Raw genomic sequence first — 57,671 nt, 5'->3', positions numbered from 1 at the left:
GATCGGCAGCGCGACCGGCATTGGTCTGGGACTGGCGATCACAGAAACATTTGTCAAGGCAATGGGCGGGCGAATCCGGGCGAAAAGTGCTCCGGGTCAGGGTAGCGAATTCGCGGTGGTCCTGCCGCGTCGGCCGGTCGGAGGCGAAGCAGAGGCTAAGCCGCGGGCGACGTCGACTCCGACGGCGAATTCGATGACGATCCCACTGGTGTAAAGGAATCTGCAAATGACGCGACGCACAAAGGTTGGAATTGGCATTGACGTCGGCAGCTCGGGCGTGCAGCTTGCCGTCTTGCGCACGGGGAAGACCGGAATCGCGGTGGACTGCGTCGATTCCCGGAGTCTGCCCCACGATGCCGTCGTAGAGGGCACGGTGATGGACTCGCAGCTCGTGTGTGACAAGATTTCCGAGCTGTTGCAGGAGCACAAGCTGCGCGGCAAGCCGGTGGCGCTTTCGGTCGCCGGGCGGCGCGTCATGATCAAGCGGATCTCCACGGAAGAGATGAGCGATGAGGAGTTGAAATCCGCCATTCTGTTCGAGGCAAAGAGCAATCTGCCGTTTGACTTGAGCGAAGTCTCTTTGGACTTCGCGAAGTTGGGTCAGGATAGTGAATCGGGTCGGATGGACGTCCTGCTGGTCGCGGCGAAGAACGATCGTGTGTTCGACGCGGTGGAGCCGATCGCGTGGGCGGGGGCGCGGCCGACGATCCTTGAAGCGGAGCCGTTCGCGCTGCAGGCGGCCTTGTCGGAGGCCGGGTATCTCGACGAAAACCTTGTGGTGGCGGCGATCCAGATTGGATTCCAATCGACGGACGTTACTACTTTCGACCACGCGCAATTCGAGAGCACGCGCAGCTTCAATATCGGCGGCAAGTCCTATGTCGAAGGGCTGATGCGTGAGCAGGGCATTCCGTTTGACAAGGCGACGGCGCTGTTGGGGAAGTCGCAGCATAGCGAGGAAGAGCGCGAAGCCGTGCTGGCCGTGGCGCGGCGCGTTGCCGAGAAGATCGCGGAGCAGATCGAGCGCGGGTTGCCCTCGCACTTCGGGGCGATCGCGGATCACCCGGTGGATCGGGTGGTGCTGTGCGGCGGCGGGGCGCACCTGCCGTTGCTGGAGGCGTCCCTGCGCACGCGGCTGGGCTGCGAGGTGGAGACGGCGAATCCGTTCCGCAATCTGGAACTGAAGTCCGGGAGCGCGGGCGATGCCCCGCCGGAGAATGCGCCTCAATATACCGCGGCGATCGGCTTGGCCTTGCGAGCGTTGACCGACGACCATTTTGGATTCAATCTGCTGTTGCCGCAGGATCGTCCGGGCGCCCGGACGGCCAGCTATGCCGGCGCCGGCACCATCGTTCCGATCGTGGGCATCTCGGCGGTGATTCTCGGGATGGCGATCGCGCACATCGCGCAGGAGAATCAGCTGACCGACTTGAATCGGCAGTTGGCCGAAGTGAAGTCCGAGGCCGACGTGTACCGGGACAAGATCGCGCTGGTTGAGGATTTGACGGCGAAGCGCGCGGACGTATCGGCGCGCATTGACGTGATCTCGGATCTGGACAAGAACCGCTTCGCCCGGATCAAGCTGCTCCAGCTCGTCAACGACGCGCTGCCGGAACTGACGTGGATCACGTCGCTTGCGGAAGTGCAGACTCCCCGCGGTCCGGGCATGAACGTGGCGGGAGTGACGAGCTCGAATCTGAAAGTCTCGCAGCTCATGAGCAACCTGTTGAAAGTGGAGGGTGTGCGCGGAGTCGACTTGTTGGTCAGCGAGCAGGGGATGATTGCGGATGTGGCGGTGACGAATTTCACCTTACAGTGCGGGTATCCGGGATTGGGCTTGTCGCCGAAGACGCAGCCGAAGCCGGAGAACCTGCTGGCGAAGGGTGCCGCGGCGCTGAAAGCGAAGCGCAAGGCGGAAGACGAGCTGAAGAAAGAGACATCGAAATAAGCCCGGATCAACCGGGAAACGGAGGCAGAGATGAATCGGAAGTTGTTCAGCGTCGGCGTTGCCCTGTGGCTGCTGGTCGCGTGCTTGCCGGGCTGCGACGAGGGCCAGGACGACTGGAACGGCTCGGCGAAGATCTCGGGATACGTTTACACGGATGCTTCGCATACGCGGGGCGTGTCCGGCGTGCAGGTGATCCTGGAATCGGATCCGAACTCGGAGAATCCGTATCTGGGTCCGGACCGCTGGGTCGAGTCCAACGCGGCCGGTTATTTTGAACGGTCAGTATTTCTCGGTCGCGATCAGGAAAATCCCGATCACTACGAGTACGTCGCGGACATGAGCGTCGGCTACTTCTGGCGGGACAAGGCGTTCCGCTGGTCGGGCGGCGTGACGGTCTCGCCGGGGACGCACTTTACGCTCCCGGCGGTCGATACGACGATGTTTCAGTAGCGCCGTGAACTAACCGCAACCATCATGGCCATCAATCTAAGAAATCAGACCACTCAGAAGTGGATCATCGTCTGTACGTTGACCTTCGGCGTGGTTTACGCCTATCTGAATTTCGTGCATACACCGCGGGCGGACCGGATCGCAAAGATCGCGACCGATATCGACCGCGAGACGGAGCTGCTGGCAAAGGGGAAGCGCATCGCCGCAAACTTCCGGACCGTGGAAGACGACTATGCGCGTCTCATGCAGAGCTGGCAGATCGCTCAGGAGCTGTTGCCGACGCAGCGCGAAATGGAGGGTCTGCTGAAGAGCATCACGCTGGCGGGTCAGGAGAATGACTTGAACTTCCTGCTGTTTCGTCCGCAGGACCCGCTGGAGCAGGCGTACTACTGGGAGAATCCGATTCAGATCAAGACGCGCTCCACGACCCATAATCTCGGCGAGTTCATGTCCGCGGTGGCGGCTCTGGACCGGATAGTGAATGTGTCGAATCTGAAGCTGACGGCGTACAAGCCCGCGAAAGGTCGCAGCCACGAGACGGTGGACGCGGAATTCGTCGCCACCATCTATATCTTCAAGAGCCTCGGTTCGCCGGTCACGGTAGAGTCGAGGGAGGAAGAGAGCAAGGGGCAGCAACGACCCGGCCAGAAGAAGCCGAAGGGGGGTGCGTAATGAGCCGAGTTTCACCGACACGAAGCCTGTTCGCTTGCTTGACCATCGGCGTGCTTGTCGCGGCGGCGTTCATGCCTCCTGTGTTCGCGGATCCCGAAACGGTCACCACAGCCGCGCCGGAACCGGCGGCGACGGACCCCGCGGACGATCCGACGGAGCGCGCGGAGAGCAGTCCGGACGTCCTCTCGACCGAGCTGTCGGGAGTCGATAGTCTGGGCATCACGTCGGACACGCTGATCACGAGCTTTCAGGGCGGGACGCGGCGGGTACATTTGGAGCGTACGGTATTCCGGCGCGAGACTCCGGTCGAGTACGTGTCCAACGGTCGTCGTGATCCATTTCGCGCGCTGGTGATCGACGAGCGCAAGGAGGGCGAGATCGAGACCGATCTGCTTCGCATGGAGAAAGCGGTTTTGACCGGCGTGGTGTGGTCGGATGGCGAGTACGTCGCGATGGTGCGCGACAAGGACGGCAATAACTTCCTGCTGCATGAGGGTGATCCCGTATTCAATGGTCGGATGACGGCTGTGACGCAATCGCAGGCGGTCTTTGACCTGGTCGAATTCGGCGATTACCAGCAGATCGTGCTGAAAGTCGCCTCGGCGGAGAAGCTGAAGGACAAGGCACAGAGCTGATTCATCGATCGAATCTAACGAATCCGCATAACCCCGAGGGCGGGGTAGAGGTGCAAGATATGAAAGCAAGAGTTGGGTACGCATTGGGCTTGATCGCGGTGCTGGCGGTAATGGTGCCGGCCATGGCCCAATCGGGATACGTTCGCGAGAGCAGCGGTCGGATCTCGATGAACGTCGAGGAATCGGACATCCGCACAGTGCTGCGCAGCATTTCTGAGTTTTCGGGGATGAACATCGTCGCGGGTTCGGAGGTGAAGGGTCCGGTCACGGTGCTCTTGCATGACGTGCCGTGGCGTGACGCGCTGAACAACATCCTGCGGATGAACGATTTCGTGGCGGTCGAGGATAACGGGATCATTCGCGTGTCCACGCACAAGGATTTCAACGCCTCGGCCAAGCTCGAACCGTTGCAGACGGACGTATTTCCGGTAAAGTACGCCCGCGCGGAAAAACTGGCGATCACGCTGAGCAAGCTGTTGACCGAGCGCGGCAAGGCTCAGGCCGACGTGCGGGCGAATTCGCTCATTGTGACCGACATTCCGCGGGTGGTGCTGCGTTTGGACTCCGTGATTCGCGAGCTGGACCAGCCGACGGGGCAGGTCTTGATTGAAGCGAAGATCATCGAAGTGGACACCAAGAGCGCGCGCGAGCTGGGGATCGACTGGTCCCTCGGCAATCTGTACAATCCGCTCTCCAATACGCGGGCGGGCGGCGAGGTGGATCTCGGTGTGCGCGATCCGGCCGGCAGTTTCACATTCGGTCGACTGGAGAATGGAGTCGAATTGCAGGCCGCCATCAGCGCGCTGGAGGAGAATAACAAGGCCGAGATTTTGTCGCAGCCATCGGTGCTGATCAACGACAATGAATCCGCGAAGGTGATGTCGGGGAAACGCATCCCGATCAATGTGCTGGATTTGTCTGGCAATCTGATCACGCAGTTCTACGACGTGGCGGTGAAGCTGACGGTGACGCCTCAGATCATCCCGGGCGGAGACGTATTGATGACGTTGAATCCCGAGGTCTCGGACCTCTCGGGCGAGGCGACCGTTGCCGGTGGCATCATCATCCTGACCAGCGAGGTGAATACGACGCTGATGGTGAAGGACGGTGAGACCGTAGTCATCGGTGGCGTGATTCGCTCGAAGGATGGACTGCTGGAGCGGCGGGTACCGCTGCTTCACGCGATCCCGTTATTCGGCAAGCTGTTCAGCTACTCAGCGAAAACGTTGGACAAGACCGAGATTCTGGTGTTCGTAACGCCGCGTGTGATTCCGGCCAAGATGGCAGTGAAGTAGGTCGCCGCCGGGCGGCCGGAGGACGCCGACCTGCTTGGACCTTCGGGAGGCATTAGGTAAGAGGACGCGCGGGCGCGTCCTCTTGCATTTCTGTCCACTCAGAGGGACCGTTCGGGATGCGCGCAGCCAATGCATAATCTGCGTATTACTCCTGCAACGCATGCACAATTAAATCACAAGTAAACAGCAATTTATGCAGGGGCGCGATTTTGGCGAACAATAGTCCCGGTACCGCTCCCCGGTTGACATTCTCCACGTCATTCCGTAGCTTATTGAATTGCTAATTCTTCATTTGGGCTCTTTCGGGAGCCGCCACTATTCCGCCGGAGAACACCCCCTCAATGCGCCGGACGTTATTTCTACTTCTGATGATGCTTTCACTCGCAACGCTGGCGGGTGCTCGGGTATCGGATCAATGGGCAACGTGCGAATACCTGACTGGCCGGATGATCGTCGATTTGACGGTCGATATCGGGCCGCGAATCCCGGCCCTCGACCAGAGTGGCATTGTGCAGCTCGGGCTGCCGGAATTCGACGCCCTCTGTCGCGAATTTGAAGTGAGCAGCTGCTTCCGTCTCGTTCCCGACGAATCGCTGGATCGCTTGCGGGTTCCGCCCGATCTATATCGGACCTACGTGCTGATCTTCCGTGCGGAGTATCCGGTTCTGAATGTGATTGATCGCTTCGCCGAGGTCGGGTATGTGAATTTCGCGATGCCGGACTTGCTGTACCGTGCGGATCGCACGCCTAACGATCCGCGCTGGAATTCGCAGTACGACAAGCGCATCATGGGCGAAGACCTGGCGTGGGATATTTCCACGGGGTCGCGCGACATCATCGTGGCCGGCATCGACACTGGCGTGGACTGGAATCATCCCGACCTTGCCTTGGATCCCGCCCATCCGGAATTATGGCATATTCTCTGGGTGAATCCGGACGAAGATCTCGACAGCGACGACGTCTGCTATGACTACACGGACTATCCGGGAGACACCGAGGACATCAACGGCTGGGATGACGGCGAGAACGGCTATGAGGACGATTTTCTGGGTTGGGATTTCATTCGCAATATCGGCGGTTGCGCGTCAGGCGAAGACTGCGACGCGAACATGGACAACGACATGTTCGGGATGGAGGCGCACGGAACGCACGTCGCCGGCATCATGGCCTGTCATGGCAATAACGGCGTCGGCTGCGCGGGAGCGTCTTGGGTAGGCCGACTGATGTGCTTGCGCGCGGGCTTCCTGAATAGTCAGGGCAACGGCTTGATGCCGGAGAGCGCGACCACTCCGGCGATCGTTTACGCGGCGGCCAACGGTGCGAAGATCATCAATATGTCCTACGGCGGTCCGGGATTCTCCAGCCCGCAGCAGCAGGCCTTGAATTCGGCCTGGGCGCAGGGCTGCATGAACTTCGGGGCCTCGGGAAACGACGGCGTCGAGAGCATTCACTATCCGGCCGGCTATGAAAACGTGATCGCCGTGAATGCGACGGACCAGAACGATGTGTTAGCGAGCTGGTCAAATCGCGGCACGTGGACGGAGATGTGCGCGCCGGGTGTGAGCATTATGAGCACGGTGATCGACGGCTATCAGGCCTATGACGGCACGTCGATGGCCAGTCCGAATGCCGGCGGCTGCGCCGCGTTGATTTGGTCGATCTTCCCGACCTTGACCAACGCCGAACTGCGTGACCTGATGTTTGAGACCTGCGAAGACATCTCGGACGAGAACCCGAGCATTCAACCGCCGACGAAGCTTGGTCACGGCCGCGCCAGCGCGCGGAATGCCATTGCGCAATTTTTCCCGCGCCTGTCGTTGACCGACTTGACCGTGAACGACGCCAGCGGTGGTGACAGCGACGGACGTCTGGAGAGCGGCGAATCCGGTCAGGTGGTGTTGACCTGCGCGAACGAAGCGGGTTGGGCGGACGGCGTCGATATCACGATGATCGTTACCTCCGGCGATCCCAATGTGTCGGTCAGTAACGGTGAGATCACGCTGGGCAATGTTCCGGCCGGTCAATCGATCAACAATCAGTCGAATCCTGTTGTGCTCACGATTGGCGCGCTGGAGTTGAATCTGGCCTATGATGCAGAACTATCCGTTGAATTTGAGGCGCCGAACGGTTATCATCAAGTCATGTCAACCACGGTCCGCTTGGGCCGCGCGAGTGTGCTGCTGGTCGATGACGACGTGGACGCGCTGTATGATGTGAACTACGGAGCGGGCTTGACCGATGCGGCAGTGAGTTGGGATGTCTGGCATGCCAATCTCGACGGAGCAGTCACGGATGTCGAACTCATGCACTACACAACAGTACTCTGGAGTTGCGGCGACGACTCGCTGACGAGCCTGACCGCTGCCGAACAAACCGGCATCACGAACTACCTGAATGCCGGTCGCAACCTGATTTTGGCCGGGCAGTACATCGACGAGGACTTGCGTGATGCGCCGTTCTATGCGGACGTGTTGCACGCGCAAAGTGAGCAGTTAAACGGCGATCGTCGCGTACTCGGCGCGACGGGCAACCCGATTTCCGACGGCCTTAGCTTGCTGTTGCAGGGTTCGTGCTCGTCGAACGGGCAGCGCAGTCCGTCGCGGATTCTGCCGACGAATGGCGGCGAGGAGTTGATGGACTATCAGAATGGCGGCATCGCAGCGGTGTCTTATTCCGGCGCCTACAAGCTGGCCTACTTTGCCTTCGCGTTGGAAGCAGCGTGCGGAAACTCGGGGACGGACAGCTACGGCGATGTGCTGCAACGCGTGCTGACGTGGATGGAAGTGCAGGATGTCCCGGCGGATCGTCCGGGCGAACTGCCTTCCTCGGTCGAGCTGCACGGCAACTATCCGAATCCGTTCAACCCGACCACGACTATCGAATTCGCCTTGCCGTCGGCCGCCCATGTCAAGCTGACCGTGTTTGATGTGCTGGGTCGCGACGTGGCGACGCTGGTGGACGACGCGCTGACCGCCGGAATGCACAGGCTTGAGTTCAACGGTACGAATCTGGCGAGCGGTGTCTATTTCGCGCGGCTCGAGGCCGGTTCGGTCGTGCAGTCGGCCAAAATGGTGTTGATGAAGTAGGCACTCCTCGACCTGGGAGAAGGTCTGGATCCGAACAGAGCGAGCCGCGCGGCTCGCTCTGTTGTGTTTCAGTACGGTTCGATGCCGGCCTACACGCCATTCGGCGCGTGAAACGGATTGAACGATCGCATGCCGCGATGCGTGCCGGCGCGCAGCAAACCCTTGCCGCTCACGAGGGCCGTTCCGTAGCCGATCACGTCGTCGCCGAATTTGTCCTTGATGTCGTCGAAGACTCCCGCGATCTGGCTGGTGTCGCGGCTTTCGACGAACAAATCTTGTTGTTGAATGCGGTCGGCGGGCAGCAGGTCGGAAATACCGATCCCGATCAGGCGCACCGGTCGTTCGTTCTGGTACACCTCGGAGAATAGTCTGGCGGCGACGGGGTAGAGGTCTGTCTCATTTTGCACGTAGCGGTGCAGTTTGCGGCTGTGCATGACCGTCTCGAATCCGGCATAGCGCAGTTTCAGCGTCACGGTCTTTCCGGTCATGCCCGCGGCCCGCGCGCGGCGTGCGACTCGCTCACATTGGTCATGCAGCCGCGCCAGCACCTCGAATTCGGACTTCAGGTCCCTGCTGAATGTACTCTCGTTGCTGACCGATTTTTCGTCCGGCTGCTCATCGGGCGGACTCACGACGTCGCTGCCTTCGCCGCGCGCGCGGGCGGAGAGCTCGGGGCCGAACTTGCCGAAGCGCTGTTTTAGAACGGACTCGGGGAATGTGGCAAGCTGACCGATGGTGCGAATTCCGAGCCGCTCCAGAGCCGCGCGCGTGGCTGGGCCGACACCGTACAGGTCTCCGACCGGCAGGTTGCGATAGGCGTCGGCCACGCGGTCCGGAGGCAGGTAAGTAAATCCATCGGGCTTGCGCAACCCGCTGGACATCTTGGCAACATAACGGTTGGCGCCCGCTCCGATTGTGGCGGTAACGCCCTCTTGCGTGCGAATTTCCTGTTTGATCTTCGTTGCCAACCGTTCGATCGCGTCTTCATCCCGACAGATATCTGTCACGTCCATAAATGCCTCATCGACGGACACCGGCTCCACGCGATCGGTGTACGTGCGCAGCAGCTTGAACACACGCTTGGAGACCGTGGCGTACTTGTCGAAGTCCGGCTTCACAAAGATCAGATGTGGGCAGAGTCGCAACGCTTCGAGCGAACTCATGCCCGAGCGCACGCCGTAGCGCCGGGCCTCGTAGGAGGCCGTGCTCACGACGCCGCGGCCACTCAATCCGCCGCCGACGGAAACGGCTTTACCGCGCAGATGCGGATAATGCAGCATCTCGACGGCGACGAAGAACTGATCCATGTCGAGAAGAAAGATGATCTTATGGTTCATGGGAGGCGAGTCGGTCAGGAGACCGAAATCCGGTTGATCTTCCAGTCATGAGCACGTTCATTGTAAACCAATTCATAGACATCAGGACCGTCGCTCATCACGGCAAAATGATGCATACGGACAGCGCCAAGGTCGCTGTTCCAGCCGCCGTTAATTCGCTGGACCCGATAGACCCGATCCCTCCAGCGGAATTTGAGAGGCGACAGTTTTCCAGTCTGGAAGAGGGCAATGACCTCGACGGCTTCGTCGATTTCTTCGATACGCATGGTAGGACCTGAACAGATGAATAATCAAGGGTTAAAAAAGAAGGCCAAGCGATGATTAGGCCAAATCAGTGAACGCGTGTTCAGATGTCAATATACTCACTTATTGAACGTTTGTCAAGCCTCCCGGTTCCGAAGGATGGACGGGAGGTGAACGGTCCAGCCTGTGGCGGCGGCGGTCCGAAATTGGACTTGACTCCGCCATAGAAAAACGCTATACTATTATACTTACAACCTTAAGCGGAACATTAAGAGGAGCATATGGCATCTAAGGTCACCGACATACTTGGCGCACAGGCAGGCGATCTGCTGACCTACACCTGCAAAGGGATCAGCAAAGACCAACTGCATCTGCCGGGCGGCGATTTTGTAGATCGGGTGTACTCGTTGAGCGACCGTTCCAACGGCGTGCTGGTCAATCTGCAACGGCTGTTTTCATCGGGTCGGATGCAGGGATCGGGCTATGTCTCGATTCTGCCGATTGATCAGGGCATCGAGCATTCGGGCGCGGCGTCCTTCGCGCCCAACCCGATCTACTTCGATCCGTCGAATATTTGTGAACTGGCGATGGCGGGCGGCTGCAATGCGGTGGCCTCGACACTGGGCGTCCTGGGCATGGTTAGCCGGCGCTACGCGCACAAGATTCCGTTCATCGTCAAGCTCAATCACAATGAGTTGCTGAGCTACCCGAACAAAGCCGATCAGATCGAGTTCGGTACGATCGAACAGGCGTTTGACATGGGCGCGGCGGGCGTCGGCGCGACGATTTATTTTGGTTCGGATGAATCCGCGCGGCAGATTCAGGAAGTGCGGGTCATGTTTGAGGAAGCGCATCGCCTCGGCATGTTCACGGTGCTCTGGTGTTATCTGCGGAATTCCGCGTTCAAGCAGGCGGACAAGGATTATCACGTCTCGGCGGATTTGAGCGGTCAGGCGAATCATCTCGGCGTGACGATTGAGGCGGACATCATCAAGCAGAAGGCTCCGGAGAACAACGGCGGATATAATGCGCTGCCGAACTTCGGCAAGACGCACAAGAAGGTTTACGGTGAACTGGTTCCGGATCATCCGATCGAGTGGACGCGTTGGCAGGTGGTGAATTGCTACATGGGACGCGCGGGACTGATCAATTCCGGCGGTGCGTCGGGCAAGAACGATCTGCAAGACGCGGTCAAGACCGCCGTCATCAACAAGCGCGCAGGCGGCATGGGTCTGATCAGCGGCCGGAAGGCGTTTCAGAAGCCGATGAAAGATGGAGTGGAGCTGTTGAACGCGATTCAGGACGTGTATCTGGACAAAACGGTGACGATCGCGTAGGTCCTGACCGTGACTGGATTCTCCAAGCTTGACCCCGAACTGCTGGCCTTGTTGGTTTGCCCGCTTTCGCATGCTCCGCTTGTGCAGGACGGGGACACGCTGGTGTCCACGGACGGGCAAACGCGTCGCCGCTACCAGATCGTCGATGACATTCCGAACATGATGATTGACGAGAGCGAGGTGGTTCCGGAAGCGGAGTGGAAGCGAATCATGGAACGCAATCTGACGTAGCACGTTATCGGTCGGAAGCATAAGACGAGCGGGCAGGTCGAAATGACCTGCCCGCTCTTGTTTTCGCGGGCGCATGGAATTCAGTGTTACATATCATGGGCAGGAGACGACGACCCGGTAGCTGCGGTAATTCGCGCCGAACGGACTCGAATGCATAATTTCGGCGGGGAAATTGGCTGGCAATTCGATAGAAGTCAGCGCCGTCCAGGGCGCGGCCGGCGGCAACTCCTCCGTATTGCGGTCGGTCGTCGAGTACACCGTGTAGATGCCGGCCTCCATCGATGTGAAGCGCAGCCGAATCGAATCCGCGATTCGCAGACAAGTCAGGTCCCGCACCGAGTCGCAGGGCAGAGCGCGCAATGCGCACGGCGCCGGATATCTGAACACGGAGTGCGGCTGCGGAAATCCGGCGGCATCGCTGTAGTTCATCAGCAGCAGCTCGCCGAGACTGTCCGGACCGAAATTCTCTAACGCCGCGACTCCGAAACCGGACTCGGAATTGCTGTCCGGAATACAATAGTCCACGACATGCAATGCGGGTCCGGGAGGTGGACCGCTATATGTCGGATCAAGGTCGCGAAAGCAACCCACGAAGTCCTGCGGATTGCCCTGTACACCCACCAGCAACAGGTTCATTTGCGGGACGAAATCCGCACCGCCGGCGGAGAGCACGGTTCCGGTATAGACATAAGTCAGCCGATGGGGTCCGCGCATCAGAATCGGAATCGCGGGGTTTGAGACATCGAGACAGTAAACGGTATCCGCGCCGGTATTCTCCGCCGCCCGGGTTACCGCCCACAGCCGCTGATGTTCCGCGTCGAAGGCCAGCCCGGCCCAACGCAGCGAGATCATTCCGGGAATGCTGGCGAAGTTCTGAAGCACGTTGCCGGTGGCCGAGATGAGGTACAGGTGACCGGTGCCCAGGGCGTAGTTCGTAATCGTTCCCGTCCAGTATTGGCCGCCGCTACGTGGATCGAACGCCAGCGCGCGGCCGGCTGAGGCATCGCTGGCCGTCCAGCCGATCGTGTCGAGCAGCGTGCAGGAGAGGGGATCGAGACGCAAGATGTGCTGTCGCGTGCCGGTCCCGGCATAGTATGACCAATGCACATGTCCATCTACCGGCTCAAATTCGCCGTCGTAGTAACGATTGCCCGGGGGATGGTCGAATTCCAGATCGGCAAGACAGAGTTGACCGGGACAATCTCCGCAACACGAGATGGTCATGTCGAAGGTAGCGACATCGCCATTTCGCCCGTCAATGACGATGTAGTATATTCCGGCGGCAAGATTGGTCACACTGATCGTGGAATCTCCGGCGGCCACGCAAGCATGCGCGTCACAGGCACTGAGAACAAACACATCCACATCACCGCCCGATAGTTGAGTCAGGCGAATGTCGATGCTTGTGTGATCGCCGACGGACGTGGAGTAAACGGCCTCGGGTCCACTCTCGACCCACGGTGCGCCGCAATATCGAGTGACCGTGGAGCTGCCGTTGGCATTGGTTTGGGCGGCAAACGTGACCCCTGCGGCGGTGCAGTTGATGGGGGTTGATCCTTCACAGAACAGCGGCGGTTCGGGCGGTGGGCACGACAACGGCGGAAGTTCACCGCATGTTCCACAACTCCCGACGATCCGTCCATTCCACCAACCGAGACCAGACGCGGGCATATGCGCATAGTTTCCGTTCGATCTCAGCCACTGCTCACAGGCCGGGATGGAGTCTGCTTCGGCACTTGCGGCGGAAAAGAGGAAGCTGGGAAGTGTGTCGTCGACGGCCGCGCCGGCGAGCGTAGCCCCTACCCAGAAGCTCTCGGGTAAGCAGCACGCCGCCGGACTGAGGTCAAGCGAGACCGGCAGCGTCACGAACGGATTCGCCGAGCCGCGCTGTACCCAAGCCGAGACCGAGCAGAGTTCGGATAGCGGCGCGCAACAAATGTCGTTGAAAGTCGCACACCCGAGACTTACCGTGACGAGCACACTGTCCAACGCGCTTCCGCCGGCGGACCAGTAGAGCGAGCATTCGAATCGGGTCGGCTGAAACGGGAATGCGACACTCTGGCCCGAACCGAAATACGCCCAAACGCCGGATATACTCGGGTCATAGAGCGTCGCCGTGGCACCGATGCGTTCCGCCGCGCAAAGCGCGGGACAGGGAGTCACGGCGGGCGGGGCCTGCGCGTTACACGTTCCGGCCGCCAACAGAAGCGGGTAGCCGGGCGGGGGCGCGGTCCAGACGGAATTCCAGGGCTGGAGCGCGCCGCTGAGATTGCTCCACGCGGAACAACTTGGAATCACCGGATCGTTGCCGCCGTCAATCGCGAAGGCCGGCTCAAACAACCCGGGAGTGTTGTCCGAATTGCCGAGATAGAGCAAACGCACGAAGATCGGAGAGTCGATCCAGCAGGAATCGAGCGCGATCCAGTGCTGGCTCACCGCCACCAAACCGTCCGCGGAATTTCCCGCCAGCGGCAGCGCTGTTTCGCGAAATCCGCGGACCGTGCCGGGGCCGTCGCAGGAGTCCAGCGGTTGGAGCGCGGCACAGCGGATGTCGATCCGTAGAAATGCGGTATCCGCGGGTGCTCCATCGGCCTGCACCAGCGTGACGAGCACGGAATCAAGCCGAAACGGTGTGGCGAGTGTACAAGTCGGGCAGACTGTCGGAGCGAACCATAGATCGTACTCGAAACCCGCCGTTGTACCTTGATAATATGCGATGGAATCCAGCTCACCGAAGGCGACCTGACAGGCCGTGTCGTCGAGCCTTGGGGTCGGCCAGCCCATCGGCCCCGAATTGGCCGGTGTCGGACGCGCCCGGTTCGCCTCCGGTCCCGGTCGGAGTGCCGCCGGTGCCGGAACCGCTTCGGGCGATCCGTCGGTGAAGACGGTCCGCGCATGCACGAGCACCATTCCGCCGCTCGCGATCGTGAGCGCGAGTAGCAGGAGTCGGTACTTTTCGTAGCGGCGTGACGGAGTCTGACGACGGTTCACTGGCACAGAGTCAAGGATTTGCGGCTGCGGGTCCAATATTGAAACGTACAAATGCGCGGGAAGGGGCCGGATACTAACCGACCCCTTCCCACAGGTTGCATCACACGGCCGTCGAGCCTACGGGCAAACCTGAATGATCACGTAGTTCAAGTAAGCGTCGGGCGCGAACGCACCGACATCGACGTAGATTTGATCGATGCCGGCCGGAACGGTTACCGTGGATTCCAGCGTGAAGTCGGCCGGGAATACGTTGTTCTTCACCGTGGTCTTCCAGATGCTATAGCGGCCCGCCGTCGGTGCATTCCAGAACACTCGGATATCCGCGCCGCTGCGGAGGCAACGGACCGCGGTCGGCGCCTGCGGCGGCACGGCAGCGCAAGGCGCCGTGGTCGTCCATACCCGATGATCGGTATTGGCCGTCGCATCAAGGTTCGGCAGATTGATCACATTCGTGGTCGCGGAGCGAGCCAATCCCCAGTTCAAGGTGATGCCGCCCGCGGACACCGAGCAGTACGATAGCAGCGTGACGCCGCCCACACCTCCCGGGTTCACATCTTGCCAGCATTCGACCTCTCCGCGTGTTAACGGCGAGCCGCGGAAGGTCGAGACGAACATGCGGTCGTTGCACTCGTCGTAGTCAAGTCCCGCCGCGGAGTATCCCGCGCCCGCATGGATCGGCATCGATCCCTGCTGAATGATCGTCGGTGCCGCCATGTTGTTGACGTCCATTTCGACGTAACGCGCGGCGCTCGAACAGATCAGCCAGAGGTGGTTGTTATCCGCGTCAAACGTGCATCCGGAGAACGAATAGACGCCCGTCTGGCCGGCGAAGAAGGAGCTGTCAAACGTCGCGATCAGCGTCCCGGCGGCGTTGTAATGCCAGAGATGACCGGGCGAGGTCGAGCTGAAGCGGAAGGTGCAGACCCACCAACTGCTATCGCGGTTGTCGTAGGCGACGCCGCGGCTGGCGCGAGTCAGGTCCCCGGCGCCGAGGTCCACAGTGGAAACCAACGCGCAGGCCGGGTCGAGGATCTTGACAACCATGTCATTACCGCCCACCGCCGTGCCCTGGCAGAGATAGGCGACGTTACCGTTGGGCAACAGCTCGCCGTCCCAGGCGAGCAGGGTCCCGTTACCGTTCAGCCCGGTCCCGCACAGCGTTGTCGGACAGCCGAGGCCGGTGGCGCAGGGGATCGTGTAGGTTAGCGTGAAACCGCCTTCGGCGCCGTCGAATCCGTCAACCACGAGATAGTAGGTTCCGGCATTAAGTCCCGCGACATTCAGCACGGAATCGCCGCAGGCCACGGTGTTGCCCGGGTCACACGCCGAGAGCAGGAAGATATCGAGATCCTGACCGCCGGTGTTCGACACGCTGGCGTTCACACTTCCGTTTGCCGGAATCGTGATGCTGTAAACCTTTTCGGGGCCGCTCTCCCACCAGTCCTGGCAACAGTAGAGATTGGCGTTCATCGCGCCGCCGATCGTGCTCTGGTTAGTCAGCGTTTGGGGGTTTGGATTGCAGGCGAGAACCGTGGCATTGGTGCAGTCGAGGAAGTTCGGCGAGCAGGCCGTGGCGGCCGTTGGGCAGGCTCCGCAGGTAGCCGTGATATCCAGCGAGTACCAGCCGAGTTGCGACCCCGACGGATACGGGGTATAGCCGCCGGTGCCGAATGACCACTGGTAGCACGACGGAATATCATTTCCGATCCCCTGTTCGGTCACCCGGTTGGAGGTCAGGAACTTGGGATAGTTGGAAACGCCGCCGGTAGTGCCGACATGCCGGGTCATAATCACGCCGACGAAGAAATCAGATTCGAGGCAGCAGGTCAGCGGGTCAAGATTCAGCGAAATCGGCACGAGCAGATTGTCACCGGTTCCACTGCGGATGATTTGCGCGGTGCCGGCACACAGAATATCGCTGGGGACGCAGCAGATGTTTCCGTTGCTCGGACAGCCGTAGGTAATCAGGTACTCGGTTGTGTCGGCGGTGGTACCGGTGGTGTCGTAGTACAGGTCAAAATGAATGGCCGTGGGGTGATAGGGGAAGTCGGCCGGATCCAAGTCGAAGTACTGCCAGAAGGCCGTCACCCCGGTGACGTAATATGCCAGGGGCGATCCAATGAGCGTGTCCGCGCATTCGACCGGACAGGTTGCAATCGCGCCGGCCCCCAAATCAGAGCACTCGCCAAACACCTCCACGATGGGAATACCGGGGTCACCTACCCACGTGTTTTCCCAGGAATCCCAACCGCCAAGCAGATTGGTCCATGCTTCGCAGGGAACCGGTTGCGGAAGCGTATCCTGGAAGACGACGTTGGGATGGAAGGCCACGCTGTCGGGCAGCGTGTGCCCGAGATGCCACAGCCCGACAAAGAATGGCCCGTCCACGCGGCAGGTGTCCAGGGGCAGGCAGACGCTCAAGAACCGGGAACCGCCAGTGGCATTGGTATCGAGCGGGATCGAGTAAACCGCGAAACAGCGTTCGGCGCCGGGGCCATTGCACGGTGTGGCCGGCTGCAGGTTCGAGCACTCGATATCCACTCCGATCACCACGGTATCCGGCGGGGAATCCATCTCCTGAACAATGATGAAGCACACGGAATCAATGCCGAAAGGATAGACGTTGGGTGCGCAATTGGGGCAGTCGGCAGGATCGATCCAGACCTTATAGGCGTCTCCCGGCAGGATCCCGCTGAAGAGGCTGACGTTGCCGGTGTCGGGTGCCACCTCTAACGAACAGAGCGGCATATCAAGAGTCCTGCGGCTGGTTTCGCCGAAGGAGATCCGATTGCCTTGAACATAGGGAATGCCGGATTCGGCGATGAATGAGCGGTGGGCGGACCGGTCGAAAGTCCCGGCAAGTTCATTCATGGCGCCGGAATCGCGGGTCGGACCGACCTGAGATCGCGGCTGCAGTACCGTCGAAGTGGCGGGGACCTTGAGGTATTCCGGCGCAGACACATCGGCGGTGCTCAGGGCGGTTTCCGGGCCTTGCACACCCACCGTAACGGAACTTGGGGTCAGTGGGGTGGTCCGCTGTACAACAGCGTAGCCCATGCTGACGATCGCCACCAGAATCAGGACAAACAGGCAGAGCTTGAATTTCATCTTTCCATCTCCTTTATGCAGTCAGTTGGAGTCAGACAAGCAACGTGGAATAGTCAGGTTTCATCATCGCGCTCCGTCGGGCAGCGCTCCTCTGATGCGTACAATAATAGCACACCTCGGCCAGAGAAGCAACAGGCGGAAGGCGCCTGAGTGAGTTGCGGTCGAATCTGCTTCGGGGAGTCCAATTATACCTTGCACAGTCGTCGAAGCCGGAGTCCCTCGATCACAATTGTCGGGGTCATCGCCGGAACAGGAGATTCACAATGAAGATTCGAGTAATCGGATCAAAGTCTATCACGGCAAAAGCCCGGCCAGAACCGGTGGGGGAACGTCGCCGCGACCTAAATTGACCATTATCAACGGCGTTAAGTCGGCCTGACCCAGGTTGAAACCAAACACGGCCGGTTTCAGTCTCAGTTGGCGTGGGATCGTCTAAACACGGGGGGCCGGACGCGCTCGTGGAGTGGCTGAACTCTGCGGAAATCTGGAACTTTCATGTTTTCCTGCAGTTATACTCGGTGTGCGGTTGAACCGGCTACGGGCCGTCCTCCTTGGGAGCACCGGGCGACAGTACGTGCAAATTAGAGCGAAATCAGGAGGCTTCATGTTACGCAAGTGGCTGTGTGCGGCTCTGGGTCTGTTTCTCGTCGGCCACCTTTACGCGGCAGATACAGACCGAAAGGAATTCGGAGCCGGGATTGTGTTGGGTGAACCCAGTGGACTCAACGGGCAATGGTACTGGAGCAATCGGTCTGCGGTGGACGTGACCATTGCCTGGTCATGGCATGATTGGTTTTTCACTGCGGCGGACTATCAGGTGTATGATTACGTGCTTGACGCGCCCCGCGAATGGCGCTGGTACTATGGCGGGGGTGCCTATCTGACGCTCCCGAAGAACGAAGACGGGACGATCGGGCTGCGGCTGCCGCTGGGACTGAAATATCACTGGCCGCATTCGGCCATCGACACCTGGGTGGAAGTCGCCCCGGCGTTGCAGCTGGCACCGGATACTCAGGCCGAATTGCAGGGCGGCCTCGGGTTCACGTTTTGGCTACGTTAGCAATCGGTAATTGGAGGACAGGCGGCCCGTGGGTCGCCTGTCCTATGTGGCGGAACGACCGCGAGCTGAATCCGCCGGGCGAATGGCATCTGCCGCCCGCTCGACCTGCCGTCGCTCCCCGTTGCGGGTCAGGCCGAAAATTCGTAGATTTGGTCTAATTCTAATCTCTGGAAAGCTCTACGATGACACCATTGGAAAAACTGCTCGCAGCCCGGCGGGGCTGGGAGGCCGCCTGCCAATCTCAGGGACGGCTTCCCGGGGGTAAGAAATTCACGACCACGTCGATGATGGAGGTGCCGCCGCTGTGCTGGTCGGAGGATCCGTCGCAGGCCGAGGAATACATGCAGAAGCTGGGGTTTCCGGGGCAGTATCCGTTTACCCGTGGCGTGCATCCCTCGATGTACCGCGGCAAGCCGTGGACGATGCGGCAGTTTTCCGGGTTTGCCAGTCCCGAGGAGACCAACGAGCGGTACCGGTATATTCTGGAGCAAGGCGGCGACGGTCTCTCGGTGGCGTTTGATCTGCCGACCCTGATGGGGCGTGATCCTGACGATCCGTGGTCGATGGGCGAGGTCGGGAAGTGCGGCGTTTCCGTGGCGTCGCTGGAGGATATGGAGACCTTGTTCAAAGATATTCCGCTGGGCAAGATTACCACCTCGATGACGATCAATGCGCCGGCCGCGATCATCTGGGCGATGTTCATTGCGGCGGCGGAGAATCAGGGCTGGAAGCGCGAGCAGTTGGGCGGGACACTTCAGAACGACATCTTGAAGGAGTATATCGCGCAGAAGGAGTTCATTTATCCGCCGCGTCCGTCGGTGAAACTGGTGGTGGACACGATTGAGTTTGCGACGCGGGAAATGCCGCGCTGGAATCCGGTTTCGATCAGCGGTTATCATATTCGCGAGGCGGGATCGACGGCGATTCAGGAATTGGCGTTTACGCTGGCCGACGGATTCGCCTATGTCGAGGCGTCCATCGCGCGCGGGTTGGAGGTGGACGAATTCGCGCCGCGGTTATCGCACTTTTTCAATTCGCATCTTGATTTCTTTGAAGAAGTCGGCAAGTTCCGCGCAGCGCGCCGGATCTGGGCCCGGCGGATGAAGGAGAAATACGGCGCGCAGCAGGAGCGGTCGCTGTTGTGCCGTTTCCACACGCAGACCGCGGGTTGCAGTCTGACCGCCCAGCAGCCGGAAGTCAACCTGATTCGCACGGCGACCGAAGCGTTGGCGGGAATTCTCGGCGGGACGCAGAGCCTGCATACGAACTCGATGGATGAGACGTTGGCCTTACCGAGCGAGAAGGCGGTGACGCTGGCGATGCGCACGCAGCAAGTGTTGCGGCATGAGGTGTTGGCGGGCATGCCGATCGATCCCTTGGGCGGCAGCTATTTTGTCGAGTGGATGACCGACAAGCTGGAACAGGGCGCGGAGGAGTACTTTGCTCGCATCGACGCCATGGGCGGCGTGGTCCCCGCGATTGAAGCAGGGTACTTTCAGCGCGAAATCGCTCATGCCGCGTTCCAGTACCAACAGGAGATCGACCGGGGCGAGCGGGTGATTGTGGGCGTCAACAAATATCAAGTCGAGGGTGAGCAGCTCGAAATACCGCTGCTCAAGATCGAAGGAGACTTGGTTCAGCGCGGCCAAACCGAGAAGCTCATGCGGATTCGCGCGCGGCGTGATGCGGCGCAGGTGCGTGAATGCCTGTACAATATCAAGCAAGCGGCGGAACTTGATCACAACGTCATGCCGCACTTGATCGCCGCCGCACATGCTTACTGCACGTTGGGCGAGATGGTGGACATCCTGAAGGAAGTTTATTCAGAGTACGAGGAGCCCGTCGCATTTTGACGAACCGCACCGAACCGCAATCTACCGGGAGGCGGCCGGCCACCGCGCTGGACCGCCTCTTTACTGGTTCCGGGGCCCGCGGAGTCGGCTCCACGGCGCTGCGGGTGGTGTTGCTGCTCGCACCGACGCTGCTCGCGCTTGGCCCGGTAGAACGCGCGGCGATCTGGACCCGCGTCTGGAGTACGGCGAATGAGCACTTTGTCGGATTCGAACGCATCCCTTACGTGAATTGGGGCGAGCAATATGCTGCCGGACTCGCCGCTTTGCAGGTCGAGCGGGACGATGTGGAATTCTGGCGCGACCTGCGGAAGCGAGTTGCGCTGCTGGAAAATGGGGGCACGTATCTGCGCTTCCCGACGACGTTGCCGCGCACTCATGACACGGTCCCCGTCCGACTTCTGCTTTCCGGCAACAAGGTCCTATTGCGGAGGCTGAGTTCGGCTCCCGATTTGAAGGCGGCCGGCGTGCATGTCGGTGACGAGCTGATCTCCATCGACGGCACTCCGGCGTTTGATTATGTTCGCGCGGCTTGCGTGGAACAGACCAGCGGCTCCACTTACGAATCCCGGCTGGCCACGGGCGTACACCGGATCTTCACCGGGATCGCCGGAACTCGCGCGGACTGCGTGTGGCGTCGCCCTGACGGCACGGAGTATCGTGCGATGCTGTTGCGCGATACCGGACCAAACTCGGATTGGTTTAGCGAGTTCGACAAGTCCGCGGCTGACGATTACCGGCGGTTGGATGGCCGGATTATCTACCTGAATCTGCGTGGGTCGATCTCGCGCTCGGCGCAGGAATCGATGCTGGAGATCGTTCGCGACGGTTCGACGCGGGCGTTGATTCTCGACCTGCGCGAGACTCAGGCCGGGATCGTACCGACCGAGTTCATTCGCAGTGTAATTGAGTATCCAGTGCAGGCCTGGGCATCGCGATACATCCGGATGGCGCCGCGAGAGTCCGCCGGCATGTTAGGCGTGCTCGACCTCCAGCCGGCCTGGACCGCGCGCGATGGTGTGCTGTTGACGCCATCGATGCCGCGCTTCGCGGGTCCGCTGATTTGCCTGGTCGGTCGGGAGACCTCGGGCGCGGCGGAGCGTCTGCTGCAGCCGCTGGTCGAGACCGGGCGAGCCGTCTTGATCGGCGATACGACCGCGGGTGCCGGATACGAACAGACGGTTCTTCAACTGGGGGATGGCGCGACACTCACGCTGGCGATCACGCAACCGCTGTGGTCCGGAGGCCACGGCGATGGCCAGGGATTTGCGCCGAATGTCTGGGTTCAGCCGCGCGCGTCGAGCCTGGCATCAGCCAAAGACGACGTGCTGGAGCGCGCGCTGCAGTTTGCCCGCAAAGGCGAATAGGCAGTGCGGCGTCAGATGGCGGCTCCCGCTGCCGAGCATTGGTCCCGATAGCTCAACCGGATAGAGCATCAGCCTTCTAAGCTGAGGGTTCCGCGTTCGAGTCGCGGTCGGGACACTTATGAAAAGCGGGCTTCGAGTGAAGCCCGCTTGCCGCTATCCGATCAGTTTCGCTGCAATTCGCGTCAGATCTTTTTCGTCGCGCGTTCGAGCCACTTCCGCTCTTTGGCATTCAGGTACGGTCTCAGGGCCTTCTTGACCGCGGCGTGATAGCGATTGAGCCATTTGGTCTCGAACGGAGTCAACAGCGACTTGTCGATCAAGCGCGTGTCGATGGGGCACATCGTCAGCGGCTCGAATTTCAGCATCTTGCGCTCCGGGTTTGAGAGCGCCTTGTCCTCGGTAATGTACATGAGGAATTCCGTCCGAATTCCGTACTCCCCGGCCTTGTAGTACCCCGGTTCATTCGAGATGATCATGCCGGGGACAAGCACCGCCGAGGTATCGCGGAACGGGTTGAACCGCTGCGGTCCTTCGTGCACACCGAGATAGCAGCCCACGCCGTGACCGGTTCCGTGGTTGTAGTCGAAGCCGCCGGCCCAAAGTTGCGACCGCGCGACAATGTCCAAATACCGGTCATTGGTTCCGGCCGGGAACTTGGTGAGCAGAAGTCCCAACATACCTTTGAAGACGCAGGTGAAGGCGGCCTTCTGTTCCACCGTCGGCGCGGAAAGGGCAACTGTGCGCGTGATATCCGTGGTGCCGTCGAGATACTGACCGCCGCTGTCGAGCAAAAAGAGGCCCTTGCGTTTGAGGGTGAGGTTCGTCGCCGGCTCCGCCCGGTAGTGGACAATCGCGCCGTTGGGGCCATAACCGGCGATGGTATCGAAGCTGGGGCCGCGGTAACGGGAATCCATGGCGCGGCAGGATTCGAGCTTCTCGCCCGCACTGATTTCGGTTATCTTGGTCTTGCCGAGATTCGCGTCGAGCCAAGAGAAGAACCGGGCGACGGCCGCGCCGTCACGGATGTGGCAGTCGCGCATGCCTCGTAATTCGGCCGGGTTCTTGGCGGCTTTCAGGGCCACGACTGGGGAGTCCTGTTCGACAATTGCGCAACCCTTGGCGAGTTGGTTCGCGACACTCTGGTTGGTCGCGGCGGGGTCAAGCAGCACGGCAGCGTGCTTGGTCGCCAGCTCTTTCAATCCCTTCGGCGCGTCAGAGTACGCACGGATTTCCACGAGCTTCGACATCGCTTTCCGTGCGTCCGGCGTGACCTTCCGCAGGTCGACGTACAATGTCGCGTTTTTTTCGCGGACGATCAGGAACGAGATGAAGAACGGGTTGCACTCGACGTCGGTTCCGCGCAAATTCAAGAGCCACGCGATGCTGTCAAGCGCGCTGATGACGTGCGCCGTCGCGCTCGCCGCTTTCATCGCGGCTCGCAATTGGCCGAATTTGGTGGCCACGGAGACGCCGGCATAGCGCTCCGGATGCACCTGCAGCAGGCTGGCCGGATCAAGCGGTTTGTCCTTCCACAGCTGATCGATGAGGTTGGGGGAGACGCTGATCAGCTTGCAGCCGCGCTCGTCGAGTCCGCTTCGGAGTCGGGCGTACGTGGACATCGTACAGACCGCGGGATCCGTACCGGCCTTGCCGTGTTTTCCGCACTGCGCGGCGGTCCAGTCCGCGAGTTTCGGCGTGCCGGGTTGGCCCAGCTTCATCAGCGTAATGCCGCTGCCGTGCAGTTGCCGCTCGGCTTGCAGGAAATAGCGACCGTCCGTCCACAGCGCGGCACTCTTGAGCGAGACCACCAGTTCGCCGGCGCTGCCGGTGAAGCCGCTCACCCATTCGCGCCGTCGCCACCAGCCGGGGACATATTCGTCGGCGTGTTCGTCTGAACTGGGAATGACATAGGCCTGCACGCCGTGTTTCTTCATCAGGGCGCGAAGCGCGGACAGTCTGGACTTGATGTTCATTGCGGTTTAGAATCTCAGGTGTTTAACGCTTTCACCGGTGGCTTTGACGTCACGCAGCGCCGCGGCGCCGATTTCGATATGCAGGTCGAGGAAGTTCTGCGTGATTCGTTGATCGGATTTTTCGGTTTTGACGCCCTCGGGGATCATCGGCACGTCGGTGACGAGTAACAGCGCGCCCTTGGGGATGTGGTTTGCGAACCCAACGATGAAGATGGTCGAGGTTTCCATGTCGATGCCGATCGCGCGAATGCGGTGCAGATACGATTTGAAATTCTGGTCGTGCTCCCAGACCCGCCGGTTCGTCGAATAGACAGTGCCGGTAAAATACTCCAGCCCGCGGCGGCTGATCTCCTGCGCCACGGACTTCTGCAGATTGAACGACGGCAGCGCGGGGACTTCGAGCGGGAAATAGTGTGACGACGCGGAGCCTTCGCGAATGGCACCGATTGGCAGAATGAAGTCGCCGGGGGCAACCTTCTTCTTCAGACCGCCGCATTTGCCAAGGAACAGACAGGCCCGCGGCTTGACCGCCGCGAGCAGATCCATGATCGTCGCGGCATTGGCGGAACCGATGCCGAAGTTGACGATCGTGATTCCGTCCTTACTCGTCGCGGTTTGCATCGCGCCGCCGGCGCCGCGGATCGGGCAGTTGTTCATGGCCGCAAAGCGCTCCACGTAGTTCGTGAAGTTTACGAGCAGGATGTACTGTCCGAATTCCTCGATCGGCGTGCCGGTGTACCGCGGCAGCCAATTGCGGACGATTTCTTCCTTGGTGGTCAATCCGCCCGGCGATTCGGGCGCATGGTCCTGGTCATCCATCATAGGGCTTTCCGGTGCGGATCGTAATTACGACGACTCTGAACGACAATTTGTTTCATGCGAAGCTGATTCCCCTGTTGCGCGGGCGCCCGGAGGTCGAATTGGTGGTGGTGACGGACCGTCCCGGCCCCGCCTACGAGCGTGTGCGCTGGGTCTGGCCGCGCGGAGTTTCGCGCCTGTTTGGCCGACTGGGGAGTCGCATCCTGTTGCTGGTTGGTCAAGTCTGGCACCCCCGGACGAAGTTGGTGATGGCTTACAACGTGGTTCCGCACGGGTTGTTCGCGATGGCGGTCGCGCGGTGGCGGGGAATTCCGGTCTATCTGCATCTGATCGGCGGACAGGGCGAACTGGACTTCGTGGACGACCGGCTTGCCAGCGACAATCGGATGGTTGCGCGGTCCAGAAATCCGGCGCGACTGCAAGCGTTGGCGCGGCGCACCGTGCTGCGCGCGGCGCGAGTCTTTGTGCCGGGCCACAACACCGAACGATTTGTGCAGGGCCTCGGCTTCCCGGCTGCGCGCATTGTACGGTTGCACAGCGCGATCGATCCGGCGCGATACTTCCCCGGTGACGCCCCGCGCGACATCGATGTCCTCGTCTCCGCTCAGCTGCGCGAACGCAAGCGGCCGCTATTCACCTTGGAGGTTTTCCGGGCGATTCTTGACCGGCGTCCGGGAACTCGATTCTGTTGGCTGGGCGACGGTCCGCTGCACGATGAGTTTGCCGCCGGATTGAAACGACTCGATCTGGAGCAATCCGTGACCTGGTCTTCGGGATCTGAGGTCGCGGACTATTATCGCCGTTCGAAAGTATGCTTGCTCTGCTCGGTCAGCGAGGGATTGTCGCTGGCCTGTATGGAAGCGATGGCGTGCGGAGCGGTTCCGGTCGCTGCCGACTGCGGCGACATGTCCGACATCGTCGGCGCCTCGGGTGCGGGCAGCTTGCTGCCGGTGGCCACATTTCCCGCCGAGTATGCCACGGCGGTGATCGAGTACTTGGAGTCGGAGGAGCTCTGGAAAGCGCACTCGCGGCGCGCGGAGCAGTGCATCATCAATGAACACAGCTTCACGCGAGCCACGGCCGGCTGGCGCGAAATTCTTAGTCAGCCGTTAGCCTGACCTGCGGGCCAAGAGTCCGTTGAGCAACGTGATCAATGCGGCACCGGCCGCCGCGAGGCCAATGATCACCGGCCAGCTCATGGAATCCGACATCCCGCGATCTCCGGCAAGACTTGCGTCGCTTTTCGCGATGTGCAATAGGCGGGTGCCGCCGGAAAGCGGTTTGTACACGGCGTGCCAGGTTCGCGGTGGTGTCTCTTCGCGAACGGTAATGCACTCTCCCGGTCGCAACCTGCCAATCTCCTCGAGCCGGGTTAGGATTGGCGCGTGCTTGCCGGCGAGTTCTCCGGCGTTATCCGTGAGCGTGATTTCCGATCCGAGCGCCGTTTCCCATTCCTTCGGCACGACCGGCGCTCCCAAAACCGGAGGAAGCCGGCTGAAACAGAAGTAGTCCAGTAGCTTCGCCTCACGCAACAGGACACGCGCGGCCTCGGAAATGTCGTCGCCGCTGCCTGCACACGATGCGTGGAATCTCACGGCGGCGATCTCACACAGGCAAAGTGCCACGAATACAATGGCGAAAAGTGGAATATTGAACTTCATGGGCCGGGTGCGCAATTCTGGATAGTGCCGTAAAGATAGGCATTTCAATGAGAAAGTCAATTGGGGACATCTACTGCTGACGGCATCGCGACGGTGATGGACGTTCGCGAATTGCGGTTAAGGGTAAATAGATATAACACAGATATTTAGAGATGTAATAGAAGGCTCGCCTTCTCCGGAGCCGTTCATCCGGCAACCGACAATCAAATTCATGCGTACAACCGATACACAACGCCCGGTCATCCTGGCCTATCGCGGGGTGCAGCCGACGATACACGAATCCGCGTGGATTGCACCCGGCGCGGTCGTGATCGGCGACACGGTCATCGGGCCGGAGTGTTCAGTTTGGTTTGGTGCGATCATTCGCGGCGATGTCAATTCGATTCGCATCGGTGCCAAGACCAACATTCAGGACGGGGCGGTGTGTCACGTGACGATAGCCCGGGCGAAGCTCGAAATCGAGGAGCTGGTAACGGTGGCGCATGGGGTGGTCGTACATGGTTGCACGCTCAAGTCGGGGTGCATGGTGGGGATCGGCGCTCGCGTTTTGGACCACGCGGTGATCGGATCGGGTAGCGTGATTGCGGCGGGCGCGGTGGTCTTGGAAGGAACGAACGTCCCGCCGGGCGAGTTGTGGGCGGGGGTTCCTGCCACAAAGCGCCGCGACCTGACTCCGGACGAAGTTCGTGGCTTGCTTGACACCGCGGAGCGCTATGCGGTTTACCGGTTGCACTATATGGGGCAGGCTGGCCGGATCCCTGAGCATTGGCTGCCCCGCGATCCATAGCCGGAATTTCCGGTAGCAAAGTTGCACTGCATCCCCTTCAGCCGCAGCCGGCGGCCGAATGATTCGAGAAATCAACAGTCTGAAGAAGGATATCGACATGACGATCGGACGCACGGCCGCGCAGCAAATCGACCGGGGGACCGTGAAGTGGTTTTCGACGAAGAAGGGGTTTGGCTTTATCGAAACCGAGAGCGGGGAAGAGATTTTTGTACATTTTTCGTCGATCACGGGTCGCGGTTATCGCGTACTGGAGGCGGGCGATGCAGTGACGTTTGAGAAAGTCCCCGGTCCCAAGGGGAACCAGGCGTTTCACGTGGTGGTGCAAAAGCCCAACTGACTGTTATCGGTTGCGGGCATTGGGGTCGATTGCGGATTGCAGTCGACCCTTTTTCGTGTGCTGAGTTGTGTTAGTCCGACGAATCATCGTCAGCTTGAGCGGGGCAGACAATTTGCTTTGCTTCAGGACGTCCATACTATGTCAAGAATGGGATGTTTCCGGGAGTCAACGCATGCGTTCTGTAATCCTGATCACTTTGACGTTCTGCTTGACGCTGGGCGCGCAAGCGTCCGCTTTACCCGTGGGCGACTATGGAGCATCCGTCGCCAAGGCGCGCGTGCTCTCCGAGTCATCGCGTGATCTGGTCGTGGAGTTCACGTTTGACGCGCTGACGGTCGATACCGTATGGCGGCCCGATCAGCTCTGGATCTCGTCGTCAATTGCGGGCGCCACCAAGACCACACAACCGGGCTGGCCGGAACTGCCGCAAAAAGCGATCTGGATCAATCTCTTGTCGTCAGAGGCGACGCTCGAGATTATCGAACTTGACAGCAGCATTCAGCGCCTGGGCATTCCGCAGCCCGCGCCATTCCCGCAATACCGGGACGATCCCGGATCGCCGCATCGCGTCGCCACCCCGGAATACTATGCTTCCAGCGAAACCTACCCGGCCACCATAGCGGAGCTGACCTGCACGGGCAGCGCGGGTTCCGCTGCGCTGGGGCTGCTGACTTTTCATCCCGTGCGATGTGCCGGTCGGAGCGGGGACTGGTTTGTATATTCGCGGATTCGCGTTCGCGTCAGCACGTCGGAGCCGCGCCTTGATCAGGCGACCGCGCCGTCGTGGTCGCGGGCCTCTTACGTTCAGCCCGCCGTCCTGAACCCCCGCGATCCCGGCAACGACATTACACCGACCGGTCCCCGCATGCTGGTCGTCACGGAGCGCGACCTGTTGTCGGCGCTCGAGCCGTGGTTGCAGTGGAAACGCGAGAGCGGGATCGCGGCCCACACGATAATCTACTCGGAAGTTGCTGCCACCGCCGTCGGGCTGCGCAACTATCTGGTGCAGTACGTTGACACCCTGGCATCGATTCCGGAGTTCCTCACCATCGTCGGCGACGTGGACCGCATTCCGGCGCACTACGGAGTGGGGGGCAGCCTCACCGACCATCTCTACAGCAATCTGAGCGGGAATGACTACCTTCCGGACTGGTCAGTGGGGCGAATTCCCTGCACCGGTTCGATCACCTGCGCCTCATGGGTGGCGCGCCAGCTGTCGTACGAACGTGATGGCGTGACCGGTTCGCCACCGCGCGCCACGGTCTTCAGTAGTGCCGCGGCGCTTGATCCTCAGCACGGTATCGACGTGCGGAACCTCCTCCAGCAGTCCGGCCTGGTGGTTAATCACTTGCAGGAACCGCAGACGGGGACACTGCCGCTGTTGACGGGCGCGCTGGATCTTTCGCCGAATCTGGTGTTCTACATCGGCCACGGGCACGCGGAGGCGTGGAGTTCGGTGCATCCCGATTTTGTCGGTAACGATCTTCCCGACCTTATTCCGCAGACCTCGGCGAATGTAATCGCGGTTGCCTGCGCGACGGCCGATCTGGACTACCCCGGTGGATCGCTGGCCGAGCAGTGGTTGAACCAGCCGCAGGAGTTTGCTCCGATCAGCTATTTCGGCGCGACGGAGAGCACGGCGTTTTTCTACTCCGACACACTGGGGATCGGCATGCTGCGCGCGATCTTCGCGGAGCATCTCGATCGGCTCGGCTACGCCGCGGATTACGGACGCTTGATGACCGCGGCCAGTTTTCCGCAGGCGCCGGGCGGCCTGACCGAAGAGACAATTCAGCAATTCTGCCTGCTGGGCGATCCGTCGATGCGCTTCTACAGCGAAGCACCCGCGGTCCTGGAGCTCAGCGCTCCGGCTACGATACCGTTCAGCACGCCGCAGTTGACACTGACAGCCGCACGCGACGGAGTTCCGGCGCTGGATGCGGAGATCTGCGTCACATCCGAGCCTCCCGGATACTATGCGGTGCGGCGGACGGGTCACGCTGGACAGGCGACGTTCGAGTTGAATTTGCATGGCCCGCGGACGCTGCGTTGGACGGCGACGGCGCGCAACTCGCGGCCGGCGCGCGGCGTGATTCAGGCGATTCCGGCCAGCGGTGCCTATCTAACGGCGCTGCCGCTCACCGTGGCCGACAGCACAGGCGACGCGGACGGCGTCCCTGACCGGGGCGAACAGGGGACCTTGCGCGTGGCGCTGACGAACATCGGATCACAGTCCTCGCCGGCGGCTTCGCTTGACCTGCATTCGCGTGCGCCCCGGCTTTGGATTACTCCCGCTGACGTCGACGTCCCGGCGATCGCGCCGCATGACACTCTCGAGCTTGAGACCGGCTACGCCTTTGCCATCGCGGACACGGCGCGCGACGGAGCGAGCGCACTGATCGATCTGACACTTCACCATCCGCAGGATTCAGTGTTGATCGCGACTCAATCGCTGTGGATTCGCGCGGCGGACTTGTACTTCCTATCGACCGAGATTCGCGAGGATTCCGGCGACGGCGATGCGAACCCTGAGGCGGGGGAGCGGCTGTCCCTCGGACTTAAGTGGCAAAATCGCGGCGGTGACGCCGCGCGTCAAATCGTCGCGCAGTTGCAGACGTCGTCCCCCGGAATCGATCTGTTGAATACGTCGGCTTCAGCCGCCGGATGTCAGTCGGGGGACACGGTGGTCTTGACGTTCACCATGCGCACGAATGCCGGTCTGCCGCGTGGAATCGCGGTGAATCTCACGTATGCGGTGCAGGCGGAGAACCATCCGCTCACGCAGGGCGCGACCGCCGTGACCATCGGCCGGATTCCGGTGTTCCTCTACGTGCTGGATCGTAGTCCGGAGAACGTGGAGGCCGTGTCGGACGCCTTGAGTTCGCTCGGAGTGGAGCACGAGCAGGGCGCGCAGTTGCCGTCTGATCTGGCGCTGTACACTTCGATCTGGATCTTCAGCGGTATATTTCCGAATCAGGCGCCGATACCCTGGGCGTCGGCAACCAGACTCACGGACTACCTTGACCACGGCGGCTGCTGCTACTGGGAAGGCGGAGACGTCTGGGCCTTTGATCAGCAAACGCCGCTGCATGCTCGATTTCATATTGATGGCGGGCAGGATGGCACGTCCGACGCGGGACCGATTAGCGGCGAATACGGAACGGTTTACGATGTTTACGATTTTGCCTACGGCGGCGAGAACAACTTTATTGACCAACTTTCAGCGGGCGTCGGCGCGCAAGTGTTGTTGCGCAACGCCCGGGCCGGACATGAATATCCGGTCGCCATCTCGTTTGCCGATCCGCGCTATCGGACGATCGGTTCGTCGATTGAGCTTGGCGGGCTGGTGGACGCGGAATACCCGACTACCCGCGTTCGACTCTTGAACGACTTCCTGCGCTGGTTCCGGATTCAGAGTCGCGCCGACGTTTACGCGCCGGAGATTTCGCATATCCCCCCGCGTTCGCCGCAACCGGAGTTCTCGACACTGCGCCTCTCGGCTGACATTCAGGATGTCAGCGGCGTCGCGCTGGCGCAGCTTCAATTCCATTGGAATGCCGAGGCCTGGCAGTCGGTGAGCATGCCCCGCGTCGGCGGGCGCCATCGCGCACTGCTGGTCGCACGGAACCCGGGCGACGTCTTGACGTACAAGATCGTGGCCGAGGATAGTTCAATCTACGAGAATCGCGGCCAGACTCCGGAATATCAGGTGGTCATCTCCGCGGACGACGGCATTGCGCTCAACATCGAGTTCGATCGCATCGCGCGTCCGGATCTTGCCTCCCGGATGTCGGTGGCGGAGGGCGGCGGCTGGTGTCTCATCGCCGATGAACTCGGCAGTCGGAGTCTCGAACTGAATGCTCAGGGGCGGACAACTTCCTTCGATACTTGGCTGTTCAGCGCGCGCAAACTGCGCAATGCGGAGATCATGGTGCCGAGCTATCTGCGCGCGCAGGCGGGTGATTCGGCGCGCATCCTCGGGAGTGTTGATGGCGGGCGGACGTTTTCCGTTGTCGTCTGGAGTACGGCGGCGTCTCCCTGGTCAAGTTCGCGCGAAGGCATGATTTGGGTTGGAGACCAGCGCTGGCTTTGCGGTTCCGACTCCGTGGTACTCCGGTTTGAATATCAGGGCAACTGGTATTGGCGGATCGGCAATATTCGCGTGAGTGGCGAGACCGCGCCGCGCACACAGCCGGTTAAGCACCTCGTGATTCAGCCGACGGGCAAGCGGATGGGGCTCTTTTGGGAACAGACCTCGGGAGCACTGTATTACATTATTCGCGCCGCGAATCGTGCCGGCGATCTGACGACCTACCTTCCGGTGGCGATGGTCAAGGACACGAGCTATATAGATGAAGAGACGTCAAAATACGAGGCGCGCTTTTATCAAGTTGACGCCGTCACGAAACCGGGGCGACCGTCCACGAGCGGCCTCGACGAACAGGCGCTGCGTGAAGCATCCCTGCGAGTTCCGGATTTGATCTGGACTGAGAAACGTAATCGCCGAAGCGAGTGACTTCGGCCAGCGGACACGATGGGTGTGTCAGCGGGCGAGCCTCCGGCTCGCCCGCTCTCGTGTGAAACCGCCGCGCATCGAGTGTCTATTCCTCGCTAATCATCTGTTTTCATGTGAAATAATTCGCTTGACTTTCTCCGCAGACCTCACTATCATATGGTGTTAAGCTGTCGGTTGCACATCGCGCAACGCGCCATGGCCAACATCATAATTTTACTAATATTACTTGGTTCGACCGGTTTTGCGGCGCCACGCGCGGAGCTGCTCTGGGGTATCCCTGGGGCCTCGCCGGTGTCACCGACACGTTGCCGGCCACGCACTCTGGACGACGATTCGCTGCATAATTACGATGCGCTGAGCTTGACCGCGGACCTCCGGTTCAGCGTGGTTGCGCATTCGGTTTCCGGTGTGGCCACAATTCGTTTGACCGGTGCGGCCGACTTGCCGCGCGTGAATCTGCGCCTGTCGTCCACGTATGACATTGACTCCGTCACCGTGGTCGGACTTCAGCACGTCGCGAGTTATGCTCAGCAGGGCACCGATAGTCTTCAGATTGATTTGACGCCGCCCTTGGCCGCGGGAGACACGATCGGCATTGCGATCGCCTATCACGGCACTCCTCCGCAGATTGACACCTGGGGCGGATTTCGCTTTGCACCGGAATCGGGCTGGCGTCCGGAGATCGGATTCTCGATGGGTGACGGACTGAGCCTGGACCCACCTCCGTCCAATTACAATTGGCTGCCCTCTTATGCCGATCCGGCGGACAAGCTCTCGTGGGAGTGCTTTCTGACTCCGGATTTCGGGACGGTCGCGACCACGAACGGCAGCCTCGTTGACACGCTGCGGATGCCGGACAATTTGCTGCGCTGGCACTACGTTCAGCCCGAGCCGATCTCGACCTACTTGATCTTCGTCGCGATTTCGGACTATGAGTTGATGGTACAGCGCCAGTCGGATCCGCAGATCTTGAACTACGTTTATCCGTCGCGTGTGACGCAGGCTCAAACGCACTTTTCGAACGTGCCCGCCGTGTTAGACGGATACAGTGCGTTGTTCGGCCCCTATCCGTTTGCGCGCTTCGGCTACAACATGACGCGCATCGGCGACATGGAGCATGCGACGTGCGTCTCGCATCTCGATCAAGCCGTGGTCGCCAATCATGCCTACGACTGGCTGCTATTTCATGAGATGTCCCATATGTGGTGGGGGGACTGGGTGACGCTTGGGGACTGGCGTGACCTCTGGCTGAATGAGGGCTTCGCGACGTATTGCGAAGCGCTCGGCATGGAGATTATGGGTGGTCACACCGCCTATCAGGACTATATCGTCGGCGGCATCTATCCCGATGCGCGTTCGGCGACGGACAGCTATTCGATTTACGATCCGGACTATTACTGGGGCGCGACGGTGTATCAGAAGGGCGCGGCGGTGATGCACATGCTGCGCGAGCTGCTCGGCGACTCGGCCTTCTTTGGCGCGCTGCGCGAGTTCGGTCAGGAGCATGCCTATGGCAACGCCGTGACCGCCGACTGGCAGGCCAAGCTCGAACAACACTACGGCGAAAGCCTCGACTGGTTCTTCGACGAGTGGGTGTACGGGACAAGATATCCGCGGTACCGCCTCACGTACGGTCTATTCGACACGGGTTTTGAACTGGAGCAAATCCAGACCTCGCCGACGTACTTTCGTATGCCGCTGGAAATTCGGTGGTATGACGGCGACCGCACCGATTCAGTAACGAGAGTTTACTGGACGGAGCCTGTGGCGGACCAATTCATCGAGATTGGAGAGCCCTTGCCCGATTTCTTTCCATGGGATGCTGCAGTGGACCCGAATCACAAGATTCTGAAGACTGCGCAGGTCATCATCGAGGGCGACGATGCCGAGGAGCAGCCCGCGCTACTACCTCTGCAGTTCGCCATCACGTCCGTCACCCCCAACCCCTTCAACGCCGCTGCAACGCTCCGCTTCGTACTGCCGACTCCGACGCGCGTGGACCTGCACGTCTATAACATCCAGGGCGCGCTGGTCGAGCCGCATGACGCAGGCACACTGAGCGCGGGCCCGCAGCACATGACCTGGAGCGGTGCCGGCCATGCTTCCGGTCTCTACATCTTCCAACTATCGACACCTGCTCAGTCGCTTACGGCCAAAGCCGTACTGCTGAAATAAGGCGCAATTCTTCCACATTCCCTTCGGAGAAATCCCACCTCTCATGGCGAAGTACGTTTACACCTTTGGCAACGGGAAAGCTGAAGGTCGAGCGGATCTGAAATCGCTCCTCGGCGGCAAAGGCGCAAACCTTGCCGAAATGAATCTGCTCGGCATCCCGGTACCCCCGGGCTTCACAATCACGACCGAAGTTTGCACTTACTATTACGCGCACGGACAGGCCCATCCGCCCACGCTTGCGGCGGAAGTCAAGGCGGCGATCGGCGAAATCGAGAAGTCCACCGGCGCGAAATTCGGCGACGTCACGAATCCGCTGCTGGTGTCGGTGCGTTCCGGCGCTCGTGCGTCCATGCCGGGCATGATGGACACGATTCTGAATCTCGGTTTGAATGACAAGACGGTGGCCGGGTTGATCAAGCGCAGCGGCGACGCGCGCTTCGCCTATGACTCCTATCGACGCTTCGTGGCGATGTATGGCGACGTCGTACTCGATCTGAAGCCGCAGACGAAGGAAGAGGAGGATCCGTTCGAGGTGATCCTCGCGGCAAAGAAGACGGAACGCGGGGTCAAGCTCGACACCGAGTTGACGGCGGACGACCTGAAAGATCTCGTCGCCAAGTTCAAGGCCGCGATCAAGCAGCGCAAAGGCGTGGAGTTTCCCGAGGACCCGGAACAGCAACTGTGGGGCGCGATCGGTGCGGTGTTCGGCTCGTGGATGAACGAGCGCGCGAATGTCTATCGTCGCCTCAACCGGATTCCCGAGTCGTGGGGCACGGCCGTGAACGTGCAGGCCATGGTGTTCGGCAACCTCGGTGACAACTGCGCAACAGGCGTGGCCTTCACGCGGGATCCGGCCAGTGGCGAACGCGCGTTTTATGGCGAGTTTCTGATCAACGCTCAGGGCGAGGACGTCGTGGCCGGAACGCGCACACCGCAGCAGGTCACGGTCGTAAGTTCCAGAGCCTGGGCTGCGTCGCATGCCGTCGCGGAAGCCGATCGCGCCGACAAGTTCGCTTCGCTGGAAGAGAAGATGCCTGCCGCGTACAACGAGCTGATCGCGATTACCGATAAACTCGAGCATCACTATCGTGATATGATGGACATCGAGTTCACGATTCAGGATCAAAAGCTCTGGATGCTGCAATGCCGCGTCGGCAAGCGCACCGGTCTGGCGGATGTGCGCATCGCCGTGGAGATGGTCAAAGAGGGCCTGATCACAAAAGAAGAAGCGGTGGATCGCGTGATTCCGCTCTCGTTGAATCAGCTCTTACGGCCGATCTTTGATCACCGGGCTATGGCGGGCGCGAAGGTGATTGCCAAGGGCTTGAATGCCGGTCCGGGCGCCGCCGCCGGTCGCGTGGTATTTCATGCTTCGGACGCGGAGGAATGGGCACAGAAGGGCGAGAAGGTGATTCTCGTTCGCATCGAGACATCGCCCGAAGACATTCGCGGGATGGATGCGGCGCAGGGTATTCTCACCGCGCGCGGCGGCATGACTTCGCATGCGGCGCTCGTGGCACGTCAAATGGGGAAGGTCTGCGTTGCCGGCTGCGGCGAATTGGACATCAACTACTCCGCCGGGACGATGATCGTGCGCGGCAATACCGTGAAAGAAGGGGATTGGATCTCGCTCGACGGTTCGACGGGAATCATTTATCTCGGCCAAATCGCAACCAAGCCGTCGGAAGTGTTGCAGGTTTTGCTCGACAAGACCTTAAAGCCGGCCGACGCGCCGTTGTTCCAGCTTTACGACACGCTGTTAGGCTGGGCGGACGGCATTCGCCGCATGCGGATTCGCACGAACGCCGATCAGCCGGACCAGTGCCGCAACGCGGTGGCATTTGGCGCAGAAGGGATTGGCCTGACGCGCACCGAGCACATGTTCTTCGAGGGCGACCGCATCGACATCGTCCGGGAGATGATTCTGGCCGACAACTTGGAAGCCCGCAAGCGAGCCCTGGCGAAGCTGCTGCCGATCCAGCGCGGCGATTTCGAGGGCATTTTTCGCGAGATGAACGGACGGCCGGTCACGATTCGCCTGCTGGACCCGCCGCTCCACGAGTTCCTGCCGCATGGCGCTGATGCCGTCGGCGCATTGGCCAAGAAGCTTGGTGTGTCCGCGCAGGCGGTGGCCTCCAAAGTGGAAACGCTTGCCGAGTCGAATCCGATGCTTGGACATCGCGGCTGCCGGCTTGGGATTGTCTATCCGGAGATCACGGAGATGCAGTCGCGCGCGATTTTTGAAGCCGCGGCCAACGTTCAGAAGTCCGGGATTGAGGTGCATCCGGAGGTCATGATTCCGCTGGTGATGACGCTGCCCGAATATCATGCTCAGGCGGAGGTGATTCATCGCGTCGCCGCCGAAGTGCAGCAGGCCACGGGCCAGCAGTTTGCCTACCTGACGGGCACGATGATCGAGTTGCCGCGCGCCGCCTTGATGGCCGACGAGATTGCCCGTGAAGCCGAGTTCTTCAGTTTCGGCACGAATGACCTCACGCAGACGACGATGGGGCTTTCGCGCGACGATTCCGGTCGTTTCCTGCCATTCTATGTGAATGCGCGGATCATACCTGAAGATCCGTTTGAGTCGATCGATACGGACGGCGTCGGCCAGTTGGTGCGTATGGCGACGGAGCGTGGCCGAGGTGCGCGCGCGAAGCTCAAGGTGGGCATCTGCGGCGAGCACGGCGGTGATCCCAATTCGATCTACTTCTTTGATTCAGTCGGCCTCGACTACGTTTCCTGCAGCCCCTTCCGCGTGCCGGTCGCCCGGTTGGCGGCGGCACAGGCGACGTTGCGAGCCAAGCAGAAATCCTGACGGAGCGCCCACTTGTCCGAGGGGACAAGCACATACTTGACGATTGCGGAGCCTGGCCACGCGGAGACGCGTGTGCTGGGCTCGCGCTTTTTCGGTCGTGCCACTGCCGTGGAAGACGTGGAGCAGATCGACGCGGAACTTCGTCTCGAAGCACGGCGTTTCCACGATGCCACCCATTGGTGTCATGCCTCACGAATCGGCTATCTGGCCGAGCCGGAAGAGCGTTGCAGCGATGCAGGTGAGCCGCACGGCACGGCCGGTCAGCCCATCCTGCGTGAAATCCGTTCACGCGAATTGACGAATACGCTGGTGCTCGTAACCCGCTATTTCGGTGGCACGAAACTCGGCAGCGGTGGTCTGGCGCGGGCGTACTCGGACTGCGCGGCTGCGGCGCTGGCCGCGGCAATCGTCAGAGTGCTGAAGCGGTACGATCAATTGGACGTGGCTTGCGGCTATAACGACATGAGCATTGTGTATCGGCTGGCGCGCAAATACAATGCGAGTCCGGTCCTGCAGGAGGGAACGTCGAACCCCCGCTTTGAGCTGACGGTGGAACCGGGAGTGACGGGGCCGTTGATGCAGGCGCTGGTGGATGAAAGCGCCGCCCGCATCACGGTCGCGCGCGGCGGGAGCATCGTATGCTGACGTGGATGATGATCTTCTTCGTCGTTGGCATCCTGTTCTCGGCGATTGAAACGGCATTTACCGCCTTCGATCGAATTCTGATTGACAGCTGGGAGCGCGGCGGCAGACTGGGCATTCCGGTGCTCCGCTTTCTGGCCGCGCATCCGGATCGCTTTCTCTCCACGACGCTGATCGGCAACAACCTCTCTAACGTCGGCTTCACGTTTGTACTCGTCGCAATGTGCGAGCAATGGGGCCTGAGTGACCTGAGTACAACACTGGTCTCCGCGTGCTCGTCGATCATCGTTCTGATCTTTTCGGAGATTCTGCCCAAGCAGATCGCCTATGCCTCGGCCAATCGGATCGTCCGGCCATTCTCCTGGCCGCTGATGATCGGCTATGTGGCGTTCTCGCCTATGCGCTGGCTCCTCGCGCCGCTGACCCGTCTGATTCCCAGCGCCAATTCCGGTGTTGCGCTCACGACGGAGCAACGATTACTTGCCTATCAAGCGGAATTCGAGCAGGTCTTGACCGGTGCCGAGGCCGCGGGCGCGGCGACGCCCGAGGAGGGTGAACTGCTCAGCCGCTATCTTGACGCGCGCGAGCTGAAGGTGCGTGACATCATGACCCCGCGAACGGAACTGGTCGCCGTGGATATCTCGTCAACGGTGCACCATGTCCGCGCCCTTTTCGAACGGCATCGCCACAACGTATTGCCGATCTATCAAGGCGATCTGGATCACATTCTCGGCTACGTTCGCGCCCGCGACTTCTTGACTGACGTGGCGGACCTGCGCGCCGTCGTCCGCCCGATTCCCGCGGTACCTGAATCGAAACACATTACGGAGCTGCTGCAGGAGTTCCGCACCGGGCGCCGCCACATCGCGGTCGTCATCGACGAATACGGCGGCACGGACGGACTCGTGACGATCAAGGACATTTTTGAGGAGTTGGTGGGCCCGGTTGCGGAGCGGTGGGATCCCGATGAACCAATCGTCCGCAGGACCGCTCCGGGCAAGTTCCTGGTTTCCGGAGGGGCATTCCTGGAGGATATCGAAGCCGAGACGGGCTGGCAACCTCCTGAAATGGAAGCAAATACACTATCTGGCCTGCTTTCCGAGTACTTAGGACGAATCCCGGAAGCAGGGGAAGATATTGTAATGCAAGGAGTTAGCTTCCGCGTGATTCGTCGGAGTCCGCGTCGAGTGGAAGGCTGTCTGATGAAACTTCGCGGCCATCTGCCCGGCACTCCGGAACCCCATGCTTGACAAAGTCCAAGAAATACCTTATATTACATATCTTCATTGCGGGGTGGAGCAGCCTGGTAGCTCGTTGGGCTCATAACCCAAAGGTCGTAGGTTCGAATCCTACCCCCGCTACAATGACAAAGACCTGTGACTGGTTCACAGGTCTTTGTCGTATGGGTACGGGCCGACGCTTCGCGCTACCGGACTTCCCTCTGTTTTCCGCCCGCATCGCGAATGGCATAGACATGCACATTCTCTAACGACAGCCCCGCGAATCGGGCGTCGGCGAAGACGAATCGCGGACTCTGCGGCGACTGACGCGAGACCAATTCCATGGCTGTCGGCTTCTGCGCGTCGCTGCTGGCAAGGCGTACTTCGTACAGTTTCACATCGTGCGCGGCCTCCCACTCGATCAACGGATACCCGCCGAGGGCAGCGATTCGATACTCGACTTCCTCGCGGTCGGGCACAATCGCCGGACCGGAGCTGATCGGGAGCAGCGCGTGAAACGTGCGTGCCGGCGCTTCAGCTGGACAAGTCTTGGTCAGGCCGCGATGGTCGGTCGCTTCAAGGTAGTACTCAATGCCCGTCGAACCGGCCAGGTTGACCGTCGCGCTGAACGCATCGGTTCCCACCGCAGCCAACGTGGTCTGTTGCCACGTCCCGGAGGGAAGCAGCCGATACCGCACGAGTCGTTGCGGAATCGCCGGTATCGTATCCGCCTGCCGCAAGGTGTCCGACCAGATATCAGCGAGAATCGTGGCGGAACCCTGCCCCGGCTGCAGCGTGAGCGGTGAATGCACGAAGTAAGGCCCCATATTCCACGCCATGCCACCATGTACCCCGAGCTGCTCATTAAGCGCGAGCACCCAATCGTAGAATTGCAGCCCGCGGCAACTCGGATACTGCGTCGCCTTGATCACCGATTGCCGGTTGAGCGCGAAGCCCACAGAACCCATATCCATCTGACCGCCGTCCATCGCAATCACCGACGGATGTCCGTTCGCCGCGAAGTATGCGAAGGCGGAGTCCACATTCGTGGTGTACTGCGCCTGGTTCATCATCTCAATCGGGGCCGGCAGCATCTGCAATCCGCCCACGTTCCAGGGGATGGATTGCACGGGCATCGCTCGCGGATCACGCCCCCAGATGTCGAACGGATCGCCGTAGATTCTAACCGGCGCCCCCGGCCGCTGGGCCTGGATGATCTGGTACATCTGTGCGCAGTAGCTTCCGACCAGTTGGGCGGGTGTCAGACCGCTCGCCAGACAGCTCGGGTCGTAACCCGCGAAGGACATCTCATTGATGTGGATCTTGAATCCGTCCGGCCGGAACAGCGAATCGAGATTGCGGACTCTCCGCTGGTAATTTTGCAGCGACGGCAAATTCGTGCAGCACACGGTCTGCTTGGCGCTCTCGTAGGGCACCGCACTGTAGTAGTTCACGGTCACGGAGTCGCCGCTGTTCAGTCGGCCGCCGGCGAGTCGCTCGAAGCGCGGCAGTTGGCAGAAATTGGCCCATGACACGCTGTTGGTCTCGATGACTTGATAGTCATACCCCTCGATCATCAGCTGATTGCTGGGCAGTTTGAATACTTGCAGCGGCGTCTCGGACCGCCGCACGACCGCCACCGGATCGGTCGTCTCAAAGGTGATATCGTCGAGCCACATGGTTCCGCCCGTCGCCACATCCGGCCCGGCCAGGATCAGCGCGGTGTCCACGTTGAACGTCGCGAACTTGATCTCCCAGAGGGTCCAGCCGCGCGTATCATCGTAACAGACGATTTCGCGGAAATCGCAGCCGCTGACCACCGGCGGCGGTCCGAATATCTTGAACCGAATCCGCCCGGTGAAGTGGTCCGTCCGGTACCAGATCTTCGCTTTCATCCAGCGATGACTGCCGACATACATGTTCTGCTGCAGCTCGAGACTGCCCGGCAGCGTCGGCGTGAAGCCGGTCCACTTGACGGCCGACGTCCCGCCGTGCTTGACAACCTGATCTCGCGATACGTAGGTCAGCGACGCTTCCGGGTTCGCCGTATAGCTGTTCGGCCGGTTGGCGGTCCAGCTCTCGAAATTCCCGTTGCCCAACGCCAGATTGAACCCATTCGTGATCGGCGTGAAGGCGGTCGCTCCCACGAGCATTTTGGTGCCGCTGCACGGGACGCCCTCCTGCCACGACGGATCATAGACTTCAATGCCTACGCGGTCGCACGACATGGTCAGCTTCATGCCGAACTGCGTAATCTTGTTTCGCAGCGCCAGCCCGTCGATGAGCACCTGCGGCCTTCCGAACAGATCGTTGCCGGCATCGGAGCTGTTCCATTCGATCTCGTTGAATCGAGCCAGTCGTGCATTATCCACGATCGTGTTGCAGTAGTCGCGCTGTGTGGCGTCCCGAATACTGCTGTTCAGCGTGGCAATTCGCTTGTTCCAGAACGGCCAGTCGCGAATATAGGCGCGATCCACATAGAGATTGCCGTTGGACTCGGCGAACAGATACGGAAGCGACATCGTCCCCCAGCGGACGCCGGGCATATCGCCGCCGCCGACCAGAATCCGGTTGTCGCTCACGTAAATCTGATATTCCTCGGCATGCGTGAATTGTCCGAGTCCATCGATTTCGGTGGAATCCAGCGCCGCTGCCAGGGCCGGAAACCTCGCGGCCGTGCCCAGCCAGATCGCGGGGTATTGCCCATCGGCCTCGTGCGCGTAAATCACCGTCGGACGACGAAATGTCTTTTGCTCGATGGCCGTGACCAGAGCATCTTTGATCCAATTCTCCTCCGCAGTCGGATTGGTTGGGAGCACCAGATAAAAGCTGCCCGGGATGAACACGGGGGACTCGGAGATCAATCCCATCTGCTGCGGACGGGGATAGATATCGCGCAATCCCGCCCGCGCCGGCTGGCAGACGGCGAGCAAGACAATCAGAAGCACGGCAAAGTGAGATCGCATGCGGGTCATAGTCATGATACAGTATCCGGAGTGTTCACCAACGGCTATGTCAAATCCCATGCCACGATGACGGGCGCGGGTTCGGGATCCTGAAGACGACCGAATTGTGAACGGATTTCTCCAACCGCCTGAATTTCGTGCGCCTCCGCAAACGGTGAACACAAGTCGGCGCGAGCACTTGAACATGTGGCAGCAGGAAACCTCTGCACACCGCAACCGTTTGCGAAGCGATCTTGCCCCCTGTATCATACCCGCGCGACACGCGTGTCACAATTGTCAATGCGATTGGACGTCAACGGGACATCGCGTTCTCGCTGTCGAGTCTTATAACAACTTCACATCGGCTTCACATGCAACTACTGGTCTCGACTGACTGGGTTATCGAGCGGCTTCATGATCCGCGCGTGATCCCCGTCTTCGTTCGCACCGTGCCCGGCCAGCCCGGAGTCGCGGCTGCGGAATTCGCCGCCGCGCACTTGCCCGGTGCACGATTTCTCGATCTGGACATCGACCTCGCCGACGTTTCCGCGGCGAATTCCGGCCGACATCCGCTGCCCTCGCCGGAAAAGTTCACGAGCACCCTGTCTCGCGAGGGAATCAGCCCGGGCGACTCTGTCATCGCCTATGACCACTCCGACGGATCACAGGCGGCGCGCCTCTGGTGGATGTTGCGATGGATCGGTTTCTCGCGGGTCGCCGTGATGGACGGCGGATTGGCGAAGTGGACTCGCGAAGGGCGCTCAATCGAGCGCGGCGCTGCTCAAACTCTGACACCGATCGGGGCACTCATCAATCCTCGACCCGATCCAAGCCTGTTAGCGACGATGACCGAAGTCGAGCAATTCGCCGACGCGAAGTTGATCCTTGCCGACGCGCGCTCAGCCGAGCGATTTCGCGGCGAAAACGAGACGATCGATCCGGTCGCGGGGCACATTCCGGGCGCGATCAGCCTGCCCTTTACCGACAATTTGACCGGCGACCCGCCGGTGATGCGATCTGCCGGGGACCTCCGGTCGCGCTTTGAATCCGCCGGCATCCGCGACGCGTCGCGGGTCATCTGTTACTGCGGCTCCGGCGTTACAGCCTGCCACAATCTGCTGGCCTTCGAGCTGGCCGGCCTGCGCGGCGCGCGCCTCTATCCCGGCAGTTGGAGCGAGTGGATTCAGCACCATGACGTCTGAGTCGCCGTTGTCGCAATCTGTTGGCTACGACAAGGGGCACTCATCGTGCCCCTTGCGCATTCAGCTTCGGCCGGCTTCGGCGGCGCTCGACGTCAGGGCAGGTAACTCGTCGTCGCCATATCATACTCGATGACCACGGACGTGACCGCGGCATCGGAACGAACTTGCACGAACCGTTTGTTGCTCGGAAACTCGACGACGACTTGTTGCGGACTCCAGTTCTGCCATTGCACAAGGTAGAGATCATCGACCCAGAAATTTGCGTCCGTGCCGTTCATTCCTGAGGCCGAGCAAATAATATCGTAGAAGTGCGCGTTGGATTGACTGGCGAAGTCGAGCCATTTCTGACTCCAATCGAAGGTGCCGTTGTAGGGTCCGAAGATGGGCGTCTCGACGATGTCCGCCGTGCGCGATTGATACATCCGGATCCCCACGCTGGCCGTGGCCATGCTGTCTCCGCGCACGACCCCGGTCAGCGAGTACGCTTGTCCGGAGTACAGCGGCGGATGGTAAAGGAACCTCGTCGTGGCCGGCGGTCCGGAATAGCTGACCTGACAGCGCAACGACCGTGCTCCGCGGTAGTAAGTGGTCGCGTCGAAATCCTCATCCGAATCGTTGAAGTCCCACGGCGCGGCTCCCTCGTCTTCCATGTTGCCGCACAGCAGCGCATCGGCCCCGGCCCGAATCTCCATGGCCGCTGCATCGGCGATGCGGACGTCAACGGGGTAGCCCTCACCGCGCAGCCGGAACGGTGCGCTGATCCACACGCCGTTTCGCGAAATCAGCGTCAGCGTGTCCGTCCGTGTCTCGATCTGCAGCGGCGCTGTCCAATCCGGCAACACTTCGGCCCGTGCCGAATCGGCCTCGCGCACAACCCACGTCCCCATTGGTCGCGAAAGTTCGCTGATGTAATCGAGAATCGCCCTGCCCAGTTCGCCGCTCGCCACGCTGGGGATGTAGCCCTCGATGTAAATGGGCTTGACATGCAAGCGGCGCACACGGTCCACCGGATCAAGTGTCGCTTCCAGCGCGATGCTCACAAACGTCTCCGGGAAGCGCTGGTCAAACGCGAAATTGCCCATGCTGTGCGCGATGAAGCCGCTGTGGTAGGCCTCGATGCCCTGCAACACGTGCGGGTGCGAGTTGATGACCAGATCAGCTCCCATGTCAATCGCGTAACGCCGCAAGTCCACGTCCGACGTATCCGGAATCAGCGCGTCAATCGAAAGCGGTGCGTCGTCCAGTTCACCGTCTTCACCCAGCAGCTGCGACGGAGCCGTATAATACTCCAGTCCAGAATGCGGAAAGGCGACGACGACATCCGCCCGTTGCCGTGCTTGCGGAATCGTGGTCTCGATATGCGTGCGATCCCAGAAGGCAAACCCCGGTTTCGACGGTCCCGCTCCCATGAAGGGCTGCGCGTTCTCGTAGGTACCATCCACGTTGCAGTACGCGAGCACCGCCACGGTCACACCATTGTGCGAGTAAACAACCGGCCGACACGCATGCTCGTCATCGAGCGCGGCCCCTCCCGACAACAGCTCGACTGAATCGAGGACATGTTGGGTCTCGGTCATGCCCGGAACGAGATAATCGAAATTATGGTTGTTCGCGAGGCCGCAGTAATCGAATCCGGCATACGTCAGGGCTCCGACGTACTCGGGCCGGCCCTTGAAGGTGTACGACTTGGTCGGGTGTGTTTCGGTTTCATTGGTCAGCGGACACTCGAGATTGCAAACCGCGAATTCCGCGGCGGAAAGATAATCACGCACGCGTTCAAAAATCGCATTGACGCCGTAGGTTGGGATAATCCCGCCCGGGTCCTCGTAGCGCCGCCCCATCATGACATCGCCGACGAATAGCGCGCGGACTTCCCGCGCGGCGGTGTCGGCTCCGATCTCGATCAATTCGGCTCGCCAGTCCATCCGTAACAGCGTATCTTCCACGGTCAGGACCACGGCTCGCCGCGCGTTTCGCGGAAAGCGCGCAAGGCTCACGGCGTTCGTCGAGTACCGCCCGTCGCCGAAGTTCCATCGATAGGACGTAATCGGCGCTCCGGTGCTGATACACGTCGGGTGGAACTCCACGTCCACACTGTCGGGGTCGTTCGTCACGAGCTCGGACCAGTAAAAGCGCGCTTCCGGCAGCGGCGGAATCAGGCCGGTCACATCTTTCAGCCCGTCGATCATCCACACGCCGCGCGGATTTGTGGTGTCGTTGTCGTTGGCAAACATCAGTCGGTTGAGCATCGGAACGTAGCCGAATCTGCCCACCCAGTCGTCTCCGATCTGCAAATCAACTGTATTCCAAACGGAATCGAGAAACCAGCCCTGATACTGCGTGAAGTAGTTCAGGCTGTAGCGGGTTTCCTTGCCCTTGAGGATGTACCAGAGTTCGTTTGCCGAGTCGGCGACGCCGATCGCCTGCAATTCGCCGCGCAACAGCGTTTTGAACGTCAGCTCCCAGACCTCATGGCGGTCAATCGAAAACGGAGTCTTGGCCTGAACTTTCCACGTGTCGCCGAACAGCACAAGACTCCCCGCGGAGTCCTGCGCCCCGTCTTCGACCACCGCCCAATGTGCCGGTTCGTCATCTTGATTCGGATAGCTCGTGAATTCCATGTTCCCGCTGAAATCCTCGATCACGCGAATCGTATCGGGCACCCACGGAGCGGGGAAGGCGGCAATCACCCAATAGCAGAAGTGACTCGGCTCATAGCTGGTCGCCAGCGAGTCAAGCCAGGTCGTATCCGTCACCACGGCGAGCGTATCACCGGCTTCATAGACGGGCTCGGAGGCGCGAACGACATACCAACTATCCCATTCCGGCGCGGAGTTCCACATCAGTCGGACTCCGGCGCCTTCGCGCACGAGAATCAGTTTCGCGGTCGTGTCTGGCGGAGGCTGGTCACGTTCGGCGCCGATAATAGGACTGCCCCATGCGGCGACGCTTCCCAGGACGATCAGGAGGAGAGTAATCATAATGACTACAATATACTACGCGGGAGGCAGAAAGTCACGCGGATTTGGTAAATTCTTCACAATCCTTCCGAAACCGGCCGCGTGTCCTAAGCGACTGTTTATTTGTGTTTTCATCGTAGAATCCCGCGATCAATCGGCTGGCTGCCGGACCGTTAACGCCCGAGTTATCGCGCAAATTGCGCAAAAATTTCCAGCATGAACCGCGAACGCTGTGGAGAAATCGGCGGGTGAACTGCACGGCAATCCCGTCGCGCACTTCACATCATCGCGGCCCTGCGGTTCGCTCTTCGGTGGACACGTCCGCGGCCTGGCGACTTCGGAGACGGGCGACCACCGTGTCCGCAAACGCCGTGGCCCACGGTCTCGTGACGTGGTAAACATGCTGCATGTGCTCGATCGGCTCGGTGAGCGGGAATGGCCCAAGGACATGGAGTCGCGGGAGTGTCCGCTCGAGTTCGTACAGGTATTCCGTACCCTGGTCGTAGTAGGCGCGATAAACGGTGTCCTCCGCGGCTCCCTCCCAGATCGGAGACAGGATCGCGTAGATCTCGAAATCGTTCAGATCCGCGAGCTGACACATCTCCGCCATCGCGTCGCGATTGATCTCCGAGACGACAAACTTGGTCTTGCCGGCAAACTCGGAATTTTTCCGCGCGCTCTCGCGTACCGCCTCGGGCATCGACTCGGATTGCAACTCGAGTCCGTGGGCGTCAAGTTTGCGGCGCGGCTGCAACAGCCGGTGCGGACGGCGCAACAACCCTTGAAAGGTGGTCGGCTGAGAGTAGAGCGGCACATAGCGATCTAACAGGACGGTGAGCTTGAACCGCCATGCAGATTCCACCTCTTGCGTGAATTCCCCGAGTCGGGACCACGGAATCGGCATCAGGGCCACCAGGCGTGGATCGGCGACGCGAAACCAAAACTGATCGGCCATAATGAGCAGGACACCCTGCGGCGGACCATGGCGCACCATGTACGTCTTCAGAATCTCAAGCTGGCCTTTGATCAGCGTATGTACAAACGTACAGAAGTTGTAGCTGGGTCCCCTGACTCGGGAGAACCGTTCGGCGTCAAATCCCTGATTGGGGGCCGAGTCTCCGAGAACAATCCAGTCCAGCTTCCCGCAGTGTTCGGCGACCCGCCACTTGTGCGAGAACAGCCAATAACGATCGTTGTAATTGAAATAGCGGCTGACCGGAATCCCCATCAGGTTCACCGCGAACAGCACGGCGAGCAATCCCAGCACGATGCGTCGCAGCGTGCGGCTGTCGCTTGGCGGAATGCGCTCCGCGGTATTGTGCGTCACCGGCATCGTATGCTTCAGAATTGGAAGTAGATGAACTCCGACGAGTCACGCACACCGAAGGCAAACACGGCCACAATCAGGAATGTCAGCAAGGCTACGCGCCACGCAGGCCGCACCGACAAGGGTGCCAGCAGGTTGCCCGTGCGATATTGCCAGACCTGTGCGCACAGCAGCGGAAAGCTGAAGAATCCGGCCTCGCGCATGAAGCTAAGGGTCCCGTCGGAGCATGAAATTCCCGCATGCGTGAAGATGTAGCGGATCTGCTCGGGAGTCTCCGCCCGGAACAACACCCAGCCGCAGCACGTGAGCGCGAACATGACCGCCATCCGCGGCAGAATCCGGGCCGCGGCGAACCTCTGTTTCCAGATATTTTTGGTGACGGGCTCAGGTTCGATCAGCCGAAACACGACCAGCAGACAGCCCCAATACGCGCCCCACAGCACGAAATTCCACGATGCCCCGTGCCAGAGTCCGCCGAGCAACATGGTCAGCAACATGTTTCGATAAGCGTGAATTTCCAGACTCCTTCCGCCCGGCATGGGAATCGGCTTGGTCGCCGCCAGCGGCCAGTAAACGTAGTCGCGCAGCCACGTGGACAGGGAGATGTTCCAGCGCGACCAGAAATCAGCGGGGCTGAGCGAGCAATAGGGGAGTCGGAAATTCAGCATCAGCTCAAAGCCCATCAGCTTGGCGATGCCGCGCGCAATATCGGAATAGCCGGAGAAGTCGGCGTAAATCTGGATCGCGAACGCAAAAGCGCCGATCAGCAGATCGACGCCTTGGTAGCTCGTGTAGTGGTCAAAGATCTGGTTGGCCGTGATGGCGATATTGTCCGCGATGACTACTTTCTTGAAATAGCCCCACACAATGAGCAGCACGGCCGCGTTGAGTTGAGCGGCCTCAATCCGGCGCGGCGCCTGTATCTGCGGCAGCATGGTTCTGACCCGTGCGATCGGACCGGCCAGCAATTGCGGGAACATGCTGACGCAGAGCGCATAGTCCGCCAGCGCGCGTGTGGCGGGCATCCGTTCCTTATAGACATCGATCGTATAACTGAGCGATTGGAACGTATAGAAGGAGATGCCAATCGGCAGCAGCAGGTTCAGCGTGATCGGATCCGACTGCATGCCGAACTGACTCAGCAACTGCGCCGCGCTCGCGGCGAAGAAGTTGAAGTACTTGAATACGCCCAGCACACCGAGATCGACCGTCAGCGACAGCAGCAGCCAGCGCCGGCGCTGGCGCGGTGCCTTGTGTTTGTCGAGCTGGAGTCCGACGGTGTAGTCAACGACCGTGGTGAGCGCGATCAGTCCGAGAAATCGCCAGTCCCAGTAGCCGTAGAAGAAGTAGCTGGCGGCAAGCAGCAGAACATTCTGCGCGCGGTGCGACCGCCCCAGCAGGAGATACAGCGAATAGACGCCGGCGAAAAAAGTGACGAAGACGAGAGAATTGTAGGGCATGCTGCCGGGATTTGGCCCGCTGCCTCATCGGGAACGGATGGGGGCGGGGCAGGTTCGCTTTGCGCTCGCGGTTCGCTGAATCGTGCTTCAAGCGCAAGCACCGAGCCGTCTTGGATGGCCCATGATAATATCTTCTCGAATGAACCGCAACCCGCTCGCGACACTCCTGTTACGGTTTCGCGTCGTCATCGGAACGTTAGTTCAAAAAGGGGTCAAGAAGAAAGCCAGTACGTCATCAGATCTGTCCCCAATCTCTGTACCGGGGGCGGGAAAGTCACACGTCCGGCTCCCAGCGTGGCGGAGCGGAGCCAGGATCAGGGTCAACACCGCGCGATCACGATCTGCTTATCCACGTCAGCTCGCCACACTGTTCCCGCCACTGATAGTAGGCATGCTCCTGAATCTCCCCCCGAGGTTCCCTGTTGCTTTCTGATTGAAAACATGTTGTTTCCAGCCAGTCACCTTTCTAAGGTGTAGGCAATACGGTTACTAAGAGACCGACTTGCATCTGAACTTCTTTACAAGAATTAGGCAAGATGAAGCCCCGTAAGTCTTTGGCTTACAGGGCTCAGAATGGAACCGATGAACGGACTTGAACCGTTGACCTGCTGATTACGAATCAGCTGCTAAAAATTGTATTTATTTGATTTAAAAAGCGGCCAGGCGGCCCTCAGACAGCGGTACGAGCGTCATTGTTCAGTTGATGTTGGCAAGCCAGTGCCACAGATGTTGCGCTATCCACGCGCTCGTTCTCAAGCACTTTCGTCAGATAGTTGACCCGCATCTGCTCGTATGTCAGAATGATGGGCAGCCACGCCTGATAGGTTGGGGCCGCCCCATCGCCGTGCGCCACCTGCAGGCGGTACGGCGACGGCAGCCAGTCCTCAGCAGTTTCTCCGCGTCCGAATGCAGCTATGATCGACAGGCAAAGGACTGACTTGTTCACGCGCACGATGCGGGGAGTACTTACGGTAGTAAGCCACCGATTTCGCAAGCTCGCACTCCGTGCCGGCCGAGTGTGATCTCAGACCGGCGAACCTCCCATGGTTGTGTCGGTCCGCTTGTTCCACGGACTTCTAGAGCACATCTTAAAAACATCGGAGGAGAATTTTGAGGCAGGCGAGATGGAGGAACCCGAGAAAGTTCTCGATATGATATTCGTATTTCACGGGGAAGCGCCTGAACCGGGTGAGCCAAGCGAAGCAGCGTTCGATTTTCCAGCGGCGTTTGTAGCGGCGCAGCGCTCTTCCGTCCTGCGTTTTGACGCTCCGGTTGGATTTGTTCGGCGCAATCATTTCAATCCCATAGTCGCGGCGTAGTTGCTCATCGAGGGAATCGCTATCGTAGGCCTTGTCCCCGATGATGCGCTCGGGAACATCGCCAATGAAGCGGGCATCGATCGTCTGTTCGACCAGCGTCACTTCATTCGGCGAAGCACTGGCCGTGCAAAGGGCGATCAGAAAACCAGCGCGGTCTGCAAGGGCCATGATCTTGGTTCCGTTGCCCCGGCGGGTGGGTCCCCCCTGCCGCCCCCTTTTTTCGCCGGAGCAAAAGTTCCGTCGATAAAAGTCTCCGACAAATCGAGCCCGCCCCGCTCTCGCAAGTCTTCGGCCAAGCTGCGCAAGACCTTCTCAAATGTCCCGTTGCGACAATACTCTTGGAAGCGCCGGTGACACGTTTGGTACGGCGGATAACGGTCAGGCAGATCGTGCCATGGGGCGCCGGTCCTCAGCACCCACAGGATGCCGTTCCAGACGTCGCGGGCCGGAACTCGGGGACGACCCCCACCATCGATATTGCGATGCTTAATTCGAGGCTTGTCAACCACTAACGGCGCAATCAGCGCCCACTGTTCTTCGGCCAAATCCATGACGGTAACCTCCTGATAAAAGAGAGGTCACCAAAATACAAAACACCAAACTAACTGTCAACCGTATTTGAGATGCGCTGTAGATCGCGGACACACACTGAACTGCAGGTGCGTGATCAGCCAGCTGGCTCAATCAGGACCACTCAAGTGCCACCGGTGCCACTAAGCGCTGACCAATCTATGGCCCGACCCCGATACGATTGCCTGTGCTGGTGGCCGCTCGCTTCGTTTCCGCACACTTCACATCGGGAACCGCTGGAAAGTATGGTTCATTTTCCGCAGGTCAGAGCGCGCGATCGTCTCGATAAGAAACCCCCACCTCAATTGGCGGGGGTCAATTCTAAGCGGAGTCACTCCCCGTTGCCACGTTCCCTGAACCGATAAACAGTGGCATCATCGAAGGTCTTCAACGGCTCGAATTCAAAGCGATCTTCGAGCTCGCGAAACGAGAGGAGATGAGGACGTGGGTAATCTGAAAACCAAAGGACTCGGCAGTCGTTGCCTTCGAACTTCGACAGCACGGAATCAGGGAGTGGGGTGAATTTGTTCAACAACTCTGGAAGAACTACCCCGCTCTGGTAGTAGATTCCCGGAGCATCGTTCGTAAACAGCAAGGTGCGATCAGGATTGCTTTTCAGCCACGAGATCGATGAGGATTCAACCCAGCGCTTGCCAGAATAGCCAACCCCTGATGTGTTCCAAAGCACGGCGCGATGAGCCGTCCACACGATCGGGTAGCAAAGCCAGCCGCAGAATGCGACGGCCACAAGCCTGTTCAGCGCAATTCTCGTCGACCATTTCATGGCCATGGATCCCACCAGCAGATCAATCCCCGCCAGCGAAACCAAGACAAAGAAGACATAGACAGGCACCAGAAATCGAGAAGTGATGGGATCGAGAAAGGAACCCGACAGCGAAAGGGTGATGAAGGCGACATAGACGACACCGAACCATACCGAGACCTTCATCATGCTCGTCTTTGAAAGTGCGCTCTGAATTGCCGCACGTCTGCCCTTTCCGATACTCCAGATCGCCACCCCCGCCAGCACCAACAGCGTACACATTCGCAGCGATAACGGCATGGCATGGGGCAGGATCCAGGCCGATAGGGTATCGCACACATCTCGCACATTGGTCAAGTAGCGCGATTCAGTTTTCCAACGCGGCCCAGTCAACGTTTCCGTCAGCAAGTAGTTTCTCGCCATCCACACTGTGAGCGGGAACGGGGAAACGGCACCAAAAAACAGAGTCGAGAGCAGGCGTTGCTTGAAGGACACGCGAGGTCGCATCAGCAGCAGGATCAGGCAACCCGCGAGAACGAGACTGACACCTGCGTACCTCTGTAGACATGCCGTCGAAATCAGTCCCGTAAAGATCAACAGGTCCGAGAACCGATCACCGTCGAGATACCGGGCCAGTTGACCGGCCGACAGGAGCACAAGCAGTGAGAATATCAGCTCACTCCACAGCATCGTCGTCGCCTCGAGCAAGGGCACGGAGAAGATAACGGCCAGTATACCCAGACGGGCAAGCAGTCGGCTTTGCAGTTGGCTCCTGAAGATCCGATAAGTGAGAACCACAAGAACCGCAAAGACCAGCGCATGCAGGTAGAACATGCCCGTGACCGGCTCGATATGCAGGGACTCGAGGGCGGCCAACAACAGGGGATAGAGCGGGGGCCACAGTGTATACAAAGAGCCGTCAAACAGCCGCAGCCCATTGCCATCCGCCAGACTGCGTGCCGCGGAAAGATAACTGACGGAGTCCGGAGATATCCCGGCTCCATACCGAAATGACAGCGCGATGGCCGCTGCAAAGGCGACCAACCCAAGCCAGCGAAGTACAATACGATCGCGTGGGAATCTAGAATTCACATCTGGAAGGGCTTGCCTCAACTTCGCAACACACTGCCATCAGATTGTCGGCTGGAGTTCTCTTTGCGAGTCATCCGCTCGAACAGCATACGGAAAAACGGACACGATCCCAAAGAACACCCAGTGCTGCATGAGATAGAACAAATTGTCAAACATGTAACCGATGGTGAAGATCCCAATCAGCGAACTTAATAGCGCGACCCGCGTCACATGCTCGAACGAGCCCGGTCTTTCAGGCGAATCTCCCCGGGATGCCGAACGTAACAGGCAGTAGACAAAGAAGGCAAGCAGGATCAGACCCGGCAGTCCATGATCGTTGAAGAAATGAAGATACAGGTTATGAGCGTGATGGACAACACTGATGGTCGTCGTATAGTCCTGATAGTGCTTGTCAAAATCACCTACGCCGCCACCGAACGGAAAGCGATCCTCCCCGCTGAGATAGGCGGATTGATAGAGACTCTGCCGTTCATTCAGGGAGGCATCATGTCGCTTGCCGCCGATCGCAGCAAACCTCTCGATTGCGCTCGTCGGAAGCAAGAACAAGAGCAAAGTGCCGGTCATCAGGGTCAGGACGATCAGCAGGCGGCGGTACCGCGATGCCGTGGCGGTAACGATGAGCGCGAAAAACAGCGCCAGAATTCCCGCGCGTGAAAGCGACAACCCGATCGCGACAATCCCGCAGAGAATAGCGAAGCTGGCATAGAGTCGCAACGAACGCCGTTCAAACCTATCCACAAGGGGGATCAGCAGAGGTACAAAGGGCATCAACCCATGTGCCAGTGAATTGGCATGGCCCCAGTGGCCTTGCAGCCGAAGCGTCTTCAATCTCGCAACAGATTCGGAATCTGCCGGATTCAGACCCGTGGTCAGAAAATTCACGATTTCAATAACCGAAGAGACCGCCGTCACAACAATTCCAACGGATAGAATCAAGATCAGAGTCCGAAACTGCTTGGGAGTTCGAACCAACTCCCAGATCAGCAGTACGTTGAGTACGCCGACGCCGTATTGAATGGCAAACCCGTACACCGTCCCGCTGGGTGGCAGCCAGATCAGCGCGATATACATCCACGAAAACAGCAGCAGCATGCTCATCCAAATCGGCGGAAGGCGCCACGTGAAGTCGCCATTGATGATCTTGCGAAGACAAACCGCAAACATTGGGAGCAGCACCGATAGAGTCGCCAAGTGCGGGACGAACACATCCATGGCGCTGGTCATATTGAACGCGGAGACATACAATCCCCAAATCGGGTACTTCAGCAAGAGCAGGAGGACAGGGATCGCCGCCATCGCCGCCAGCATGAACGCGACTCGTCCCTCGAAGAAACTGAGCAGCCCGAGCGCCGACACGATCAAACTGAGCAGAAGGCCAGCTTGAAACTGTCGCTGTTCCGCGAACACAAGACTCTGTTTCAGGTAGTGGACCATCTCAGCCGGTCAGTGCTTCTTGCTCCACGCCTGGCGAATCGCGGCGACGTTTCCGTGTTGCGCGTGCATCGGATCACGGGAGGCCTTGGTGAAGTAGTCAATGAGCTTCGCGATCATTGAACTGAAGATGAACGTGATGGTGAAGGCCATCAGCACCATCACGCTGCGTTTGGGCCAGGATCGTTTAGTCGCCTCATACGGCGGATCGACGCGTACGATGGTCGGAGTATTTCGCTGTTCCTCGATCTTGGATTGTTCATATTGCTGCAGAATGAAGCCCACCAGCATCTGCTGGATTTCAATATCCCGCATGAGCCGAAGGTAAGTACGCCCCTCCTCCGGGATACTTTGCATCGGAATCAGGAAATCCTTTTCCGCCATTTCGTCTGAGCGGATCAGAGATTGAATGGTCGAGTCAATACTGGCAAGCCTGATCTTGGCAAAGCCGGTTTCACTCCCGGCCGGCCCGTAGATCTTCTCACACAACTCCAGTTCCGCCTTCGTCTTGAGACGTTCCGCGGCCATCGCGGCCGCGGTCTGGATCGTGGCTTTCACCTGCTCTTCAATATCCAGAACTCCAGTTTCGGTTTGAAACTGGAATAGACTATCCTCTTTCTGTCTTAATCGGAGCTGCTCGTCCGACAGGCGTTGACCGACAAAATCCCGCTCCTGTCGCGCCTTCTGCGAGCGAAGCTCCTGGTTTCGCAAATCCAGCTGCTCTACATAGTAGTCAGCCATTTCTCGGGCGCGCTGAGCGCTCTTGTCTTCAACGACAATACTGATGTTGTTGGCGCCATCGTCGACGGTAAAGGTCGTGTTCGCGTGGAGCTCCTTAATCACGTCTTCAATCGGAGCCTTCTTGATCTTGTAGACCGTGCGAAGATCGAATTTGGAGATGACTCGCTCGCTCATCCACCTGCTCTGCAAGATCGCTACGGCCACCTCTTCCGGCTTTTCGCCAAAAATCTGGCTCATGCCCGCCAGCGCACCCAATCCCCCCAGACCGCCCAATTTGCCCGAGATCAGTGTCCCGATGCCCATTTCCTGAGTCTGCTGATTGCGGACAACGGCTGTGCTCTTGTAGATCGGGGGTACGATGAGGGAGATCACAGCCGTAATGATCGCAACGGAGAAAGCCGCCGTAAGGATGAAGCGCCTCCAGTGGGAGAGAAAGGCAAGCAAGCTCAATAGGTTGACTTGATCACGGGTCTGATCAGCCATAGGTAGGCGTTCCTCTTGGTTAAATTCAGGGAAAGTTACCGGTTTAACTCCAGAAAGTCAACACGAGAATCGCAATGGAGTGGAGCAGCGTTCGCGTAATAACATCGCCTATCGAAAAAATCCGACGATAAATCATTCCAATACTTAAGAACGATACAATTTGTTGTCTCGCGTATCATTTTGGCAAAACGCAGTCTTCATGTTGCCGGAGACCGCTACGGGAGAGATTTGACATGGAGTCTTCCCGGGCAACTTGGTGTCTGACAAGTGGCTTGACAATGGCAGACCAGTGTGTTTGCTTGTCAATGACTGAAACCTGTGTCCTTGCTGCTGCCCACCGAGCGTGGCTCAAACAGTCCGGGAGTGCGGATCATTCTGCCTTGATCGTGTAATCACACGTTGCAACGAGGAAACCGCGTCTCTCTATTAGGAAGCGCCATGACCAAGGTCCTCATCCCCATTCTCCTTGTATTCGCCTGCACTTCGCTCGCCCAAACCAGCCCCACATCATCTGGGCCCGCAGCGGTCTGACGGACAGCACCGCCTACGGCTACAAGATTATGCCGCTGGGCGACCAGAATGAAGACGGGTTTTCCGATTGGGCGATGTATGCGCGAGGGCACGGCAGCTCCGTGGGCGCCCAAAGACCCTACGTGGAGTTCATTCACGGAAGCGCTTCTCAATAGCTAATCTTAGAAATGTCGGAGGAGAATCAGGAAGCAGGCGAGCTGAAGGAAGCCGAGATAGTTCTCGATCCAGTACTCGTAGCGCACGGGGATTCTGCGGAACCTCGTCTGTTCGTCGTCAGCACCTTTGGGACAGTTGGTCCAGTAGCATTAGTGGGTGGTTTGGGGGTGTAAGTGCAGTCGGACGGTCCGACTGCACTTAGCTCTGTTGACCCGTTTGGCGCTTGCGTTCTTTTCGTGGGGAGTGCATCATGTCTCACTACGAAAGGAAGACCGATCATGCCTGCAAAAAAGAAGTTGAGTCCTGTTCCGAAGAGCGAGCCGCAGCCCACGGAAAGCGCGGCCCAGTTGATCCAGACGGTGCGCCGTCAGACGCGCACCAAGTACGGCGCGGAAGACAAGATCCGGATCATCCTCGAAGGGCTGCGGGGCGATCATCCGGTAGCGGAGCTGTGTCGCCGCGAAGGGATCAGCGCCAACCTGTATTACAACTGGCTCAAAGAGTTCATGAAAGCGGGGAAAGCCCGGCTGAAGGGCGAAGCCACGCGCGGGGCGACCCGCGGCGAGGTGGAGTTGTATCGTCGTCAGAACGAGGAACTCCGTCAGACCGTAGCCGATCTGATGCTGGAAGTGCGGGCGCTAAAAAGAAGTCTCTTCTAAGGCGCAAGGCGAAACGCTACGGGCGGCACAACGCGGAGCAGAAGCAGGATCTGTTGCGGCTGGTGGACACCGCGCCGTTATCCGTGCGTCGTTGCTTAAAGCAGCTGAAGCTTCCCAAGAGTACGTACTATCGCTGGCTGCACCGGCAGACACTTCAGGATCATTCCTGTGCGCCGCAGCGGGTGTGGAACCAGCTTCGCGATGAGGAAGTGGTGACGATCCTGGCGTATGCGTTGGAGTACGAAGATCTGTCGCCGCGGGAGCTGGCCTTCAAGATCACCGATGCAGGCTCTTTCAGTGTCAGCGAGAGTACCGTCTACCGGATCCTCAAGCGGGAAGGTCTCACGCGCCAATATCCAACGATCATCCCGGCGGCCAAGGAGTATCACCGCAAGACGACGCGGGTCAACGAACTGTGGCAGACGGATCTGACGGAACTGGTGCTTCCCGACTGGGGCAAGCATGTGCTGGGCGGCGTGGTGGATGACTTCAGCCGGTTCCCGCTCGTTTTTCGGCGGTTGCGCAGCGCCAAAGGCGAGGCGGTGCAAGAGCTGATCGCGGAAGCGGTAGCCTTCACCGGCATGGAAACCGTACCGCGCTGCGAACGGGTGCACTTACTCAGCGACAACGGCGCCTGCTACAAGTGGGGCGTCTTCAATGCCTACCTGAAGAGCCTGGGGATCCAGCATATCTTCTCGATGCGCAACCATCCCCAGACCAACGGCAAGATCGAGCGTCTGAACCGCACCGTGAAGGATCAGCTGACGCTGATCGTGCACGCCTCACCGGAGGCCCTCGACGAGGCGCTGGAGGCGTTCCTCGAGTGGTACCGCTACGAGCACTACCATGAAGGGATCGGCAATCTGCACCCCGCCGACGTCTACTACGGCCGCGCCGACGCCATCCTGAAGCAGCGTAAACGGCTGAAAGAGCAAACAAAAAAGGCCCGCAAAAAGGCCAATCTAAAACCCACCAAAAACCCACGGAAGAACCGGCACTTACGCGCCAAAACCCTCCACTAATCTAAACCAATAAGTGTCCCAGTTGTTCTGAAGACTTACAATCCCGGGATACCGAATCCAAGTTCCCGTCGAATAGGGCTGATAGTTGTCATCATTCTGCTGTGGATCAGCGCGATAGCCTGGCGGAGTATAGTTCGCGATCTGTCTCACGAACCAGTATAGAGTGACAACATCTGGATAAACTCCGACATAATCATCGTCTATCTCAGCAGCGCAAGTGATTCGTGTACTGCACCCCGTATTTTGGACACGATCTCCCAGCTGGTTATGGGGTGAGGGCGGGTTGATAATATTGGGTTTCGAACTCGACCGGCGGCACATCGCCTAAGCGGGAGTGCAGCCGTTCCTGATTGTAGACTTGATCGATGAAGCGCCGGATTGCGGCTAAAGCCTCTCGCTCGTTCGCGTACTCGGTTAGATAGACTTCTTCGTATTTCAGGGTTCTCATAAAG

40 protein-coding genes and 2 tRNA genes (1 of these 42 running past the window's edge) are annotated in these 57,671 nt (G+C 59.7%); 25 read left to right on the top strand and 17 right to left on the bottom strand.

Translation table 11 applies throughout. The features are described from left to right. The 7 genes from HZB60_06500 to HZB60_06470 form a co-directional block, all read left to right on the top strand. Nucleotides 1-214: the end of a PAS domain-containing sensor histidine kinase gene (locus tag HZB60_06500; GenBank protein ID MBI5059414.1), read on the top strand. It extends 950 nt beyond the left edge of the window; only the last 214 of its 1,164 coding nucleotides appear in the window; its start codon lies beyond the left edge, outside the window; its stop codon occupies nt 212-214. Between the two features lie 12 nt (nt 215-226). Further along, the gene (gene pilM, locus HZB60_06495; protein ID MBI5059413.1) at nt 227-1,948 is read left to right on the top strand and encodes a type IV pilus assembly protein PilM; all 1,722 of its coding nucleotides are present in this window, start codon (nt 227-229) and stop codon (nt 1,946-1,948) included. Nucleotides 1,949-1,978: 30 nt separating this feature from the next. Next, nucleotides 1,979-2,398 (top strand): hypothetical protein, encoded by a 420-nt coding sequence (locus HZB60_06490; protein MBI5059412.1) that lies wholly within the window; start codon nt 1,979-1,981, stop codon nt 2,396-2,398. Between the two features lie 24 nt (nt 2,399-2,422). Beyond that, nucleotides 2,423-3,070: a type 4a pilus biogenesis protein PilO gene (gene pilO, locus HZB60_06485; GenBank protein MBI5059411.1), complete on the top strand. Its 648-nt coding sequence runs from the start codon at nt 2,423-2,425 to the stop codon at nt 3,068-3,070. Then, nucleotides 3,070-3,705: a hypothetical protein gene (locus tag HZB60_06480; protein MBI5059410.1), complete on the top strand. Its 636-nt coding sequence runs from the start codon at nt 3,070-3,072 to the stop codon at nt 3,703-3,705. The genes pilO and HZB60_06480 overlap by 1 nt, the downstream gene beginning before the upstream one ends. A 59-nt stretch (nt 3,706-3,764) precedes the next feature. Further along, on the top strand, nt 3,765-5,000 hold the full coding sequence (gene pilQ, locus HZB60_06475) for a type IV pilus secretin PilQ (protein ID MBI5059409.1): 1,236 nt from the start codon (nt 3,765-3,767) through the stop codon (nt 4,998-5,000). A 368-nt stretch (nt 5,001-5,368) separates the two neighbouring features. Next, complete coding sequence (locus HZB60_06470; protein MBI5059408.1) at nt 5,369-8,086, top strand: S8 family peptidase; 2,718 nt, start codon at nt 5,369-5,371, stop codon at nt 8,084-8,086. 89 nt (nt 8,087-8,175) lie between these two features. Here the strand turns inward: HZB60_06470 and dinB are convergent, their stop codons facing one another. Then, complete coding sequence (gene dinB, locus HZB60_06465; GenBank protein MBI5059407.1) at nt 8,176-9,423, bottom strand: DNA polymerase IV; 1,248 nt, start codon at nt 9,421-9,423, stop codon at nt 8,176-8,178. 14 nt (nt 9,424-9,437) lie between these two features. Beyond that, the gene (locus HZB60_06460) at nt 9,438-9,689 is read right to left on the bottom strand and encodes a hypothetical protein (protein ID MBI5059406.1); all 252 of its coding nucleotides are present in this window, start codon (nt 9,687-9,689) and stop codon (nt 9,438-9,440) included. Between the two features lie 258 nt (nt 9,690-9,947). Here HZB60_06460 and HZB60_06455 point away from each other — a divergent pair, with 258 nt between their 5' ends. Both HZB60_06455 and HZB60_06450 read left to right on the top strand, forming a co-directional pair. After that, the gene (locus HZB60_06455; protein MBI5059405.1) at nt 9,948-11,003 is read left to right on the top strand and encodes a class I fructose-bisphosphate aldolase; all 1,056 of its coding nucleotides are present in this window, start codon (nt 9,948-9,950) and stop codon (nt 11,001-11,003) included. Nucleotides 11,004-11,012: 9 nt separating this feature from the next. After that, nucleotides 11,013-11,234, top strand: coding sequence for a hypothetical protein (locus HZB60_06450; GenBank protein ID MBI5059404.1), 222 nt, complete (start codon nt 11,013-11,015; stop codon nt 11,232-11,234). Between the two features lie 93 nt (nt 11,235-11,327). On the opposite strand, the gene HZB60_06445 is transcribed toward HZB60_06450, so the two are convergent. After that, nucleotides 11,328-14,231 (bottom strand): PPC domain-containing protein, encoded by a 2,904-nt coding sequence (locus tag HZB60_06445; GenBank protein ID MBI5059403.1) that lies wholly within the window; start codon nt 14,229-14,231, stop codon nt 11,328-11,330. A 111-nt stretch (nt 14,232-14,342) separates the two neighbouring features. After that, nucleotides 14,343-17,333 (bottom strand): hypothetical protein, encoded by a 2,991-nt coding sequence (locus HZB60_06440; GenBank protein ID MBI5059402.1) that lies wholly within the window; start codon nt 17,331-17,333, stop codon nt 14,343-14,345. 604 nt (nt 17,334-17,937) lie between these two features. Here HZB60_06440 and HZB60_06435 point away from each other — a divergent pair. The 4 genes from HZB60_06435 (at nt 17,938) to HZB60_06420 (ending at nt 21,725) form a co-directional block, all read left to right on the top strand. Further along, nucleotides 17,938-18,393: a hypothetical protein gene (locus tag HZB60_06435; GenBank protein MBI5059401.1), complete on the top strand. Its 456-nt coding sequence runs from the start codon at nt 17,938-17,940 to the stop codon at nt 18,391-18,393. Nucleotides 18,394-18,575: 182 nt separating this feature from the next. Next, nucleotides 18,576-20,246, top strand: a complete 1,671-nt coding sequence (locus HZB60_06430) for a methylmalonyl-CoA mutase (GenBank protein ID MBI5059400.1) — start codon at nt 18,576-18,578, stop codon at nt 20,244-20,246. Continuing rightward, nucleotides 20,243-21,610, top strand: coding sequence for a hypothetical protein (locus HZB60_06425; protein MBI5059399.1), 1,368 nt, complete (start codon nt 20,243-20,245; stop codon nt 21,608-21,610). Before HZB60_06430 ends, HZB60_06425 begins: the two co-directional genes overlap by 4 nt. Nucleotides 21,611-21,651: 41 nt before the next feature. Then, nucleotides 21,652-21,725: transfer RNA gene (locus HZB60_06420), tRNA-Arg, on the top strand. 67 nt (nt 21,726-21,792) lie between these two features. Here HZB60_06420 and HZB60_06415 read toward each other — a convergent pair. Together HZB60_06415 and HZB60_06410 are read right to left on the bottom strand one after the other, a co-directional pair. Further along, the gene (locus tag HZB60_06415) at nt 21,793-23,583 is read right to left on the bottom strand and encodes an aminopeptidase P family protein (protein MBI5059398.1); all 1,791 of its coding nucleotides are present in this window, start codon (nt 23,581-23,583) and stop codon (nt 21,793-21,795) included. Between the two features lie 6 nt (nt 23,584-23,589). After that, nucleotides 23,590-24,363 carry an AMP nucleosidase gene (locus tag HZB60_06410; protein ID MBI5059397.1) on the bottom strand — a complete coding sequence of 258 codons (774 nt, stop codon included), beginning with the start codon at nt 24,361-24,363 and terminating at the stop codon, nt 23,590-23,592. A 53-nt stretch (nt 24,364-24,416) separates the two neighbouring features. Between HZB60_06410 and HZB60_06405 the strand changes: the two genes are divergently transcribed. Next, on the top strand, nt 24,417-25,520 hold the full coding sequence (locus HZB60_06405; protein MBI5059396.1) for a glycosyltransferase family 4 protein: 1,104 nt from the start codon (nt 24,417-24,419) through the stop codon (nt 25,518-25,520). On the opposite strand, the gene HZB60_06400 is transcribed toward HZB60_06405, so the two are convergent. Further along, nucleotides 25,512-26,063 carry a hypothetical protein gene (locus HZB60_06400; protein MBI5059395.1) on the bottom strand — a complete coding sequence of 184 codons (552 nt, stop codon included), beginning with the start codon at nt 26,061-26,063 and terminating at the stop codon, nt 25,512-25,514. The genes HZB60_06405 and HZB60_06400 overlap by 9 nt on opposite strands. A gap of 211 nt (nt 26,064-26,274) precedes the next feature. On the opposite strand from HZB60_06400, the gene HZB60_06395 reads away from it, so the two are divergent. The 8 genes from HZB60_06395 to HZB60_06360 all read left to right on the top strand — a co-directional run bounded on the left by HZB60_06395 (nt 26,275) and on the right by HZB60_06360 (nt 38,699). Next, the gene (locus HZB60_06395) at nt 26,275-26,850 is read left to right on the top strand and encodes a gamma carbonic anhydrase family protein (protein ID MBI5059394.1); all 576 of its coding nucleotides are present in this window, start codon (nt 26,275-26,277) and stop codon (nt 26,848-26,850) included. A 127-nt stretch (nt 26,851-26,977) separates the two neighbouring features. Continuing rightward, entirely contained in the window at nt 26,978-27,187 is a 210-nt protein-coding gene (locus HZB60_06390) for a cold shock domain-containing protein (protein MBI5059393.1), read from the top strand. 172 nt (nt 27,188-27,359) lie between these two features. Continuing rightward, a complete protein-coding gene (locus tag HZB60_06385; protein ID MBI5059392.1) occupies nt 27,360-31,703 on the top strand; it encodes a hypothetical protein in 4,344 nt (1,447 codons plus the stop codon). A 195-nt stretch (nt 31,704-31,898) separates the two neighbouring features. Next, entirely contained in the window at nt 31,899-33,878 is a 1,980-nt protein-coding gene (locus HZB60_06380; protein ID MBI5059391.1) for a T9SS type A sorting domain-containing protein, read from the top strand. 43 nt (nt 33,879-33,921) lie between these two features. Next, nucleotides 33,922-36,696 carry a pyruvate, phosphate dikinase gene (locus HZB60_06375; GenBank protein ID MBI5059390.1) on the top strand — a complete coding sequence of 925 codons (2,775 nt, stop codon included), beginning with the start codon at nt 33,922-33,924 and terminating at the stop codon, nt 36,694-36,696. A gap of 12 nt (nt 36,697-36,708) precedes the next feature. Beyond that, on the top strand, nt 36,709-37,341 hold the full coding sequence (locus tag HZB60_06370; GenBank protein MBI5059389.1) for a YigZ family protein: 633 nt from the start codon (nt 36,709-36,711) through the stop codon (nt 37,339-37,341). Continuing rightward, on the top strand, nt 37,335-38,588 hold the full coding sequence (locus HZB60_06365) for an HlyC/CorC family transporter (protein ID MBI5059388.1): 1,254 nt from the start codon (nt 37,335-37,337) through the stop codon (nt 38,586-38,588). Before HZB60_06370 ends, HZB60_06365 begins: the two co-directional genes overlap by 7 nt. Nucleotides 38,589-38,625: 37 nt before the next feature. Then, nucleotides 38,626-38,699, top strand: a tRNA-Met gene (locus tag HZB60_06360). Nucleotides 38,700-38,764: 65 nt separating this feature from the next. On the opposite strand, the gene HZB60_06355 is transcribed toward HZB60_06360, so the two are convergent. Further along, nucleotides 38,765-41,539 (bottom strand): hypothetical protein, encoded by a 2,775-nt coding sequence (locus tag HZB60_06355; protein ID MBI5059387.1) that lies wholly within the window; start codon nt 41,537-41,539, stop codon nt 38,765-38,767. A gap of 335 nt (nt 41,540-41,874) precedes the next feature. Here HZB60_06355 and HZB60_06350 point away from each other — a divergent pair, with 335 nt between their 5' ends. After that, entirely contained in the window at nt 41,875-42,705 is an 831-nt protein-coding gene (locus tag HZB60_06350; protein MBI5059386.1) for a sulfurtransferase, read from the top strand. Between the two features lie 92 nt (nt 42,706-42,797). Here the strand turns inward: HZB60_06350 and HZB60_06345 are convergent, their stop codons facing one another. The 8 genes from HZB60_06345 to HZB60_06310 form a co-directional block, all read right to left on the bottom strand. Then, nucleotides 42,798-45,686 (bottom strand): CapA family protein, encoded by a 2,889-nt coding sequence (locus tag HZB60_06345; protein MBI5059385.1) that lies wholly within the window; start codon nt 45,684-45,686, stop codon nt 42,798-42,800. Between the two features lie 262 nt (nt 45,687-45,948). Then, complete coding sequence (locus tag HZB60_06340; protein MBI5059384.1) at nt 45,949-46,992, bottom strand: hypothetical protein; 1,044 nt, start codon at nt 46,990-46,992, stop codon at nt 45,949-45,951. Between the two features lie 14 nt (nt 46,993-47,006). Beyond that, nucleotides 47,007-48,452 (bottom strand): MBOAT family protein, encoded by a 1,446-nt coding sequence (locus HZB60_06335; GenBank protein MBI5059383.1) that lies wholly within the window; start codon nt 48,450-48,452, stop codon nt 47,007-47,009. Nucleotides 48,453-49,122: 670 nt separating this feature from the next. Next, a complete protein-coding gene (locus HZB60_06330) occupies nt 49,123-49,398 on the bottom strand; it encodes a hypothetical protein (GenBank protein ID MBI5059382.1) in 276 nt (91 codons plus the stop codon). A gap of 142 nt (nt 49,399-49,540) precedes the next feature. After that, nucleotides 49,541-50,322 (bottom strand): IS5 family transposase gene (locus HZB60_06325; GenBank protein ID MBI5059381.1). Its coding sequence is split into 2 segments (ribosomal slippage): nt 49,541-49,983 and nt 49,983-50,322, totalling 783 coding nucleotides; the frame shifts between segments, so codons are not numbered across the junction. 350 nt (nt 50,323-50,672) lie between these two features. Further along, entirely contained in the window at nt 50,673-51,938 is a 1,266-nt protein-coding gene (locus HZB60_06320; protein ID MBI5059380.1) for a hypothetical protein, read from the bottom strand. Between the two features lie 297 nt (nt 51,939-52,235). Next, the gene (locus tag HZB60_06315) at nt 52,236-53,630 is read right to left on the bottom strand and encodes an O-antigen ligase family protein (protein ID MBI5059379.1); all 1,395 of its coding nucleotides are present in this window, start codon (nt 53,628-53,630) and stop codon (nt 52,236-52,238) included. 9 nt (nt 53,631-53,639) lie between these two features. Beyond that, entirely contained in the window at nt 53,640-54,851 is a 1,212-nt protein-coding gene (locus tag HZB60_06310) for a hypothetical protein (protein MBI5059378.1), read from the bottom strand. A gap of 965 nt (nt 54,852-55,816) precedes the next feature. Here HZB60_06310 and HZB60_06305 point away from each other — a divergent pair. Beyond that, a complete protein-coding gene (locus tag HZB60_06305) occupies nt 55,817-56,197 on the top strand; it encodes a transposase (GenBank protein MBI5059377.1) in 381 nt (126 codons plus the stop codon). Nucleotides 56,198-56,250: 53 nt separating this feature from the next. Beyond that, nucleotides 56,251-57,219 (top strand): DDE-type integrase/transposase/recombinase, encoded by a 969-nt coding sequence (locus HZB60_06300; protein ID MBI5059376.1) that lies wholly within the window; start codon nt 56,251-56,253, stop codon nt 57,217-57,219. Between the two features lie 265 nt (nt 57,220-57,484). Here HZB60_06300 and HZB60_06295 read toward each other — a convergent pair. Then, nucleotides 57,485-57,671, bottom strand: a 187-nt coding sequence (locus HZB60_06295; GenBank protein ID MBI5059375.1) for a transposase, incomplete at its 5' end; no start/stop codon positions are given.

Source organism: candidate division KSB1 bacterium, assembly GCA_016214895.1.
Lineage (GTDB): Bacteria > Electryoneota > RPQS01 > RPQS01 > RPQS01 > JACRMR01.
Note: the sequence above shows the minus strand (reverse complement) of the source record. Positions and strands in the feature narration are given on the sequence as shown.

Bases quoted from the DNA above. Each gene is read 5' to 3' on its own strand.
- pilM (MBI5059413.1), top strand. From the start codon at position 227: ATGACGCGACGCACAAAGGTTGGAATTGGCATTGACGTCGGCAGCTCG.
- HZB60_06490 (MBI5059412.1), top strand. From the start codon at position 1,979: ATGAATCGGAAGTTGTTCAGCGTCGGCGTTGCCCTGTGGCTGCTGGTC.
- pilO (MBI5059411.1), top strand. From the start codon at position 2,423: ATGGCCATCAATCTAAGAAATCAGACCACTCAGAAGTGGATCATCGTC.
- HZB60_06480 (MBI5059410.1), top strand. From the start codon at position 3,070: ATGAGCCGAGTTTCACCGACACGAAGCCTGTTCGCTTGCTTGACCATC.
- pilQ (MBI5059409.1), top strand. From the start codon at position 3,765: ATGAAAGCAAGAGTTGGGTACGCATTGGGCTTGATCGCGGTGCTGGCG.
- HZB60_06470 (MBI5059408.1), top strand. From the start codon at position 5,369: ATGATGCTTTCACTCGCAACGCTGGCGGGTGCTCGGGTATCGGATCAA.
- dinB (MBI5059407.1), bottom strand. From the start codon at position 9,423: ATGAACCATAAGATCATCTTTCTTCTCGACATGGATCAGTTCTTCGTC.
- HZB60_06460 (MBI5059406.1), bottom strand. From the start codon at position 9,689: ATGCGTATCGAAGAAATCGACGAAGCCGTCGAGGTCATTGCCCTCTTC.
- HZB60_06455 (MBI5059405.1), top strand. From the start codon at position 9,948: ATGGCATCTAAGGTCACCGACATACTTGGCGCACAGGCAGGCGATCTG.
- HZB60_06440 (MBI5059402.1), bottom strand. From the start codon at position 17,333: ATGAAATTCAAGCTCTGCCTGTTTGTCCTGATTCTGGTGGCGATCGTC.
- HZB60_06435 (MBI5059401.1), top strand. From the start codon at position 17,938: ATGTTACGCAAGTGGCTGTGTGCGGCTCTGGGTCTGTTTCTCGTCGGC.
- HZB60_06430 (MBI5059400.1), top strand. From the start codon at position 18,576: ATGACACCATTGGAAAAACTGCTCGCAGCCCGGCGGGGCTGGGAGGCC.
- HZB60_06415 (MBI5059398.1), bottom strand. From the start codon at position 23,583: ATGAACATCAAGTCCAGACTGTCCGCGCTTCGCGCCCTGATGAAGAAA.
- HZB60_06400 (MBI5059395.1), bottom strand. From the start codon at position 26,063: ATGAAGTTCAATATTCCACTTTTCGCCATTGTATTCGTGGCACTTTGC.
- HZB60_06395 (MBI5059394.1), top strand. From the start codon at position 26,275: ATGCGTACAACCGATACACAACGCCCGGTCATCCTGGCCTATCGCGGG.
- HZB60_06385 (MBI5059392.1), top strand. From the start codon at position 27,360: ATGCGTTCTGTAATCCTGATCACTTTGACGTTCTGCTTGACGCTGGGC.
- HZB60_06380 (MBI5059391.1), top strand. From the start codon at position 31,899: ATGGCCAACATCATAATTTTACTAATATTACTTGGTTCGACCGGTTTT.
- HZB60_06375 (MBI5059390.1), top strand. From the start codon at position 33,922: ATGGCGAAGTACGTTTACACCTTTGGCAACGGGAAAGCTGAAGGTCGA.
- HZB60_06365 (MBI5059388.1), top strand. From the start codon at position 37,335: ATGCTGACGTGGATGATGATCTTCTTCGTCGTTGGCATCCTGTTCTCG.
- HZB60_06355 (MBI5059387.1), bottom strand. From the start codon at position 41,539: ATGACTATGACCCGCATGCGATCTCACTTTGCCGTGCTTCTGATTGTC.
- HZB60_06350 (MBI5059386.1), top strand. From the start codon at position 41,875: ATGCAACTACTGGTCTCGACTGACTGGGTTATCGAGCGGCTTCATGAT.
- HZB60_06345 (MBI5059385.1), bottom strand. From the start codon at position 45,686: ATGATTACTCTCCTCCTGATCGTCCTGGGAAGCGTCGCCGCATGGGGC.
- HZB60_06335 (MBI5059383.1), bottom strand. From the start codon at position 48,452: ATGCCCTACAATTCTCTCGTCTTCGTCACTTTTTTCGCCGGCGTCTAT.
- HZB60_06320 (MBI5059380.1), bottom strand. From the start codon at position 51,938: ATGTTCTACCTGCATGCGCTGGTCTTTGCGGTTCTTGTGGTTCTCACT.
- HZB60_06315 (MBI5059379.1), bottom strand. From the start codon at position 53,630: ATGGTCCACTACCTGAAACAGAGTCTTGTGTTCGCGGAACAGCGACAG.
- HZB60_06310 (MBI5059378.1), bottom strand. From the start codon at position 54,851: ATGGCTGATCAGACCCGTGATCAAGTCAACCTATTGAGCTTGCTTGCC.
- HZB60_06305 (MBI5059377.1), top strand. From the start codon at position 55,817: ATGCCTGCAAAAAAGAAGTTGAGTCCTGTTCCGAAGAGCGAGCCGCAG.